Here is a 57671-nt window from a genome sequence, read left to right on the forward strand (position 1 = left end):
TCTGGTCAGAATATAAAAAATCCAATCTTGAAAACATCCCGTCTTTTACATATTTCGTTAGGAAGTAATATAGGAAATCGTATGGATTTTCTACAGAATGCTATTAATAAAATATATGAATCGATAGGAGATCTGGTTTCGATTTCTGGGGTGTATCAAACTCCGGCCTGGGGATTTAGTAGTGATGATTTTTATAATGCTTGTATTGCAGTGCGTACTTTTCTTTCTGAAAGTGAAGTATTAACAATGCTGTTAGAAATTGAAAATTCTCTGGGTAGAAATAGAACAGATGGTAAAGGATATGAGGCAAGAACGATTGATTTGGATATTATTTTTTCTTCTGAAGGCAGTATAGAAACCAAAAAATTGATAGTTCCTCACCCCGCAATGCAGGGCCGAAAATTTGTATTAGAACCACTAGCAGAGATTGCAGGGGAGATGGTACATCCAAAATTGAAGCAAACTGTAAAACAATTGTTAGATAGTACTTCAGATGATTCAAAAGTGACTTTGCTTGGTGAGAAAATAATGAATCCAAAAGAAAAGTATGCCTTATCCCGCTTTCAATTCCTAACTGTCGAAGGGAATATTGGCGCTGGTAAGACAAGCTTGGCACAATTGATAGCTCAAGAGTTTAACGCAAAACTTATTCTGGAACGTTTTGCAGATAATCCTTTTTTGCCAAAGTTTTATGAGGATATGGAACGTTATGCTTTTCCTCTCGAAATGTCTTTTCTGGCAGATCGTTATCAGCGTTTGCAGGATGATATTGCCCAGTTTGATTTGTTTAAAGATTTTGTAGTGAGTGATTATGATGTATTTAAATCATTGATTTTTGCTAAAGTCACCTTACAATCAGAAGAATTTATGCTGTACAAGAAAGTATTTGACTTGATGTATAGAAATTTGACTAAACCCGGATTATATGTGTATTTATATCAAGATACAGAACGTCTTTTAGAAAATATCAAAAAACGAGGAAGAGACTATGAGCAAAAAATCCCTGCAGATTATCTGGATAAGATCAATAAGGGATATTTGCAATTTATAAAATCACAACCAGAGTTTAATGTAAAAATAATCGATGTATCCAAACGGGATTTTATAGCAAACCGATCTGATTATATTTCGATTATCGAAGAGATTTCAAAATAATATTATCCTGCTTGATTTAGCTCTTTTGCTACTTTTTGTACTTCATCAAGAACACGTAGTAGGTTTCCACTCCATAACTTTTCAATTTGTTCTTCGGTATATCCTCGTTTTACCAATTCCAGGGTTACGTTAAACGTTTCAGAGGCATCGCTCCAACCTTCAATTCCACCACCACCATCAAAATCAGAGCTAATCCCTACATGATCAATACCAATTTTGTCAACCATATAATCTATATGATTCACAAAATCCACAACATCTACAGCAGGAGGAAGATTATTCATTTTCTTTACTTTTTCCCTGCGAATTGTTAGCATTTTCATATAAAAATCATAGTACTTTTCTTTTTCTTCGGCACCAAGCTTAGTTATTTCTTTTCGATCTATCCAGGTTACCCCCATAGAGTCAGCAATTTGCTTGGCTATTTCGACTTCTTTTTTATTTCGTTTTTCAAACTTCTTGGTATTTAGGTACGAAGTAAAAGCTACAGTTTGAACCACACCACCATTTTCTTTTAACCACTGTAATTGCTCATCATCCAGATTTCTACTGTGATCACATAATGCTCTTGCAGAAGAGTGAGAAGCAATGATCGGAGCTTTGGTAAGCTTTATCATTTGTCGCATAGATTCTTTAGAAGGGTGAGAAACATCTATCATGATCCCTGTTTTATTCATTTCTGCAATAACCTCTTTTCCCAGGTCACTTAATCCATTATGTAGCCAAATACCATCTGCCTCACCAGTATTAGAATCACAAAGTTGGCTATGCCCATTATGAGAAAGTGACATATACCTGGCACCAAGGTCATGAAACTTCTTTACATTACCAATATCGGTTCCTACAGGATACCCATTTTCGATGCCAATCATAGCTACTTTCTTTCCTTTTTTGTGAATACGACGAACATCATCAGATGTTAAAGCTAATTCAATTTGATCTGGTGCAATTTCTTCTGCCAGTTTATGGATTGCCTTAAATTTTGACATGGCAATTTCATACGCTTTTTCATACCCTTTAGTTGTTAGGGAATCCTGTCCTGTATAAACAATAAACCAGGCAACATCTAATCCACCCTTTTTCATTTTTGGTAAAGTGATTTGTGAACTAAGATCCTGAGTGTAATTGATAGAATCTGTAAAGTTTTTTACATTAATATCACAGTGGGTATCCAGAGTAATGACTCTATTATGAATTTCTTTTGCTTTGGTGATAAGTTGGTCCTCTGTAACAGTTGATTGATCTCCTGTAGAAGTATCTTTTTTCATATTTTCTTGTTTGCATGAAATGAGTAAGAGTACAATAGCAGCAAAAATTGAAAAGTTTTTCATAATTAGATGTGATTATGCGTTTTATAGTGTTATAAACTTACAAAACAAATTCCAGATGATATTTTTGGTAATAAAAACTGCCCGAAAAAAATCTCAGGCAGTTGTTGGGGTACATTCAAAAAAAACTAAACAAATCTTATCTTTTGATAAATTTTCGAGTTACTTGTCCTTCTTTGTTATTAATGATAATAAAATAAACACCGTTACTTAGATTACTAACATCATAAGCTGTAGTTTCGTTGTTAGAATTTACAACATCAATTGTTTTTCCTAGAAAATCTGTAATGGTAATTTGTGTTTTTTCTCCATTTTTTGAGAATCCAGAACGTTGGATCGATAAAGAACCAGATGTGATAGGGTTGGGATAGATCGTTATCTTTTGATTTGTTGTATGGGTTTCATTATCAGCAAGATCACTGTCTGCAGCACCCGAAGTGATTTTTAAATTGTCGATAGCCATATCACTTCTGTAGCTAGATCCTGTAGTTCCTTTAAGCTGTAATTTTATTGTAGAACCACTATACGCAGATAAGTTTACGGTTTGAGAACTCCAGCTATTTCCCTGGTTTCCATTTTTACTCCACGCGGTGGTCCAGTTTACACCATCATTGGTAGATACACGTACTTCTAAAGTACCCATATTTGATCCGTACATATGATAATCAAAACTAAGTTCTGCATTTGATTCATTGGTTAAATCTACACAAGGACTTGTTAATAAGGCTACTTTATTAGGGTATCCATTGCCACTACCAGAGGCTTCAGTAAAGATATAATTACTGCCGTTAGTTGCAGAAGAAGGTCCTGTGCTAGATGATGGTGTACCATTACTATCAACTGTCCAGTTTATATTATCACTGGTTTCTTGTGTCCATTCACCAATTCCAGATTCAAAACTTTCACTATACGGAAAACTAGTAATCCCATTACATGAAGAAGGGTTGGTTGTAGTTTCCTTGATTTTGATATTGTCAATTGCCATGTCGCTTCTCCAACTCGCTCCTGTTGTTCCTTTAAACTGTAATTTGATTACACCAGAATATCCAGAAAGATTAACAATTGCTTGATTCCAGGTATCTCCTTTATCACCATTTTGTGACCATATAGAGGTATAAGATGTTCCATCATTGGTGCTTATCAAAACTTCTATAGTTCCTATATCTCTACCTAGCATGTGATATCCAAATTCTAGAGACATATTACTAGCCTGGGGTAAATCTATACATGGGCTATTTAATATTGCTGTTTTGTTAGGACTCCCGGCTGGGGTTACATTTGTAGATGCTTCTGTGTAAAGGTAGAAAGATCCGTTTTGTGCTGTAGAAGGTCCTGTTCCCGATGAAGGCGTTCCGTTAGAGTCTCTTGTCCATTCGATGTCATCCCCCGTCGCATTGGTCCAATCCCCTAATCCAGACTCAAAACTTTCGCTATACGGAAAATTATTAATAGTGGTACATACAGGTGGATTTGTTGGACTGGTTAAATAAGATCTGTCTGATTCTAATGAGGCTACAATAGCATTTTGTTGTTGACTAGAGAATCCCCCAGTGCGACAACTTTTACGAGTATAAGACATTACATTGTTTACATCGGGTTGGTATTGATCTCCATTAGCATCTGTTGCTGTTCCGGTGTAATTACAACTAGAATTAACAAGACCACTAAGTCTTGGATCTGCTGGGGTATCACAGAAAAAATCTCCTGCAGAAGAACAGTTTGTTCGTTGCACAAGTTCTCTTCCATTAGACGTAGAGTGTGTATGCAGTATAGAAAAATAATGTCCTAATTCGTGAGAAGAAGTAGAGCCGTTTTGCGAGCAAGAAGCATCTAATATTGCCCGGTTTCCGGTTCCCGGAAATTTAGCAAATCCACAGATGGTAGAACTCCCTGAAGTTACTTCAGAAAAGTAAAAAATATTGATAGCCTCGGCAACTTCGTATTGTACTAGTTGACTATCATTACTTTTATTAAAAGAATTATTCCAGCTAGTCTTGTCAATGTATTTGGTAGGTGCATATTCATGAAATGAAATATTCATCGGAGCATACGTCGCATTTAGTTCATCCATTACATTCTGAATCTGTGCGCTGGATACCGCAGGAGAGCCTCCACTCGAGTTACGCGAGACATGATGTTGTATTGGTAATGATACAGGTGTTGCTAAAGCCTTGTTGCCATTATCAGTAATAGATTTAAGGCGTTTCAGCATAAAAGTATCATAGTTTTTAGGCGGTTCTGCACCACAGTCTTTTTCCTGGGCAAATCCGAATCGTACCGTTGTTAACATGGCGATTGCGAGAAAAACAACTATTTGTTTTCTTGATTTCATAAGTTTGAGTTTGTTAATGTTTTTTAATAGTTCTTATTAATAAAGACGTAAAAAAATCAAACGACCCTTATAAAATCATTATTTGTGTTAAAAAAGTAAGGATAAAGAGGTGAGGTTTTGTTTCGAAGTCTGCTACATCTTATTAAAAATATCCCAAATCACAACCCCTGCACTAACCGAAATATTAAGAGAATGCTTACTACCGTATTGAGGAATTTCAATAACAGCATCACTTTCTGATACAACTTGCTGTTGGACCCCCTTAACTTCATTACCAAAAATGATTGCGTATTTTTGATTACGTTCTGGAATAAAATCATTTAGCATGGTTGCATTTTCTGCCTGTTCGATAGATAAAATGTGTACATGCTGTGATTTAAGATCCTGTATGAGTGCTAAGGTGTCTTTTTGATATTCCCAATCTACAGTATCGGTAGCTCCCAATGCAGTTTTTTGAATATCTTTATGAGGAGGAGTAGCGGTTATACCACAGAGGTATATTTTTTCTATCAAAAATGCATCTGCAGTTCTAAATACAGACCCGATATTATTTAAACTTCTAATGTTATCCAGGATGATAAGTAAAGGAGTCTTTTCTGATGCTTTAAATTCTTCTACGGTCTTGCGATCGAGTTCGCTATTTTTAAGTTTTCTGTTCATTATTAGTTTGCAGTCCTTTAAGTTTAGAGTATGCAGTTATGCAATTGCACCAAATTTATTTGGATTGTTTATCATGTAATTTATTAGATTCCCTACTTCAAGGCTTAATGTAGTAAGCTGATCAAATGTTGGTTGATCTATGTATTTACATGCTAACGAAAATTCTAACCAGGTTTGAGTTTCAGTATTTTCAGCATCACTATCCGTAAGTTTACTAATGAAATGTTTTGGATATCTTCTTTTTCTATAGGATTCAGAAATATTGGCTGTGACACTTCTTGAAGATCGTCTAATTTGATCGGTTAAAGAATATGTTTCCTCTTTTGGAAAAACCTTAGTTATTTCAAAAATTTTCATGGCTAATTCGAATGATTTTTTATATGCCAGTAAACTTTTAAAATCCATAGAGTTTTGAAATTTTATTCAAAGGTATAGTTTTATTGGCAGTTATTAATTTTTTTAGAATTGTATGTTTTTTTGATTTTAATGTTTTCAAATTATGTAGAAACTTTGAAGCTAAATACTGCAAACTTTAGACTGCCTACTTTTAAAATCAAAATTGTGAATAAAATTGAATAACTCCTAACTGCTATATTTCAAAAAAAATAGAAGAATAGCTACTTTAGCATGATTCATAAAATTATACTCCATTGGCAGCAAAAAACGGAAAAAAAGTAACTCCATTAATGAAACAATACAATGCTATTAAGGCTAAGTATCCTGATGCATTGTTATTATTTAGAGTAGGGGATTTTTATGAAACTTTTGGAAAAGATGCAATTAAAGCTGCGGCTATTTTGAATATTGTTTTAACCAAAAGAGGTAATGGGAGTGAGCAGGAAACAGCATTGGCTGGATTTCCGCATCATTCTTTAAATACGTATTTGCCAAAATTGGTTAAAGCAGGTGAGCGAGTTGCTATCTGTGATCAGTTAGAAGACCCTAAACAGACCAAAACCATTGTTAAGCGAGGGGTGACAGAACTTGTAACTCCGGGAGTTGCTCTTAATGATGAGGTGTTACAGAGCAAAACTAATAACTTTTTGTGTGCGTTGCACTATGGGAAAAAAGAATTAGGAGTAGCATTTCTGGATGTTTCTACAGGAGAATTTCTTACCGCTCAGGGTGATGTAGCGCATATGGATAAGTTGATGCAAAACTTTAACCCGAGTGAGGTTCTGATCAGTAAGCCAAAAAAGAAAGATTTTGAGCAAGATTTTGGATATGATTTTCATACATTCTTTATTGAAGATTGGGTGTTTAAACCTGATTATGCAGATGAGACTGTAAACAAACATTTTGGTACAAAGACATTAAAAGGGTTTGGAGTGGATCACTTGCAGGAAGGTATTATAGCAGCAGGTGTAATTCTTCACTACCTTGGCGAAACCCAACATCATAAGTTAAAACATATTACAGGAATCCAACGTATTGCAGAAGATCAGTATATCTGGATGGATCGTTTTACGATACGTAATCTCGAGCTATACCATGCTAATGCAGCAAATGCGGTAACCTTACTTGATGTTATAGATAAAACGATCTCACCAATGGGTGGTCGTACGTTAAAACGTTGGTTAGCACTGCCACTTAAGAATATTACTGCTATCCAAAAACGTCATGAGGTAGTACAGTTTTTTTTGAATAATACAACATTACATCAAAAAATTCAACATCAGATTAAGCAGATAGGAGATATTGAACGATTGATTTCTAAAGTAGCTACCGGAAAAGTAAACCCTCGTGAGGTTATACAGCTTAAAAATTCTTTGGAAGCAATTGTGCCTATAAAATCACAAGCATCAAATAGTGATAATGAAGCGCTAAAAGTAATAGGAGAAACGCTGAGTGACTGTGAGCTATTGCGCAATAAGATCAAAGAGACTTTAAATGAAGAAGCTCCTGTAAATGTTCTGAAAGGAAACACTATTGCTAATGGATATTTAGAAGAATTAGATGAGTTAAGGTCTATTGCTTTTTCAGGAAAAGATTATTTGGATAAAATGCTGGAGCGGGAAACCGAAACTACAGGCATTACTTCTTTAAAAATAGCTTCGAATAATGTATTTGGGTATTATATCGAGGTTCGAAATACACATAAAGATAAAGTTCCTGATACCTGGATTCGTAAACAAACCCTGGTAAGTGCAGAACGTTATATCACAGAAGAACTTAAGGAATATGAAGCCAAAATTCTTGGAGCCGAAGAAAAAATTCTGGCATTAGAACAACAATTATTTAGTGATCTCGTACTCTGGATGAGTGAGTATATCAAACCAGTACAGCTAAATGCTACTTTAATAGGGCAACTGGATTGTTTATGTTCTTTTGCTCAACTTGCTACAGAAAATCAATATGTACGTCCTCTAATTGATGAATCGTATGATTTAGAAATTAAAAATGGTAGACACCCTGTAATCGAAAAACAATTACCCCCAGGTGAACAATATATCGCTAATGATGTCCTATTGAACAGAGATAATCAACAAATTATTATGATCACTGGGCCCAATATGAGTGGTAAGTCTGCAATATTAAGACAAACTGCACTAATTGTGTTATTGGCACAAATGGGATGTTTTGTTCCTGCAGAAGAAGCAAAAATAGGAGTGATTGATAAAATATTTACCAGGGTAGGAGCAAGTGATAATATCTCTATGGGAGAATCTACATTTATGGTAGAGATGAATGAGACTGCCAGTATCTTAAATAATATATCCGATCGTAGTTTGGTGTTATTAGATGAGATTGGCCGAGGAACCAGTACCTATGATGGAATATCTATTGCCTGGGCAATTAGTGAATTCTTGCATGAGTACCCTGCAAGACCTAAGACCTTATTTGCTACGCATTATCACGAGTTAAATGAGATGTGCGAGACTTTTGGCCGTATTAAAAATTATAATGTATCTGTAAAAGAACTAAAAGACACTGTTCTTTTCTTACGTAAATTAGTTCCTGGTGGTAGTGAGCATAGCTTCGGGATTCATGTAGCCAAAATGGCTGGAATGCCTCAACAAGTGTTACATAGAGCGAATAAGATGCTTAAGAAGCTCGAAAAATCGCATAGTAGCGAAGAGCTTACCGATAAGATTAAAGGGATGCAGGAGGAAGATAAGGTGCAATTGAGCTTCTTTAATTTGGATGATCCTTTATTAGAAGAAATCAAAGAAGAAATTTTAGATATCGACATTGATACACTTACTCCTGTAGAAGCATTAATGAAACTTAATGAGATTAAACGCATGTTAACCAGGAAGAAAGCATCACAAGTGTAAAAAAAATCATTCTTTTTTGTAAAAAGACTTTGGTATTACTAGAATTGTTTTAAATTTGCATCCGCAATAACGAGTTGCGAAGTTCTTAACATACTGCGAAAGTAGCTCAGGGGTAGAGCATCACCTTGCCAAGGTGAGGGTCGCGGGTTCAAATCCCGTCTTTCGCTCTGAGATAAAATATATACCAAGCTGAAGTGGTGGAATTGGTAGACACGTTGGACTTAAAATCCAATGGCCTGTAAGGCCGTGCGGGTTCAAGTCCCGCCTTCAGTACTTAAGATAACCCTTTGATTTTTCAAAGGGTTTCTTTGTTTTTAGACATTTCTTGTTTTTCTTCTTTTAGGTTTGAAAAAGTACCTTTATTCAATTTATTATTTTAGAGTAAAAAAACTCAACAAGTTATATGTACTCAATATAATAAACTAAAAATATAAGAGAGCTCTTCAAGTTTGTAGAATTGTTTATCAATGATTTTATGAAATACGAATCTTTTTTCAAGAGCATTGAACTTGTTTTAATTTAATCCAATCTCTTTTACTAAATACCATACTCTTCAAGTTGTTCTTCTTGTTTGTAAAAGATCAAGAAATACAAGGTAAAATACAATCGCTATTTCTGGTAAAACCGTATAAAAAAATGATGTTTTTATGAATAATTAGAGAAAGAATACTTTTGTTAATAAAATGTTATTTGTTTGTTAAATTATATTATGATGAGAATGTTTAAGCATATTCAAATTACTGCATATCAGTACTTTGTGAATATTGGTTTTTTGTGTTTTTTTCAAATACGGTTTTACCATAAACATCCTGTTGATTAAGATTTGTACATTTGAAATGACATTTAGGAAGAGACTTACTCTTATACGCTAAGTGACAAACTACCCCATTGCTTTTATTATAAAAAGATTGATTAAATGAAATAATTTTCAACTTAATTGATCTACTTTCAAAATTATTTTTCAATAATCTTGATTCATAAAAATTCTTACTAAAAAGGAGTTGTGAGTCATGTGGCGAAGCTATATCCTTAATTAAATAAACCTATTATACTCTTAAAACCAACAATATGTGTATTAGTAAACCTAACCGATGGTACGTGCTATATCTAAAAGCACACCATAAAAGAAAAATAGAAAGCCTGTTGATGGAAAATCAAATAATGGCATTTTAAAATAGATAGTGTTTCTTAATCTTGTACTTAGAAGGTATTCTTCTCCCTCCTCTATTATTTTCTCTTAAATTTCTCGTTGAAGGGTTAATTCCCTGTGACTTACCTCGAAAACATATCATGTTTTCGGAAGTATACTTCGTGAGTTTGTCTCAAGATTATTGATTAACACTAAATCACAACTTTTTTAATAGTAAAAAAGAAATTTCAAGTAAAAAATACAATCAAATTTTAAGAGTACGTATATCCTGTTATTCAGTCAAAACAGGTCATTTTCGATTGTTAAATAACTAAAAAATAAAATATGTTTGAAGAGTTTCACTTATCACAAGAAGCCAAAATAGTATCATCAGAACTTCCTGGTAAACGATCAAAAGTGCTGTTGGATATCCAACAAGAGTATGAAGGAAGTATTGTCTCTTACCCCAGAAAAATGCCAATCGCAATTAAAAAAGCAAAAGGAAGCATTATTGAAGATGTAGATGGAAATCTGTTTATCGATTTTTTCAGCGGATGCGGAGTACTTAATGTAGGGCATTGTAATGATTTTGTTTTAGAATATGTAAGAAATCAGCAATCAGAACTGATTCATGCTCTTGATTTCCCTACAGAGAATAAAATGCTGTTAATTCAAAAAATACTGGATCATTTACCCAAAGATATAAGACGTGATTATAAGGTGAGTTTTGGTGGGCCGACAGGCTCGGATGCAGTAGAAGCCGCTATCAAATTAGCTAAAATAAAAACCGGAAGAGATGGTATTATAGCTTTTACCGGAGGGTATCACGGAATGACCTCTGGGGCTTTAGCAGTGACTTCGGATACATATTTTAGAAATAACATAACCTCTTTGATGCCGAATGTACATTTTGCTCCTTTCAGTTATCCTTACAGAAGTGTATCTGATAAAGATAATGAGATAGATTATTTTAAAAATATATTAACGAATTCGCATTCGGGAATACCCAAACCAGCAGCAATTCTAGTCGAGCCTATTCAAGGTGAAGGAGGAAATATAGTACCCGAGGATGGTTACCTGGAAGAACTGGTTAGGATAGCCCGAGACAATGACGTATTAGTCATATTTGATGAAATTCAAAGTGGCTTTTTTAGAACAGGAAGCTTTTTAGAATTTATGAACACAAAGGCGGTACCTGATATAATTACTTTTTCTAAAGGATTCGGAGGAATAGGTTTTCCAATTTCGGGATTAATCTATAGAAGAGAAATAGAAGCCTGGGGACCAGCTGCACATATAGGGACTTTTAGAGCCAATCAGGTAAGTATTGCTGCATCCCGAGGGGCACTGGAGTTTATAGAGAAGTATAACGTACAAGAGTACACCAAAAAGATAGGAGAGTATTTTATTAAAAAGCTGTACAGGTTACAAGAAGATTTCGATTTTATTGGAGATGTAAGAGGAAGAGGAATGATGATCGGAGTAGAAATAGTTAAAGATGTTTTAACCAAAGAACCATTTCCAGAATTTGTAACAATATTTCGAGATGAATGCTTTAAAAGAGGACTCTTGTTTGAAGTTGGTGGGCACTACAATAACGTAATACGATTTGTTCCTCCGTTAATTACCACCACCAAAATTGTAGATGCTGCCATAGAAATTTTGGAAGAAGCAATTACAATCTGTACCAAGAAAAATATGGAACACTCTATAGGATAATCAAACATTGAATCTCTCAAAAAACCAAAAATCAAAAACTAATGCTATCTAAAAGCCTGTTGATCGAAAAAGGAAATGTAAATAATCAAACGATAATAGACCTATTCAAAACACATGTAAAAACAAAAGAAAACAAAGTCGTTTATAGATTTCTTGAAAATGGCGAGGAAGAAACAGATGTAAGAACTTTTGGACAATTGCATAGTAATGCCATGACAATAGCTTCAAGAATCCTTACACTGGTTTCACCTGGAGAGCGAGTACTTCTTCTTTATCCATCTGGATTAAATTTTACAGATGCTTTTTTTGGTTGTTTAATGGCCGGAGTTATTGCAGTTCCGGCATTTCCTCCCACCGGTAAAAGACGAATAGGGAGATTAGAAAATATAGCTACAGATTGCGATATAAAACTAATTCTTACCGAAGAAAAAGTACATGCCAAATGTAAAAGTTGGTTTGAGCATGAGATTTTTTCAGAGGTTTTATGGTCTGTAACAGATGAACCACATGTAGCTCATAAACCTGTAGAATTACCTTCTGTAGATTCAGAAGATGTTGCCTTTTTACAGTATACTTCGGGTTCTACCGGAAATCCTAAAGGGGTTATGGTTTCTCATAAAAATATTATGCATAATACCGAATTGATTCGGCAATGTCTTAACCTTAAAAAAGATTTTATTGGAGTAAGCTGGTTACCGATTTATCATGATATGGGGTTGATCGGCAACATTTTAGAAGCTGTAGCAATGGGGATAGAAATGATTATTCTTCCTCCACAGGCATTTATACAAAAACCTATTCGGTGGTTTCAGGTTATCTCGAAATACAAAGCAAATTATAGCGGAGGCCCCAATTTTGCTTTTGATTTATGTATTAATCAAATCAAAGATGATGATCTGGATAGCATAGATTTAAGCTCTTTATCTACAATGTATAATGGAGCCGAACCTATACGTGCTCAAACTATTAAAGATTTTTTAGTCGCTTTTGAAAAAACAGGAATTACCAAAGAGGCTATTTGTCCTTGTTATGGTATGGCAGAGACTACTCTTGCAGTAACTTTTAGCAGATTAGATAAAGAAACTTCCTTTTTAGAACTTGATATAAATGAGTTCGAAAAAGGTAAAATCTCTTCAGGTTCCCAACAGAAATCAAGTTCGAATGAAGTAAAAGTATTAGTTGGAAATGGCCCAATATTGCAGGATATGCGAATTGCTATTGTTAACCCAAATACCAAAAGAAACTGCTCAGAAGAAGAAATAGGAGAAATATGGGTTAAAGGACCTAGTGTAGCTATAGGGTATTGGGGGAAACCCGATCTTTCTGAGGAGATTTTTCAGGCCGAAATACTAGACGAAAAAGGACAACCTCTGGAGGAAAATTGTCAATACCTTAGAACAGGAGATATGGGGTTTATGAATAATAATGAACTCTATGTTTCTGGAAGATTAAAAGAAATGATGATCATTAATGGAGTGAATCATTATCCCCAGGATATTGAAAAAACAGTGCAGGAATCACATACCGATCTACAAGTTAATGCAGGTGCTGCTTTTTCTATTGCAATAGGAAGCGAAAACAAATTGGTTATTGCACAAGAAATAAAAAGGACAAGTTTAAGAAGTTATGATTTTGATTCAATTAGGAAAACCATTACAAAATCTATTTTAGAAACCCATGACCTTTCTGTATTTGCCATAGTATTACTAACTCCTGGTGGTGTTTCTAAAACTACCAGCGGAAAAATCCAACGATTAGTTATAAAAAAAGCATATGAGTCTAATGCTCTAGAAAAAGTAAAAGAAACATGGATTGTCTCGGGAAGCAAAAGGGGTATTAAAAAAGATAAAAGCAATAGTATTGTTTCAGAAAACTTAGAAGATAAAAAAACATTAGATCCGAAGATAATTAATAGGATTATGATGATTTTGGGTGAAGAAACCGAATTTCCCTTGTATCAAATTCAACCCAATACTTCTTTCTTTGAATTAGGAATATCCTCGATACAATCTATTCGAATAGCAGGAAAAATATCTGAGTATTTTGAGATAGATGTACCTTCTTCATTGTTATTAGAATATCCTTCGATTGAAGAGTGTGCAGACTTTTTGTCGACGGAATTAGAAAATGCAAAAAATAAGAACCAGGCCAAAGATACCATCGTAAAAATTAAAGATGAACTGATTAAAATCCCATTGACCTATGCGCAAGAAAGTTTATGGTTGATAGACCAAACATATGGTAGTGTTGATTATCACCTGCATAGAGCGATTAACTTATCTGATTTTCCTGATATTTCTTGTATAGAAGAAGCTTTACAAATCTTAGTCGTTAGGCATGAGGCATTTCGATCTGTAGTTAAGATAGATGAAAACGGAGCTTTATATCAAGAGGTTCTAGAGGATTTTTCATTTAGAGTTACGCATCAAATATTAGAGAAGCATCAAAATTTAGAACAAGAGATTGAAGCAAATACCAATATTCCTTTTGACTTATCATCTGATCTTAAAATTCGAGTTACGCTATTCGAAACTGAAAAAAAAGAGTATGTTCTCTTGTTTGTATTGCATCATATTGCTGCAGACGGGCTATCCGAACCTATATTTTTCTCAGAGTTTGTCTCATGTTATACGAATCTTCTTAAAGGGCAACACCCTAATTTGGAAAAATCAACGGTTAGATACATAGATTATGCAGCCTGGCAACGTAATCCACATCAGGAGAAAGTTTTAGAAGAAAAGCTGGATTATTGGATAACACAATTACAAGGTATTGTCCAGATCAATGTACCATATGATTTTTCAGTCGTTGGTCAGCACGATAAAAAAGGAGAGAAAATTTCGCTTGTCCTGGGTAAAGAATTAAAAAATAATTTACTTCAATTCTCCAAATCAGAAGGCGTTACGTTGTATATGACAATGCTAGCGGCATTCAAAGTCTTACTTTATAAGTACAGTGGTCAGTCTGATATTTGTATAGGAACTCCTATTGCAAACCGAACACAAACTGAGGTTTTTAATTTGGTCGGAATGTTTGTCAATACGTTGGCATTACGAAGTGATTTAGGAGGTAACCCAGATTTTAGAGAGTTTTTACTAGAAGTAAAAAATACTACCCTAAGTGCTTATTCACATCAATCTGTTCCTTTCGAAAAGATTGTAGAACGATTATCTCCTAATAGGGAATTAGGCAAAAATCCATTATTTCAGATTATGTTTGATTTTCAGGACCATTTTGATCTTGATGGATTTCAATTAGGAGAAATAACTCTTTCTGAGCACCTGATAAAACATACTATATCTCAATTTGATTTCACATTAGAAGTGCGAGATATTCCTGAAGCACTTAATTTATCAATAGAATACTCAACCTCTTTATTTAAGGAGTCTACGGTAAGGCGCTTATTATCACATTATGAAGAACTGTTAAAGAGTATTGTCAATAATGTTTCTTCTCCTATAGATTCTTTATCGATGCTGCCAAAGCAGGAAGAAGAATTAATTTTGGGTCGAAGAGTTACACCAGCAGGACTAAGTTTCAATCCAGGAGCAGTTGATTTGGGTAATGAATCTCCGATCAATGTTCGTTTTGAATCCATAGTAGCAACTGATCCTGGTGCTGTAGCATTAATACACAATGAGAAGATTTGGAGTTATAGCGACCTTAATTCGTATTCAAACCAGATTGCTCACAGTTTGTTGTCGTTAGATCTTTCGCCTTCTTCTATAGTTGGAGTGTATATGGATCGTAGTGTTGAATTTGTAGGTTGTTTACTGGGTATTTTCAAATCGGGTCATGTGTATACTCCTTTGGATACCAATAACCCACCGTCTCGTATAGGTTCGATGTTATCGGATAATCCATTTTCTGTATTAATTACAACAAGTTCTTTATTGTCAGAATTAGGAGATTTGAAAGATATCATAGTTTTGGTAATTGATGAATTGCCTGATGATTCTATAGAAGATAAGGTTGTTTATGATAGCAATATGATTGCAGGTAAACCTAAGGATAATCCTGAGAACAGGAATTTAATGGATAGCTGGGCGTATATTTTATATACTTCGGGATCTACGGGAGCTCCCAAAGGGGCTATTACACGTCATGATGGGGCGATGAACCATATTTTGGCAGAGTATGCTGTTATGGATTTAGCAGATGGGTTCCGATTCTTACAAAGTGCAGGTATTGGTTCAGATATTTCAGTATGGCAGATTTTAGGTCCTTTACTCAAGGGAGGAGTAAGTGTAATCGTCGACAAGTATGAGTTATTAGAGTATGGCAAGTTGTTGGATACCTTGATTCGAAGAAGAGTTACTCTTATCGAGTTTGTACCAACCTATATGTGGGGATTATTGTCGTATATAAAAGAACAGGAAGAAGCGGTTATTTTGAAAGATCTATCAAGCATTATGCTTGTGGGCGAGTCTATTCCTGTTGCGATGGTTAATGAACTGAAACGTTTGTATCCCGAGGTAAGGTTATGGAATGCTTATGGTCCTTGCGAGGCATCCGATGATGTTATCCAGTATGAGATCAAAGACTTTTTAGAGGAGACCCAGGTACGAGTTCCTATCGGTCGTGTTATTCCTAATATGAACACTGTTATTTTGGATAAATCGGGAGGGTTGTGTCCGATAGGAGTTATAGGAGAGATAGGTGTTAGTGGAGTAGGAGTAGGAGCAGGATATTTAGGATTACCAGATCGTACTTCAGAGAGTTTTATAGAGAACCCCTTCAAAGATTTATTAGGCGATGTTTTGTATAAGACAGGAGACTTAGGTCGTTGGCTTGAAGATGGGAACATTGAATTTATAGGAAGGGAGGACCACCAGGTTAAGATTCGAGGACATCGTGTAGAGTTAGAGGATATAGCTTCAGCTTTACGTAAGGATGCTTATGTTGAGGATTGTCATGTTTTGGTTCACAGGACAGGAGGTCAGGATTTAGTGATTTGCTTTGTTGTATTAAGTTCTCAAGGCTTATTGTATGCTTCAGATTCTTCAATTACAGAAGTTTTCCATTTGTTATGCAAGGATGAGTTACCGAGTTATATGCATCCTTCTCATTATCATATTGTAGATGAGTTTCCATCAAATTTGAGTGATAAAGTAGATGGCAAGGCTTTGTTAGATATTTTCTTATCAGATTTTGATGATGGAGTTAGTCTTTCTCAACATGTTTATGAGGCTCCACGTAATGAAATAGAGGAACACCTGGTTGATATCTGGCAGGAATTGTTGCATATAGACAAAATCGGAGTTTATGATAATTTCTTTGAGTTAGGAGGTCATTCATTATTAGCGACACAACTGGTGTCTATGATCCGTAAGCAACTAAACATAGAAGTAGCAATAAAAGATATATTTATACATGCCCGGTTGTCTGATCTAGCAGTTCACATATCAGAACAGACATCAGGAGTTTTATTACCGGCAATTACTCCTCAGGAGAGATCAGAACATATCCCTTTATCCTATAGCCAGGAACGTTTATGGTTTTTGGATGAATTAGAAGGTAGTATTGCCTATCATATGCCAGTAGTTTTAAGTTTAGAAGGGGCTTTAGATATTGATGTGTTAGAACAATCCTTTAGAGGAATTATATCAAGACACGAAGTGTTACGAACAATGATTAACTCTGAAGAAGGAGTAGGTTATCAAGAAGTGATTTCAGCAGATAACTGGAGATTAGAAAAAGGTATAATAGAAGATAAAAAATATATTGATGAAACGATAGCTGCTTTTATAAAAATACCTTTCAATTTATCAAAAGATTATAAGTTTAGGGCTTGTGTATATGATTTAGGAACAGATGGCTACTTATTAGCAGGAGTATTGCATCATATTGCCAGCGATGGTTGGTCAGAAGGAGTATTCGTAAACGAGTTTAAAGAATTATATAGCGCTTTCTACAAGGGGAACACACCAATCTTGCCAGAATTACCCTTGCAATATTCGGATTATGCTATCTGGCAACGTAATCATATAAAAGGAGAGGTATTAGAAAATGAATTATCCTACTGGGATCAAAAATTACAAGGAGTCACTCCTTTGTCATTACCTACAGATTATGCACGTCCCTCTGTGCAAAGTACAGAAGGGGCTACAATAGATTTTCAACTAAATGAAGAGTTAGGAAATGCTTTAGAAACATTGTGTCAACAAGAAGGTGTTACCTTGTTCATGATGTTATTATCAGCTTTTAAAGTTCTACTACATAAGTATAGTAATCAGGAGGATATTTGTGTAGGTAGCCCAATAGCAAATCGTACGCAATCTGAGTTAGAAGGAATTATTGGTTTTTTTGTAAATACTCTGGCATTACGTACCGATGTAAGTGGTAATCCTAACTTTAAAGAGTTGTTACATAAAGTGAAAGAAACAACTTTAGAAGGATATGATCATCAGCTAGCTCCTTTTGAGAAAGTAGTAGATAGAGTGGTAGATACTCGTGATATGAGTATTACTCCATTGTTTCAGGTATTATTTGTACTACAGAATACTCCAGAGATTCATGGTGAAATGCTAGAAATGCAAGATGTGTCTATAACCAATTATGAGTTCGGTAATACCACTTCCAAATTTGATTTAACCCTTAATGTACTAGAAAATCAAAAAGGTATTTTATTAACAATGGAATACTGCACTGCATTGTTTGATAGAACAACCGTGGAGCAAATGTTGATACATTACAAGGAGTTGCTTATTACTATTACAAAGAATATAGAAGCGCCTATACATAAATTGTCTATTATAACAGAACAGGAGCGAGATACATTACTGTATACATTTAATAATGGTATCTGTGAATATCCTAAAAATAAAACCATAGTTGATTTGTTTACCAATCAGGCAGAAAAAACTCCTGATGCAATTGCTGTGGTTTATGAAGGACAGAAGCTGACTTATAAAGACTTAGACGAGCGATCTAATCAATTGAGCCATTATCTAATCCAAAAAGGAGTACAACCTGAAGAATTAATAGGTATTTGTATGGATCGATCTTTAGATATGATTACCGGTATTTTTGGAATACTAAAAGCTGGCGGTGCTTATGTTCCTATTGATCCGGATTATCCTCAAAACAGAATCGATTATATGATAAAAGATTCTGGAGTTAATTTAGTAGTAAGCAACTCTGATATAACACCTGTTTTTGAAGAAACAAAAGGATTGAGTATCGTATCTCTGGATAAAGAATGGGGAGTTATCAGTAACAATTCAACTCATCCAACGAATAGACAACTGAATCCGAATGGATTGGCCTATGTGATTTATACTTCTGGTAGTACTGGTAAACCTAAAGGAGTTTTAATAACCAATACCAATGTGGTACGATTATTCGAAAACGAATCTCCTTTGTACGATTTTAATTCTGATGATGTTTGGACATTATTTCATTCGTTTTGTTTTGATTTCTCGGTATGGGAAATGTATGGAGCATTGTTTTACGGAGGACGTTTGGTTATTGTACCTAAAACTGTAACCAAAGACGCAATTGCTTTCAAGAAGTTATTGATAGAGGAAGGAGTTACTGTGTTAAACCAGACTCCCGGAGCCTTCTATGTACTTCAGGAAGAAATACTACAGGAAAATCAACAAACCTCATTGAGATATGTAATTTTTGGAGGAGAAGCTTTGAATCCCAGTTATTTATCTGGATGGAAACATACCTATCCAAATTGTAAATTAATTAATATGTATGGAATTACGGAAACTACCGTACATGTTACTTATAAAGAGATTGAAGAAGTAGATACACTTAGTTCTACAAGTACTATTGGAGCTGCAATCCCAACATTAAGTTGTCATATACTTGATGAACATTTAAACCTGGTTCCTATTGGAGTAGTGGGCGAACTTTGTATCGGTGGCGCAGGAGTAGCCAGAGGGTACCTTAATAGAGAAGAGTTAACATCAGAACGATTTATTCCTGATCCTTTTAGTACAGAGAAAGAAGCCCGGTTATACAAATCTGGTGATTTAGGAAGATGGTTACCCGACGGAACTATTGAATATATAGGTAGAAAAGATGCCCAGGTAAAAATTAGAGGATATCGAATGGAACTCGGGGAGATCGAGAATGTATTATCAGTATTAGAATCTGTAAAACAATGCTGCGTTCTGGCCAAAGAAGATAGTGCCGGAAATAAACGTTTGGTAGCTTACGTAATTATAGAAGGGGATTTTGATAAACTTGGTGTACAGACTGAGTTAGGTGAAAAATTACCAGATTATATGATCCCAAAGTTGTGGGTTGTTCTGGATCAAATGCCTTTGACAAGTAATGGTAAGATTGATAAGAAATCATTACCAGAACCCGATGCAAATCAATTATCTACAAATGAATATGTAGCGCCTGAAACAACAACAGAAAAACAATTAGCAACGATATGGAAAGAATTGTTAGGACTGGAAAAAGTAGGAATACATGATAATTTCTTTGAGGTAGGGGGTGATTCGATTATTTCTATACGATTGATTTCTAAAATCAATGAAAGTTTTAGTAGGCAAACTCAATTACAGGATTTATTTAAACATAATACCATTAAAAGTTTTTCTGATGCAGTATTATTGAGTGATCAACAAAACGATACATTTGAACTCTTGTATAAAACGGTTGAGGCAGAAATAACAGAATTGAGCCATACCGTTCAAAGTGAAATAGAACTTTCTGATCAGATAGAAGATGTATATCCTATGAGTGATGTACAGCAAGGGATGATCTTAGAATCTTTATTAGATCCCTCTCTTGCAGTTTTTCATGATCAGATGGCATTTCCGATTAAGGATACTTCTTTTAACATAGATGTATTTCAGAAGGCGATTACTTTACTGATAGAAAAACATGCCATATTCCGTACCGGATTCAATTTTTTGGATTACGATCAACCTATTCAAATCATTTATAAAACCGCTCCTGCTAAGGTATTGTTTGAAGATTTAAGTTTACTGGATCAACAAGCACAAGAAAAAGCAATTGAGAACTATCTTGAATCTGAAAGGAACATCCCTTTCGAAATTAAAGCAGGACCTCTCTATCGTTTTAAGGTATTAACAATCGATGATTCTAATTTGTTATTCATTTATCAGTTTCATCATGCTATAATGGATGGTTGGAGTGTGGCTTCTTTCATTACAGAATTGTATAGAACTTATTTCGAACTTAAAAAAGATATCCATTATACTCCTGCCGTCATAGGTGATGGTCAGCGTGAATATGTGATTAGAGAATTAGTAGCCAAAAAAGATGCCGATGCTATTTCTTTTTGGAAAGAGAAATTATCAGAATACAAGTATTTGGATGTTTTTTCAGATACTAAACAACCTACACAATATTACCATAAACACTATAGTGTATCCTATTTGAAGGACCTTAGAACGCTATGTAAGAAGTATAAAGTGTCGCTGAAGTCTTTGTTTTTTGGAGCGTATGTATATGCTTTAAAGATGTTGACCCATGAAGAAGAATTAACCGTTGGTTTGGTAGGTAATAATAGACCGCAAATCAAGGATGGAGATAAGACATTAGGATGTTTTTTAAATACATTGCCTGTTAGGTATACTTCTCAATCAGAGCATAGTTGGCTGTCTTATTTTGAAAGTATTACGACTATACTTGAGGAAATAAATCTGTACGGTCATTTGACTTTTTTTGAGATGAAACGCCATCTTGGATTACAGAAAGAAGATCTTGTTTTTGATACCTTGTTTAATTTTATCGATTTTCATGTATATAATGAGATTTTTGAAAAAGATGCTTCGCCAGATAGTTTGATAAGAGATGAAGGGGATAAAAAAGGATTAAAAGTTAGATCTTTTGAGAGAACCAACTCAAGTTTGAATTTGACTGTAAATTTAACCGGTGGTAGAGGAGTAGAGTTTTCGTATGAACTTCATAATGATTTTAAGTCCGGAATTACCTTAGAACATTTTCACACGTTCATTGATAATATTCTGACCTGTTTTTGTAATAAGCCGGAAGAACCAATCGATAATAAAACTTTATTATCGTATTCAGAACAGCAGAAATTACTTCAGGATTTTAATGATACTCAAATAGCTTATCCAAAAGATAAATCAGTTGTTGATTTATTCAGAAAACAAGTGGCAAAAACACCAAACGGTATTGCTGTTGTTTCTGAAAAAAGTACTTTAACATATAAGGAACTGGATGATCGTTCTAATCAATTGGCAAATTATATTCTTTCAAATTATACTATTGAAAAAGAGAATTTAATAGGGGTAATGTTGGACCGAAGTGATCAATTAATTATTTCAATACTAGCTATCCTGAAAACCGGATGTGCCTATGTTCCTATTGATATTAATTATCCAGAGGAACGAAAAGAATATATAAAGAAGGATAGTGAATGTGTCTTAATTGTTGATGAGGTAGTATTGAATTCTTTCAAAGAAGATCAAGATAAATACTCAGAAAATTTTTCAACTGTAACTATTGAACCAGGTTATTTAGCCTATGTTATTTATACTTCAGGATCTACAGGGAGACCTAAAGGAGTTATGATAGAACATCAAAATTTAGTGCATTTATGTTTCTGGCATAAAGATGCATATAATGTTACTCAGGAAAGTAAAAGCACATTGTTTTCGAGTATTGGTTTTGATGCTTCTGTCTGGGAAATTTACCCATACTTACTTTTTGGAGCTAGTTTATACCCTATTTCAGAAGAGCTTAGGTATGATTTGGATCAGCTACCAAATTTTTTGAAAGATCACAGGATCACTCATAGTTATATTCCTACTTCATTATGTCAAAGTTTTATAGATCAGGAAATTTCCTTACCGTATACAACTGTTTTGACAGGTGGAGATACGTTGCATATAAGTAAGCCGACAGATATTGTTCTATATAACAATTATGGCCCAACTGAAGGTACTGTGGTTGCCACCTATCATAAAGTAACTAATGGTCATGATGATCAAAAAATACCGATAGGAGTTCCTATTTCTAATACGGAGGTTTACATTTTAAATTCGGAGCTTGATTTATTACCAATAGGAGTTATTGGAGAATTGTGTATTAGCGGTTCAGGTTTGGCCCGGGGGTATTTAAATCGTGAAGATTTAACAGAAGAGAAGTTTGTTGCTCATCCATTTAAACCGGGAGAGCGTTTATATAAGACAGGAGATTTGGCTCGCTGGTTAGCTGATGGCACTATAGAGTTTATAGGCCGTAAGGATACCCAGGTAAAGATTCGTGGTTATCGTATAGAATTAGGCGAGATAGAAAGTGTTTTATCAGATCTATCAATTGTTCAGAGTTGTTGTGTATTGGCCCGGGATGATGGTAATGGCAGTAAACGTTTAGTCGGTTATGTTGTTGTAGAAGGTACATTAGAAAAGGATGAGTTAGAGCAGGAGCTACACTTGAGGTTACCGGATTATATGGTTCCCCAGTTATGGATTGAGTTAGAAGAGATGCCATTGACCAGCAATGGTAAGATAGACAGGAATGGGTTACCTTCATTAGATGTTTCGCAGTTGTCGTTACAGGAGTATGTTGCTCCCCGTACGGAGATTGAAACACAACTGTCGGTTATCTGGCAGGATTTGTTAGGAGTTGATAAGATTGGAGTATATGATAATTTCTTTGAGTTAGGAGGTCATTCGTTATTAGCGACACGTTTGGTTGCTATGATCCGCAAAGAGCTGTCTGTCGAAGTTGCTATTCGAGATATATTTTCACATTCTACGATTTCGGACTTAGGACATCATTTATCTGATGCTTCAGAAAACACAGTTTTACCTTCGATTATACCACAGGATAAGCCAGAACATATTCCATTATCCTTTAGCCAGGAGCGATTGTGGTTTATAGATAAGTTAGAAGGTAGTATTGCCTATCATATTCCTGCAGTTTTACATTTAGAAGGGGATTTAGATATAGCTATTTTAGAAGCTTCCCTAAGAAGTATTGTTTCTCGTCATGAAGTATTACGAACGGTATTTTATGCAGAGGATGGAGTAGGATACCAAAAAGTGATTGGATCTGATGATTGGGTATTGCATAGAGAGCTAGTAACCGATACGACAAGTATAGATGATAAGATCGCTGCTTTTGTAGAGGATTCTTTTGATTTGTCAAGGGATTATATGTTTAGGGCTTGCTTATATGATTTTGGATCGAATCATTATATACTGGCTGGGGTTTTTCATCATATTGCCAGTGATGGTTGGTCAGAAAGTATTTTGATTAATGAGTTGGTAGAATTGTATAGTTCAATTCAGGAAAAACGTTCTTCGAAATTACCGAGTCTGAGTTTGCAATATACCGATTATTCGATTTGGCAACGAAAGTATATTGAAGGTGATATTTTAGAAGGTCAATTATCATATTGGGAGGATAGGCTGAAAGGAGCTACTCCATTATCCTTACCAACAGATTATGCACGACCTTCGATACAGAGTTATGAAGGGAATAGTGTTTCTCTTACGTTGGATGCTGATTTGAATAGGATGCTATCAGAACTTTGTTCAGAAGAGGGGGCTACTTTGTATATGGTTTTATTATCAGCTTTCAAGGTATTATTATCCCGTTATAGTGGTCAGGAAGATATTTGTGTAGGTACTCCAGTAGCCAATCGCACCCAATCGGAGTTAGAAGATATGATAGGGTTCTTTATCAATACGTTGGCACTTCGAAGTGATCTGGAAGGAAACCCGAGTTTTAAAGAAGTTTTAGAAAGAGTAAAAGAAACTACGCTAGATGCATATGATCATCAATTGGCTCCTTTTGAAAAAGTGGTAGATAAGGTCATAGCGACTCGTGATATGAGTATGAGTCCTTTGTTTCAGGTAATGTTTGTATTACAAAACACACCAAAAGTAAAAGATCTTGAATTTAGTAAAACACGTGTTAGCACCTACGAGTATGAAGAAACCACTTCTCAGTTTGACCTGACCCTGACTGCGGTAGAAGAATCTGGAGGTATTTCATTAAACATGACATATTGTACGGCTCTGTTTAATAAAGATACAGTTACTCGTATGTTAGTTCACTATAAAGAATTATTGAGTAGCCTTGTCAAAGATATTACGTTGCCTATTCAAGCGTTGTCTATGGTAACAAATCAGGAGAGAGAAGAATTGCTATACAAATTTAATGATACAGTAGTAGCATATCCAGAAGATAAGAGCATTATTGATTTGTTTAAGCAGCAGGTCAAAAAAACTCCAGATGCTATTGCTGTCATTTTTGAAAAAGATAAACTTAGTTTTAAAGAACTGGACGAAAGATCTAATCAATTGGCGCATTATCTTATTAGCCAAGGTATCAGATCAGAAGAATTGGTAGGGATCTGCTTAGATCGTTCTTTAGAAATGATCATAGGTATTTTAGGGATACTAAAATCAGGAGCAGCATATGTACCTATAGACCCAGAATATCCATCAGAGCGTATCGATTATATATTGGAAGATGCTACCATTAAAATCTTATTGAGTAGTATCGACAGAAAAACCCTCTTCGAGAAAACACATACATTAGAGGTTATTTCATTAGATGAAGATTGGGGTGCTATAAGCAATGAATCTACTGGCGATGTAGATAAGCAATTTAACCCAAAATGTTTAGCCTATGTAATTTATACTTCGGGTAGTACAGGAAAACCCAAAGGTGTGATGAATGAACATAGAGGTGTTGTTAATAGGCTATTATGGACTCAATCGCATTATAATCTTGATCCAAAAGATGCTATTCTGCAAAAAACATCATTCTGTTTTGATGTATCGGTATGGGAATTGTTCTGGCCCATTATAAGTGGAGCGAAATTAGTTTTTGCAAAACCAGAAGGGCATAAGGATGCACGGTATTTAAGAACATTGATAGAATCACATAACATTACTACAATTCACTTTGTGCCATCTATGTTACGAGCCTTTTTAAGTGAGATAAATATGGGAGATTGTAGTTGCCTAAAACGTGTTTTATGTAGTGGAGAAGCTTTGCTGGTAGATCAGGCACTATTATTTAGAAAGAAATTCAGTAATGTTAGATTAGATAATTTATACGGGCCGACAGAAGCAGCGATTGATGTGAGTTCCTGGGAGGTTCCGGCAGAAGGAGATTTGTCAAGAATTCCTATTGGGAAACCCGTTGCCAATACAAACCTTTATATTCTTGATAAAGAGGATCAGGTATTACCAATAGGAGTGGTAGGAGAGTTGTGTATTGGAGGAATTCAGGTCGCAAGAGGATATTTAAACCGGGAAGAATTAACAAAAGAAAAATTTGTAGCAGATCCTTTTATCGTAGAAGGCCGTATGTATAAGACAGGAGATTTAGCCCGATGGTTAGCAGATGGTACTATAGAATATATAGGAAGGAAAGATGATCAGGTCAAAATTAGAGGATACCGTATAGAATTGGGTGAGATAGAAAATGTGCTATCTACAATTGAAAATATTCATAGTTGTTGTGTTCTGGCCAGAGAAGATGGCAGTGGGAATAAACGCCTGGTAGGTTATGTAGTAGGAAATCTTGATAAAGAAAAAGTCCAAAAAGAATTGTATTCAAGATTGCCAGAATATATGGTTCCTCAGTTATGGGTCGAATTAGAAGAAATGCCGCTGACCAGTAATGGTAAGTTAAATAAGAAAATACTTCCTGATCCGGATACATCTCTATTATCATCCCAGGAGTATGTTGCACCGCGTAATAATATAGAGAAACAACTGGTTGAGATCTGGCAAGAATTGCTTGGTATTGATAAAGTTGGAGTGTATGATAATTTCTTTGAGCTGGGAGGGCATTCGTTATTGATAGTTCAGTTAATTTCGAGACTACATGATCAAAACCTCCAAATAGAGGTTAAAGATATTTTTGCAAACCCCACAATAGAGGCATTAGCATTAAGGTTAGGTACAGTTACTTCTCACTATGAAGTTCCGGCCAATGGTATTACAGTAGGCTGTAAGAAGATTACTCCAGATATGGTTCCATTACTTGATTTTAGTCAGAAGGAGTTGGATATGGTTGTAGATCATATTGAAGGAGGCGTTGCTAATATCCAGGATATGTATCCGCTTTCTCCATTACAGGAAGGAATGTATTTTCATCATTTATTGAGTGACCGTGATAGTGGAGATCCTTATGTTTTGCTTACAGGGATTTCTTTTGATCATCCCGATAAACGTTCAGAATTTATAGAAGCGTTCCGCTATGTAGTTACTCGTCACGATGTACTTCGTACCTGTATTGTAAATGAAGGATTACCAAATGCCGTTCAGGTGGTTTTACGTGATGTGAAACTTAAGGTGTCAGAATTATCTTTTTCTTCATCGCAAAATGTGAAAGAGGAATTAGAATTGATGATGGCTTCGGGGAAACACTGGATAGATTTGTCAAAAGCTCCTTTATTAAGTTTAGAGACAGCAGATGATCCTACCACAGATAGTTATTACCTAATGATGAAGTATCATCATACCGTGATAGATCATGTTGGTTTAGAGAAGATCGTAGGAGAGATTCAGGTTTGTTTGTCTGGGGATAAATCAAGCCTTTCGACTCCTGTTTTATATCGTGATTTCATTGGCCATGTATTATATCAACAATCAACTAATGATAGTGAGGTGTATTTCCGTTCACGTTTTGAAGGTATTACAGAACCCACGTTTCCTTTTGGCTTGTCTGATACATTAGGAGATGGTAGTGGTATTGAAGAATCTCGTTATGTTTTACCTCGGGATTTATCAAATCAACTTCGATCATTATCCCGTAGTTTAGGTATGACTCCCGCGGTTCTTTTTCATGCAGCCTGGGGATTAGTGATAGGTAGATGCAGTAGTAAGGATTATGCAATTTTTGGATCATTATTTTCGGGTCGATTACAAGGCTCATTAGAGGCAGGGCAATCTTTAGGACTGTTTATTAATACACTTCCCGTGATCTTGAATTTATCTGATAATGTACGAGATTATGTAGCAGAAGTAAAGTCGGAGTTAGAAAGTCTATTACCTTATGAGCAGACTCCTTTATCACGAATTCAGAACTGGAGTGGTGTTTCTAATGATACTCCATTGTTCAGCGCCTTATTAAATTACCGTCATTCTTCTCCTGCTTCTGATAATCCAGACACAGATTTAGGGATGCGTGTATTAGGAGAGAAAGAACGAACTAATTATCCTTTTGAATTAAGCGTAGATGATTTGGGAGAAGATTTTAGTTTGACTGCTTTTGTTGATGGTGATATTACACCTTTACGTGTTATTAAGTATATGGAAATGGCCTTGCAGGAACTTATAAAAGGCCTTGCTAGTAAAGATGTTATTGAGGTAAATAGCTTGAGTATCTTACCAAAAGAAGAACTACAATTATTAAATGGTTTTAATACTACAGAAGTATCCTATCCATTAGATCAAACGGTAGTTGATTTATTTTCTGCTCAGGTTTCCCGTTCTCCATCAGCAGTAGCTTTATCCTATGAAGGTTTAGAATTAACTTACCAGGAGTTGGATGACCGATCAAACCAATTGGCTCATTATTTACAAGAAAAAGGAGTTGAGAATGATGAGCTGGTAGGTATTTGTATCACTCGTTCTTTTGAGATGGTTATAGGTATTTTGGGGATTTTAAAATCCGGTGGGGCTTATGTTCCTATTAAACCTGATTTTCCACTTTCGCGTATTTCCCATATTGTAGAGGATACAAATTGCGATTTGATTTTAACCGATAGCTTGAGTTTATCATCTTTGGACCTGTTGGATGTTACCAAAATTATATTAGATGAAGATACCCCAGAGTATTCAGGATATCCTACTGCTTCTCCAGATATTACCATCGTTCCTGATGCTTTAAGTTATGTGATTTACACATCCGGTAGTACAGGAGTTCCCAAAGGAGCTATGATCGAGCATCGTGGGTTGTTAAACCACCTGTTGCTTATGATAGATGAGTTAGAGATGGATTCTACCAGTGTTGTTGCTTTTACAGCACCTTTTACCTTCGATATTTCAGTATGGCAACTATTGAGTGCTTTATTATGTGGCGGTCGTGTTGCTATTTATAATGAAGATATAATTTTAGACCCACAGTTTTTAGAGAAGTCTTTATCAGAAGATGAAGTGTCGATACTTCAATTAGTTCCTTCGTATGTTTCAGAATTATTAGATGTCGAAACGCCTAAAGGCCTGGATAAATTGAACTATTTTTTAGTTACTGGTGAGGCTGTTTCGCGAGGAGTATTATCAAAATGGTTTTCTCAGTACCCTGCCATTCCCGTTGTTAATGCCTATGGACCTGCCGAGGCAGCAGATGATGTTACTTTGCATAAGATGTATGAAGTACCAGATGGTTCGATGATTCCTATCGGTAAGCCCGTAGCCAATATGCAGATTCATATTCTGGATGCTGTTCTAAATCGGTGCCCTATAGGAGTGATAGGAGAGATTTGTGTTAGTGGAGTAGGAGTTGGACGAGGATACATCAATGATGCAATGAAGACTGCGAGTAGTTTTATTTCAGATCCATTTGTAGAAAGAGGTCGTATGTACCGCACAGGAGATCTGGGCCGTTGGTTAGCAGATGGTACCATTGAGTTCGTTGGTCGTGCAGATGATCAGGTAAAAATCAGAGGGTATCGTATAGAGTTAGGAGAAATAGAAAATGTATTATCAGGTATAGAAGGTATTACTCAGTGTTGCGTTTTAGTTCCCGATGATCATAACGGGAATAAACGTTTGGTTGGTTATGTTGTTTGTTTAGGAGCTTTTGATAAAGTTTTGATTCAGGATTTTTTATCATCACAGTTACCATCGTATATGGTTCCCCAATTATGGGTTGAATTAGAAGAGATGCCATTGACAGGTAATGGTAAAATAGATAAAAAGTCGTTACCATTGTTAGATTCTTCAGTTTTGTCTGGCGAATCTTATGTGGCCCCAAGAACAGATATAGAAGAACAATTGGCATTGATCTGGCAGGACTTACTTGGTGTTGATAAAGTTGGGGTGTACGATAACTTCTTTGAGCTAGGAGGGCACTCATTATTGGCTACCCGATTGGTGTCTAGACTTCGAAAGGAGATGAGTATTGAAGTTTCCATCAGAGATGTATTTGTACATAGTAGATTAGAAGATTTGGGAACTCATTTATTATCCCACCGTTCTGGAGTTATATTACCAGCCGTAGAGGTTCAACAACGTCCGGATCGCATTCCTTTATCGTTTAGCCAGGAACGTTTATGGTTTTTAGACCAGTTAGAAGGTAGTGCTGCTTATCATATTCCGATAGTTTTACGGGTAGAAGGTAGTTTGGATATTGATATATTAGAGACTTGCTTTAGAACTATTGTATCTCGTCATGAAGTGTTGCGAACGATGATCCTTTCTGAAGATGGTATAGGTTATCAAGAGGTGATTGAGTCAAATAATTGGAAATTAGATAAGGTTAAAGATCAATCAGACACTTCTCTGGAAACTTCTTTAATGTCTTATTTGAATATTCCTTTTGATTTAGCGAGAGATTATAAGTTTAGAGCTTGTCTATATGAATTAGATCCTGATCGTTATGTTTTGGCTGGAGTTTTTCATCATATTGCCAGCGATGCGTGGTCAGAGGATCTATTAGTAAAGGAATTTACAGAGTTATACGAGGCATATCAGGAGAATCGTGAGGTAGCCTTGCCAGAATTATCGTTACAATATGCAGATTATGCGATTTGGCAACGTAACTATGTAGAAGGCGAAATATTAGAGCGTCAGTTATCATATTGGGAGACTAAGTTACAGGGAGTTGCTCCTTTAGCGTTGCCAACAGATTATGTTCGCCCATCAGTTCAGGATTATAAAGGTTCATGTATTACCTTGAATTTGAATCCGGATTTAAGTTCAGCAATTAAAGTAGTATGCCAACAAGAAGGAGTTACCTTATTTATGATGTTGTTATCTGCTTTTAAAGTTTTATTGTACAAGTATAGTGGCCAGGCTGATATCTGTGTGGGAACTTCGATAGCCAACAGAACCCAGTCGGAGTTAGAAGACATGATTGGATTTTTTGTTAATACGTTGGCACTGCGAAGTAATTTAGGAGATAATCCTGATTTCAAAGAATTTTTATCACAAGTAAAAGATACGACTTTACATGCTTATGATCATCAATTAACTCCATTCGAGAAAGTAGTAGATCGAGTTGTTGATAAAAGAGATATGAGTATCAATCCATTGTTTCAGGTAATGTTTGATATGCAAAATACTGCTAATGAAACTTTAACGTTAGAAGGGATAACACTATCTCCATATGAGCATGAAGCAAGTACATCGCAATTCGATTTGAATCTGGTTGCTGAGGAGAAGGAATCAGGTATTTTATTACGACTAGAATATTTTACTTCGTTGTTTAAAGAGTCTACAGTAAGGCGCCTATTATCTCATTATGAAGAACTGTTAAAGAGTATTGTCAATAATATTTCTTCTCCTATAGATGCTTTATCGATGTTGCCAAAGCAAGAAGAAGAATTAATCTTAGGTCGAAGAGTTACACCATCAGGACTAAGTTTTAATCCAGGAGCGGTTGATCTGGGTAATGAATCTCCGATCAATGTTCGTTTTGAATCTATAGTAGCCACTAATCCTGATGCTGTAGCCTTAGTACATAATGAAGAGGTTTGGAATTATAGCGACCTTAATTCGTATGCAAACCAGATTGCTCATAGTTTGTTGTCGTTGGATCTTTCGTCTTCTTCTATAGTTGGAGTGTATATGGATCGTAGTGTCGAATTTGTAGGTTGTTTACTTGGTATTTTCAAATCGGGTCATGTGTATACTCCTTTGGATACGAACAATCCTCCATCCCGTATAGGGTCGATGTTATCGGATAATCCATTTTCTGTACTCATTACAACAAGTTCTTTATTATCAGAATTAGGAGATTTGAAAGATATCATAGTTTTGGTGATTGATGAATTGTCTGATGATTCTATAGAAGATAAGGTCGTTTATGATAGCAATATGATTGTAGGTAAACCTACGGATAACCCTAAGAATAAGAATTCAATGGATAGCTGGGCGTATATTTTATATACATCCGGATCTACTGGAGCTCCCAAAGGTGCCATTACACGTCACGATGGAGCGATGAATCATATTTTAGCAGAGTATGCTGTTATGGATTTACCGGATGGTTTCCGATTTTTACAGAGTGCAGGTATTGGTTCAGATATTTCAGTATGGCAGATTTTAGGTCCTTTACTCAAGGGAGGAGTAAGCGTAATTGTCGACAAGTATGAGTTATTAGAGTATGGCAAGTTGTTGGATACCTTGATTCGAAGAAGAGTTACTCTTATCGAGTTTGTACCAACCTATATGTGGGGATTATTGTCGTATATAAAAGAACAGGAAGAAGCGGTTATTTTGAAAGACCTATCAAGCATTATGCTTGTGGGAGAGTCTATTCCTGTTGCGATGGTTAATGAACTGAAACGTTTGTATCCCGAGGTAAGATTATGGAATGCTTATGGCCCTTGCGAGGCATCGGATGATGTTATCCAGTATGAGATCAGCGACTTTTTAGAGGAGACCCAGGTACGAGTTCCTATCGGTCGTGTTATTCCTAATATGAACACTGTTATTTTGGATAAATCGGGAGGGTTATGTCCTATAGGAATTATAGGAGAGATAGGTGTTAGTGGAGTAGGAGTAGGAGCAGGATATTTAGGATTACCAGATCGTACTTCAGAGAGTTTTATAGAGAATCCGTTTGGTGATTTATTAGGTGATGTTTTGTATAAGACAGGAGACTTAGGTCGTTGGCTTGAAGATGGGAACATTGAATTTATAGGAAGGGAGGACCACCAGGTTAAGATTCGAGGACATCGTGTAGAGTTAGAGGATATAGCTTCAGCCTTACGTAAGGATGCTTATGTTGAGGATTGTCATGTTTTGGTTCACAGGACAGGAGGTCAGGATTTAGTGATTTGCTTTGTTGTATTGAGTTCTCAGGGATTATTATATGCTTCAGATTCTTCAATTACAGAAGTTTTCTATTTGTTATGCAAAGAAGAGTTACCGAGTTATATGCATCCTTCTCATTATCATATTGTAGATGAGTTTCCATCGAATTTGAGTGATAAAGTAGATGGCAAGGCTTTGTTAGATATTTTCTTATCAGATTTTGATGATGGAATTAGTCTTTCTCAACATGTTTATGAAGCTCCACGTAATGAAATAGAGGAACACCTGGTTGAGATCTGGCAGGAATTGTTGCATATAGACAAAATCGGAGTTTATGATAATTTCTTTGAGTTAGGCGGTCATTCATTATTAGCGACACGATTGGTGTCTATGATCCGTAAGCAACTAAATATAGAAGTAGCAATAAAAGACATATTCGAATTTAATACCATAGATGAATTAGCATCACATATAGAATTTATTAACCTGGATCTGGATGAAGATCAAAATGAGGATACAGAACAATATAACGTAACCATAGAAATATAATTCTACTTAGTCACCTTACCAGCAACTTATCGGAAATGCGTTAGGGATAGTAGTGTAAAGCCCGGAATCTGATGATAATCGGATGAGGACTTGTAACGTATAGCCCGACCCGAAGGGAAACGCCCAAAGATGACGAAGTAACAATGACTTTAGCTATAACTGAGCTATACTATTTAGTCAAGATCAATCAAAATAAAGATTTAACTACTCCATGAAATATAAAACCGGAGTTAAACGATTAATGGCAAATTCTATCTGCTGGCCGGTAGATGGATCTGTCCTTTAAAGCAATATTATAAACACATGAAAAGAGAAGTTTTAAATATTTTAAAAGAAGCCAATAAAAACAACATAAAATTGGTAGTTAATAAAGGGGCGTTAACTGTTAAATCTACAGATCCAATAGATGCAGATTTACTTCAAAAAATTAAAGATAATAAGGAGTCAATTATTCAATATATAGAGAGGTATCAAGGAGAAAAAAAGGGGAATGCTTTAAAAATTAAACCTTACAATAGAGATGCTATCAACAAAATTCCTTTGTCCTTTAGTCAGGAACGTTTATGGTTTTTGGATCAGTTACAAGATAGCCAGGTTTACCATATACCTGTAGTTTTAAAACTACAAGGAGTATTGGACTTGGATATATTAGAAAGCTCTTTAAAAACGATTATTGCTCGCCATGAGATATTGCGAACTGTTATTTATTCTGAAGAAGGAATAGGTTACCAAAATGTAATTTTGGAAGATCATTGGACTTTAGAAAAAAATATGATAGATGGGGGAAAAAATATTGAAGAGGAAATAGCTTCTTTTATCGAACTCCCTTTTGATTTATCAAAGGATTACAAGTTTAGAGCTGTTGTGTATGATTTGGGTGAAAATCTTTATGTGTTCGTAGGGGTTTTTCATCATATCGCCAGTGATGGTTGGTCAGAAGGAGTATTCATCAATGAGTTTATAGAGTTGTATAGTGCACTACAAGAGAATAGAACCCCTGTATTGCCAGAATTATCATTACAATATGCAGATTATGCTGTATGGCAACGATCATCTATTGTAAATAAAACAATAGAGGAAGAACTTTCTTATTGGGAAGAGAAATTGAAAGATGTTACTCCTTTATCATTACCTACCGATTATCTACGACCATCAATTCAGAGTTATGAAGGAGCAAGCATAACTACTACATTAAATGTCGACTTATGTCGTTCTTTACAGGATTTTTGTCAGAAAGAACAAGTTACTTTATTCATGACTTTACTGTCAGGCTTAAAAGTAGTATTGTCTCGATATAGTGGTCAGGATGATATTTGTATAGGTACTCCTATTGCCAATCGTACCCAATCAGAGCTAGAAGATATGATTGGATTTTTTGTAAATACTTTGGCATTACGAAGCGATCTGACAGGCAACCCAAGTTTTGAAGAAGTTGTTTCCAGAGTTAAAGAAACAACATTGAATGCTTATGATCATCAATTGGTTTCTTTCGAACGTGTCGTTGATCGTGTTGTATCCACACGTGATATGAGTATGAGCCCATTGTTTCAGGTATTGTTTGTGTTACAAAACACTCCTGAACAAACAGATTTATCCTTAGAAGAGATTGCAATTTCTACATATGATTATCAAGAAACTACTGCTCAATACGATATTACATTTAATGTTATAGAACATGATTCTGACATTTCATTACAGGTAGAGTATTGTACAGCGTTATTTGATAGTGCTACAATAGAACGTTTGTTATGTCATTATGAGGAGTTATTACAAAAAGTAGTTAAAGACAGTAAAATACCGGTTAACTCCATATCATTGTTAGGGGTAGAAGAACGAGAAACATTACTTCATAGTTTTAATGATACCAAAGTAGCATACCCATCAGAACAAACATTAATAACTCTGTTTGAATCTCAGGTAGAGAAACATCCAGAAAGGGAAGCGGTGTTTTTTGAAGGGAAATCGTTGACGTATAGGGAGCTGGATGAACGTTCCAACCAATTAGCACGTTACCTTCTTAATCAAAAGATCGAACCAGAAGAATTAATAGGAATTTGCTTAGAGCGTTCGATAGAAATGATCGTTGGTATTTTAGGAATCTTAAAAGCAGGAGCAGCGTATGTACCGATTGATCCAAATTATCCATTGAGTCGTATCGAGTATATGCTTGATGATGCAGCTATTGATATGGTAATGACAACAAGTGATATTGTATCTGTTTTTGGTGAAAGAGAAAAATTAAACACAATTTTATTAGATGGGCATTGGAAGATTATAGAGCAGTTGGATGTGAGTGCAATACCCGAGCAGTCTAATCCTGAACATCTGGCATATGTTATTTATACGTCAGGAAGTACGGGCCTTCCTAAAGGAGTTATGATTGAACATCGTAGTATTGTTAATACCATTTGTTCACAAGTAGAAGCTTTTTCAATTACAAAGGAGGATAGATGCCTTCAATTTGCAAGTTCTTCTTTTGATGCTTCTGTCTGGGAAACTTTTATCTCATTGCTTGGAGGAGCTTCGTTATATATTGCGACCGAGGAAAGTAAGTCAGATGTAACTTCTTTTGGACAATTTATCAAAGAACATTCGATTACGGTTGCTACTTTGCCCCCTGCATTTTTACAGATACTACCTGTTGATGCTTTATCGAATGTACGTACCTTAATTACAGCAGGAGAGGCTATATCTGTAGATTTAGCTAAGGCATTTTCTGAAGGACGTACCTATATTAATGCATATGGTCCTACAGAGAGTAGTATATGTGCCACCACATTTTCAGGAATTATAGAAAATCGTGTGCCTATCGGAGTTCCTATTTCTAATACTGAGGTTTACATTTTAAATTCGGAGCTTGATTTATTACCTATAGGAGTTGTTGGTGAGTTATGTATTAGTGGTTCAGGTTTGGCTCGCGGGTATTTAAATCGTGAAGATTTAACAGAAGAGAAATTTATTGCTCATCCATTTAAATCGGGAGAGCGTTTATATAAGACAGGGGATTTGGCCCGCTGGTTATCTGATGGTACTATAGAGTTTATAGGCCGTAAGGATACCCAGGTGAAGATTCGTGGTTATCGTATTGAGCTTGGAGAGATAGAAAGTGTTTTATCAGATCTATCAATTGTTCAGAGTTGTTGTGTATTAGCTCAGGATGACGCTAATGGCAGTAAACGTTTAGTAGGTTATGTTGTTGTAGAAGGCACATTAGAAAAGGATGAGTTAGAGTGGGAGCTACACTTGAGGTTACCGGATTATATGGTTCCCCAGCTATGGGTTGAGTTAGATGAGATGCCTTTGACCAGCAATGGTAAGATAGACAGGAATGGGTTACCTTCATTAGATGTTTCGCAGTTGTCGTTACAGGAGTATGTTGCTCCCCGTACGGAGATTGAAACACAACTGTCGGTTATCTGGCAGGATTTGTTAGGAGTTGATAAGATTGGAGTATATGATAATTTCTTTGAGTTAGGCGGTCATTCGTTATTAGCGACACGTTTGGTTGCTATGATCCGCAAAGAATTATCTGTCGAAGTTGCTATTCGGGATATATTTTCACATTCTACGATTTCGGGCTTAGGGCATCATTTATCTGATGCTTCAGAAAACACAGTTTTACCTTCGATTATACCACAGGATAAGCCAGAACATATTCCATTATCCTTTAGCCAGGAACGATTGTGGTTTATAGATAAGTTAGAAGGTAGTATTGCCTATCATATTCCTGCAGTTTTACGATTAGAAGGGGAGTTAGATATAGCTATTTTAGAAGCTTCCCTAAGAAGTATTGTTTTTCGTCATGAAGTATTACGTACGGTATTTTATGAAGAGGATGGAGTAGGATACCAAAAAGTGATTGAATCTGATGATTGGGTATTGCATAGAGAGCTAGTAGCCGATATGACGAGTATAGATGATAAGATCGCTGCTTTTGTCGAGGATTCTTTTGATTTGTCAAAGGATTATATGTTTAGGGCTTGTGTATATGATTTGGGAGGTTCGACTTATGTATTGGCAGGAGTTTTTCATCATATTGCCAGTGACGGTTGGTCTCAGGGTATTTTGATACGAGAATTTCTTGAGACTTATAAAGCTATTAAAGCAGGAGGTTCGAGAACCTTACCAGAATTACCTTTACAATATACCGATTATTCGATTTGGCAACGAAAGTATATCGAAGGGGATATTTTAGAAGATCAATTATCGTATTGGGAGGATAAACTAGGAGGAGTTACTCCATTATCCTTACCAACAGATTATGCACGACCTTCGATACAGAGTTATGAAGGGAGTAGTGTTTCGCTTACGTTGGATGCTGATTTGAGTAGCATGCTATCAGAACTTTGTACAGAAGAGGGAACTACCTTGTATATGGTTTTGTTATCAGCATTCAAGGTATTATTATCCCGTTATAGTGGTCAGGAAGATATTTGTGTAGGTACTCCTATCGCTAATCGTACGCAATCTGAGTTAGAAGATATGATTGGTTTCTTTGTTAATACACTCGCACTTCGTAGTGATTTAGGAGGAAATCTGAGTTTTAAAGAAGTTTTACATAGTGTAAAAGAGACAGCATTAGCCGCTTATGATCATCAATTAGCTCCTTTTGAAGAAGTGGTTGATAGAGTCATAGATACCCGAGATATGAGTATGAGTCCTTTGTTTCAGGTGATGTTTACATTACAAAACACACCAGAAGTAAAAGATTCTGACTTGGATGATATAAGAACTTCTCCTTATAATCTTGAAGAAACCACTTCTCAGTTTGACCTGACCTTGACCGCAATAGAAGAGGCAGGAGGTATTTCTTTAAGTATAACGTATTGTACAGCTTTATTCACTCAGGGTAGTATGGAGCGTATGTTGGCTCATTATAAAGAGCTGTTGAGTAGCCTCGTTAAGGATGTTACTCTACCCATCCATTCGTTGTCCATGATGACAAATCAGGAGAGAGAAGAATTACTGTATGGGTTTAATGATACGATAGTAGCATATCCAGAAGATAAGAGCATCATTGATTTGTTTAAGCAGCAGGTTGAAAAAACTCCCGATGCTATTGCTATTGTTGATGAAGATGTTAAGATAACATACAAAGAACTAGACGAAAGATCTAATCAATTAGCGCATTACTTACTATCAGAAGGAGTGCAGGAAAAATCCCGATTAGGGCTTTTATATGAGAGAGGAATGGATATGGTGATAAGCATGATAGGTGTGTTAAAATCAGGTGCTACTTATGTTCCTCTCGACACTTCTCTACCACCGAATCGTTTGGATTTTATTTTGAAAGATGCTGAGATAAACTACATTATTCATAGTGATTCTTCTTTATTAACAGAATTATCCTCTGATGAATATACTTTTTTGAATGTCCAAAAATCTTTAGAACATTCTATTGATGTATATAACTCAAATAGAAGTATAGTATCTGATACCTATATAATGTATACCTCCGGAACAACCGGTACTCCAAAAGGTATAGTGATTAGTGACGAAAATGTAATAACGCTTATCAATGATAAAGAGAGTTCAATCGCTATCCATCCATCAGATCGGGTATTGCAATGGTCAAATTATGCTTTTGATGGTTCTACATACGAGATTTTTGGAAGCCTTTTAAATGGTGCATCATTGTATTTGATCCCAGGTTCTATAGCTTCTGATGTTGATGCTCTAACTCAGGTTATTAGTAAAAATCAATTAAGCGTAGTTTTTATAACTACAGCGTTGTTTAATTCTTTTGCAGATTATGACTTGTCAAGATTGTCGAGTTTAAGAATATTATTATTCGGAGGCGAAAAAGTTTCTGTTAGTCCAACAAGAAAAATAGCATCAGCTTTAGGGCAAGAAAGATTACTTCACGTATATGGTCCGACCGAAACTACTGTATATGCAACTTGTTACCCAATTTGTGATATTCCTGATAATGCAGGAACTATTCCTATTGGAGGCCCGCTTACTAATACGAGCCTTTACGTTTTAGATACCAATATAGAATTAGCCCCTATGGGTGTAGTTGGTGAGTTATGTATTGGAGGGGCAGGTTTAGCCAAAGGGTATTTGAACCGACACGAATTAACCGCAGAGAAATTTGTAGTTCACCCTTTTAAACCAGGAGAACGTTTATATAGAACGGGAGATTTAGCCCGATGGTTACCTGGCGGAAATATAGAATTTATTGGGCGTAAGGATAATCAGGTTAAAATTAGAGGATATCGTATAGAATTAGAAGAGATAGAAAGTGTACTGTCTTCTGTAGAAGGTATTCAGAGTTGTTGTGTATTAGCACAAGAAGATGCTAATGGCAGTAAACGTTTGGTAGGATATGTGGTTGTAGAAGGACAGTTGATTAAGGAAGAATTACAACAAAAATTACACTCTGGATTGCCAGAGTATATGGTTCCTCAATTATGGGTCGAATTAGAAGAAATACCTTTAACCAGCAATGGTAAGATTAATAAGAAAAAACTACCTGTTCCTGATCTATCTTTGTTATCCTCAAAAGAATATATTGCCCCTCGTAATGAGATGGAAGAGCAATTAGCTTTGATCTGGAAGGATTTACTAGGGATTGACAAGATTGGAGTGTATGATAATTTCTTTGAACTGGGAGGACATTCATTACTCGTAGTAAAACTCATCTCCCGATTAAAAGATCAGGAGCTTCAAGTAGGAGTTCGTGATATCTTTGCCAATCCAACAATTGGAACATTAGCATTGCGATTAGGAGTTGCTGCCCCAAGTTATGAGATTCCTGCCAATGGTATCACAACAGATTGCGAGAAGATTACTCCCGATATGGTCCCGTTACTTGATTTTAGACAGGAGGAGTTGGATATGGTTGTAGATCATATTGAAGAAGGCGTTGCTAATATCCAAGATATGTATCCGCTTTCTCCACTGCAAGAGGGAATGTATTTTCATCATTTGATGAGTGATCAGAGTAATGGAGATCCTTACATATTATTTAATTTGTTGTCTTTTGATAGCCTGGATAAACGTTCACAATTTATAGAAGCACTCCGCTATGTGATTACACGTCATGATGTACTTCGAACTTGTATTTTGAGCGAAGGGCTACCTCATGCTGTTCAGGTAGTTCTAAGAGAGGTTAAGCTTCAAGTATCAAAATTATCTTTTTCTTCATCGCAAAATGTAAAAGAAGAACTAGAATCAATAATTGATTCTGGGAAACATTGGATGGATTTATCAAAAGGGCCATTGTTACAGTTGCAAACTGCTGATGATACAAGTAGTGGTCGTTTCTTCTTACTATTTAAACAACATCATGTAATAATAGATCATGTTGGTTTGGAGAAGATAATAGAAGAGATTGAAATGTATTTGTCTGGAGACACGGTTAATTTTACCCAACCGGTTTTATATCGCGATTTTATAGCACATGTTTTACATCAACAAGCGACTAATGATAGCGAATCTTATTTCCGTTCACGTTTAGGAGATATCACAGAACCTACTTTTCCTTTTGGTTTGTCTGATACATTGGGAGATGGTAGCGATATACAGGAAGCAAGTAAGATGCTTTCTTCAGGTATATCTGCTCAAATTCGTTTACTATCTCGCAAATTAAAGATAAGCCCAGCCGTAATTTTTCATGCCGCTTGGGGTATTGTGATAGGTAGATGTAGTAATAAAGAGTATGCCGTTTTTGGAACTTTGTTTTCAGGACGACTACAGGGATCATTGGGAGCAGATCAGTCTTTAGGGTTGTTTATTAATACGCTCCCCGTGATACTACATTTAGATCATAGTGTATCAGAATATTTAGATCATGTAAAACAAGAGTTACAAGGTTTAATGCCTTACGAGCAAACACCATTATCTAATATTCAACATTGGAGTGGTGTTTCAAATGATACTCCGTTGTTCAGCGCATTGTTAAATTATCGTCATTCAGAACCCCAATCTATATCAGATAATGTGGGTATTGATTTAGGAATAACACTTCAGGTAGACAAAGAACGTACAAATTATCCATTTGATTTGAGTATTGACGATTACGGAGTTGATTTTGGTTTAACAGCCTGTATAGATGGGATTGAGCCGGATCGGGTTATTGCATACATGGAAACAGCTTTAATAAAGCTTCTTGAGGAGATTGAATGCCCAAATAACGTTGAGGTGAGTAGTTTGAGTATTTTGGCAGCCGAAGAACTACAGGTATTAAATAGTTTTAATGTTACAGATATTGGCAATCTTCAGGATAAAACTATTCTGGATATATTCGAAACACAAGCACAACAGACTCCTGATGCAGTGGCAGTTGTTTACCAAAACGAAAAGATTACCTATAGAGAATTAAATGAAAAATCAAATCAATTAGCACATTATATAAGTAATCAAAACATTTCTGAGAGTGCTTTAATCGGTGTTTGCGTGTCTCGCTCTATAGAAATGATTGTCGGTGTTTTAGGAGTTTTAAAATCAGGAAATGCCTATGTTCCAATTGACCCGGAATATCCTTTGACTCGAATTTCTTACATCATTGAAGACGCTAAGCTTGATCTTATAATAAGCACTACTTCAGACATAAAACAATTAGATGTTAATGAGGAAGTGAAGTGTATATTGTTTGACAGAGATCACGAATTAATTACCAAGGAGATCACTACAACACCCGGGATAAAATTGACTCCCGAACATATGGCATATGTGATTTATACGTCAGGAACAACAGGTAAACCAAAAGGAGTTGCTATAACTCATCTCGGTTTGTACAATGTATCATTGAGTTGGCAAAAAGAGTACGATTTGGATGAGAATACTCGTTTATTACAGATAGCCAGCTTTTCTTTTGATGTATTTACAGGAGATCTTTGTCGTAGTCTATTATTTGGAGGGCAGATGATTATTTGCCCTGGCGCTATTCGCTTTGATCTTCGAGAACTGTATAAATTAATGGCTAGCCATAAGATCAATATAATGGAGGTAACTCCTTCATTAGGAATACCATTAATGGATCATATCTATGATAATGAATTAGATTTTGAGTGGCTTAAACTCTTTATTTTAGGATCTGATGTTTGTACTTCTGTCAATTTTTGCCGACTAGAAAGTCGATTTGGAAAACAAGTAAGAATTATAAATAGTTATGGAGTTACAGAAGCTACCATTGATAGTTCTTATTATGAGGCCGAAGATCTAAATAGCCTGGATAGCTTGACTAATGTTCCTATTGGTAAACCTATGGGGAATACTCATTTTTACATTTTAGATGCTTTTAGAAATGTATTGCCTATAGGTGTTATAGGAGAACTATATATCGCGGGACCAGGTCTGGCAAAAGGATATTTACATAAAGAAGAACAGACAAAAGAGAAATTTGTTTCAAATCCATTTGTAGAAGATACTTTAATGTATCGTACAGGAGATTTAGCACGTTGGTTACCTGATGGAAATGTAGAATTTATTGGTAGAGGAGATACACAGGTAAAAATTCGAGGATATCGAATTGAGTTAGGAGAGATTGAAAATGTATTGGCATCTTATGAAGCCGTTATAAATTGTTGTGTTTTAGCTAAAACCGATACGCACGGAAATAATCGTCTTGTAAGCTATGTTGTTTTAAAAGAGAGTCTGGATAAACAGGCTGTAGAAGAGTATTTAAAAGAAAGCATACCAGAATATATGATTCCACGTATTTGGGTGGAGTTAGAGAAAATGCCTTTAACACCAAATGGCAAGATAGATAAGAAATCGTTACCCGATCCCGATAATTTGGAGTTATCAACCCAGGAATATACTGCTCCTGGTAATGAACTGGAAGAACAATTAGTTGATATTTGGCAAAAACTTTTAGGAATAGAACGAATAGGAGTGTATGATAATTTCTTTGAATTGGGGGGGCATTCTTTATTGGTAACAAGATTAGTTTCCATAATTCGTAAGGAATTGAATATCGAAGTTTCTATTCGAGATATTTTTGAGTATACCAACATACATGAATTGGCTCTTCATTTAAAACAACAATCAGTAGGTGTTTTATTACCCGAAATTGTGGTTCAACAACGTCCGGAACGTATTCCTTTATCATTTAGCCAGGAACGTTTATGGTTCTTAGATCAGTTAGAAGGTAGCGTTGCATATCATATTCCTATAGTACTACGATTATCAGGTAGTTTGGATATTGATATATTAGAAACCTGTTTTAGAACTATTGTATCTCGTCATGAGGTATTACGAACAATGATTCATTCTGAGGAAGGTATAGGTTACCAGGAGATTGTTGATTCTGATGCTTGGAAACTGGATCGGAATATGGATCAATCAGACGTTTCGTTAGAAGATTCTATAGCATCTTATTTAACCATCCCATTTGATTTGTCGAAGGACTATAAATTCAGGGCTTGTATTTATGATCTGGGATCAGATCGTTATGTTTTGGCCGGAGTTTTTCATCATATTGCCAGCGATGCATGGTCAGAGGATATATTGGTAGCAGAGTTTGCAGAGCTCTATAGTGCATATCAGGAGAACCGTACGGTAGCTTTACCAGAGTTATTATTACAATATTCGGATTATGCGATTTGGCAACGCAATTATATAGAAGGTGAAATATTAGAGAATCAGTTGTCTTATTGGGAAGAGAAGTTACAGGGGGTTACACCTTTAGGACTACCAACAGATTATGCTCGTCCATCAGTGCAGAGTACAGAAGGAGCGACCTTTAACTTTGAGTTAGACAAAAAGTTAAGTGATTCAGTTACCGAATTATGCCAAGAAGAAGGGGTTACCTTATTTATGGTGATGCTATCCGCTTTTAAAGTTTTATTATATAAATATAGTGGCCAGTCTGATATTTGTGTGGGAACTCCCATAGCTAATAGAACTCAATCAGAGCTAGAAAATATGATTGGGTTTTTTGTTAATACATTGGCATTGCGAAGCAATTTAAAAGATACTGCTGGTTTTAATGAATTGCTACAAGAAGTAAAGAGTACAACGCTAGAGGGATATGACCATCAATTGGCTCCTTTTGAAAAAGTAGTAGATCGGGTAGTCAAAACTAGGGATATGAGCATGAATCCACTGTTTCAGGTGCTGTTTACACTGCAAAATATATCTGCAGAAACAGATTTAGTAATGCATGGTGTAACTATGTCGCCTTTTGAATATGAAGGAAACACTTCACAATTTGATTTAACCATTAACATAACAGAAGAAGTTACTGGTATTTCATTTAATGTAGAATATTGTACAGCTTTATTCAAGAAAGAGACTGTAGAGCGTATGTTGATGCACTATCAAGAACTATTACATAACATTGTAGCCAATCCATCAGAGAAAATCGGAAGCCTTTCTATGTTGAGAAAAGAAGAAAAATCTCAATTGGTAGATGCATTCAACGCTACAGATGTTTCTTATGATCAAAATAAAACCATCGTAAGTCTATTCGAAGAACAAGCCAATAAAACTCCGGATGCTGTTGCTTTAATCTTTAAAGATAAGCAGCTAACATATAAAGAGCTTAATGAACAATCCAACCGCTTGGCATATCATTTAAGGGATACGTATAGTCTGAAAGCAGATGATATCGTCGGTATTTTATTAGATCGATCTGATTGGGCTGTGATTTCAATTTTAGGGATACTAAAAGCTGGTGCAGCCTATGTTCCTATTGACACCAGTTACCCAACATCTCGAAAATCATATATTGTGGAGGATAGCACTCCTAAGGTTTTGATTACAGACTCCGAACATCTTTTTGATAGTATAGAGTTTAATGTAAGTATATTTTCGATAGATGTAGAATTAGAAGAACTACTTGGTGACGCAGAATTATTGACCAATCCTTCTTTTATATCTTCTCCAAAAGATCTGGCATATATTATTTATACTTCAGGAAGTACAGGTAAGCCTAAAGGAGTAATGATAGAACATCGCAATATAACTAACTACGTGTTATATGGTTTATCGGCATATCAATTAGAAACAGGAAGTCATAATTTCCCATTATTTACTTCCCTGGCTTTTGATTTAACACAAACCAGTATCTTTCTCAGTTTACTAACTGGTGGTACCCTGTTTGTTTATGAAAAAGAAGCAATAGAATCTTTACCCTTAATTTTGAAGACCAAAGAAATTACCTCTATTAAATTAACGCCATCTCATTTATCATTTTTAGAGGATACAGAGCATGCTCATTTGAAACGTATTATTATAGGTGGAGAAGCCTTAAAAGGATCGCATATTGATTTGTTAGGACCACTGGATAATTCGGTTAAGGTGTTTAACGAATATGGCCCAACCGAAGCTACAGTTGGTTGTTCTGTTATAGAAGTTAGCACATATGATACTTCTTTATCATCTGTACCCATTGGAAAACCTATAGACAACACGCAAATCTATATACTAGATGACCAACAACAACTGTTACCTGTTGGAGTAATGGGAGAATTGTGTGTTGGAGGGAATGGACTGGCAAGAGGATATCTGAATAAGGAAGAACTAACACAAGAGAAATTTATATCCAATCCATTTGTAGAAGGAGAACGTTTGTATAGAACCGGAGACTTAGCAAAGTGGTTACCCGATGGAAATATTGAGTTTATTGGTCGAAAAGATGATCAGATTAAGATTAGAGGATATCGTATCGAATTAGGAGAGATAGAAAATGTTTTGAGCCAGGAAATAGATATTCTCGAATGTTGTGTGTTATCAAAACCAGATGCTGAAGGAAATCACCGTTTGATCGGATATGTAATTAGCGAAAATGATTTTGATAAAGATAGATTACAATCCTCATTGCTACAGAAACTACCTGGTTATATGGTACCAGGTCTTTGGGTTGTTCTTGAAACGATGCCTCTAACAAGTAATGGTAAGATAGATAAAAAAGCATTACCTGATCCTGAACTGATCGATATTGCCGCAGCTAATTATATCGAACCTCAAGAAGAAATGGAAATCCAGTTAGCTGCAATCTGGAAAGAGCTATTAGAGGTAGAACGAGTAGGGATTCAGGATGACTTTTTCTCTTTAGGAGGACATTCCTTGCTGGCTACTCGTTTGGTATCAATGATTCGAAAAAAATTGAATATTGAAATAGCAATTATCGATGTTTTTGAATATCCGATATTATCAGATTTATCAAAGTATGTAGATTCTCAATCCCGAGGTAGAAGTATACTGCCAGAAATTGTTGCTAGAGAAAATAATGCAAAGATCCCATTATCATTTAGTCAGGAACGTCTGTGGTTTTTAGATCAATTGCAAGGAAGTGTAGAATATCATATTCCGTTTACCCTTCGTTTTACAGGAGATCTGAATACTTCAATATTAGAAAATGCTATTCAAGAAGTAATTTCTCGTCATGAAGTTTTACGCTCTGTTATTGAAGCTGAAGAAGGAATAGGGTATCAAAAAATAAGGCCTGCTACCGATTGGTCTATGGATTTGGTTCAGGTAGAAAATGAGGAGATGATTCTTGAAAAACTAGAATCATTTATCGATACTCCATTCGATATGGCAGTCGATTATATGTTTAGAGCCTGCTTATATCAATTAGATGAAAATGATTATGTATTCTGCGGAGTTCTTCATCATATAGCAAGCGATGGATGGTCTCAGGGTATTTTGATAAATGAGTTTACTCATATATATAGTGCATTACAAAAAGGTCAATCATTTATTTTACCAGAGTTACCAATACAATATGCAGACTATGCGATATGGCAACGAGAATACATAGAAGGTGAAATCTTAGAGCAACAGTTGTCGTTTTGGGAAACCAGGCTTCAGGGAGTTCCTCCTTTATTATTGCCTACCGATTATGATCGTCCTTCAGTTCAAAGTGTTGAAGGAGCATCTGTTAACTTCGAATTAGATGCAAAAACAACTGAAACCATAAAAGAATTTTGTAATGAAGAAGGAGTAACCCTGTTTATGTTCTTATTATCGGTCTTCAAGGTATTGCTTTATAAATATAGTGGTCAGGATGATATCTGTATAGGAACACCTATTGCAAACCGAACACAAGCAGAATTAGAAGGGTTGATAGGTTTCTTTATCAATACATTAGTGCTCAGAAGTGATCTAAGTGATAATCCAGAGTTTAGAGAGCTATTACAGCAAATAAAATCAACAACACTCGAAGGGTATGACAATCAATTAGTGCCTTTCGAAAGAGTTGTAGATCGCGTTGTAAAAACCAGGGATATGAGTATACCTCCTCTATTTCAGGTAAAATTTATGTTAGAGAATACTCCCGAATCAGAAGATTTACATCTCGAAAATTTGGAAATCAACTCATATGAGTATGATGCTGAGTTTTCTCCATTGGATATATCTTTAAATGCAGTGGAGTCAGGAGACGGTCTATACTTTAATTTTGAGTATAGTATTGCGTTGTTTGCCAAAGAAACGGTACAAAGAATGGCATTGCATTACAAGGAGTTAATACAGCATATACTGGTATCTCCGTCATCTAATATAGGAAGCTTAACTATGCTATCAAATGAAGAGTCTTCAATACTGTTAGATGTATTTAGTAGGTCTAATACCACTTCAGTTTCTTATGGAGAGGATAGTACATTAGTCTCGTTATTCGAAAAACAAGCCGCCGAAACACCAGAGGCAATTGCAGTAGTTTTTGAAGATAGAAAGTTGACATATAAAACCTTAAATGAAAAATCAAATCGTTTGGCACGCCACCTAAGAGAGAACTACGAGTTAAATTCTGGTGATTTGGTAGGAATACAATTAAACCGTTCTGACTGGTCTGTTATTTCAATGCTGGGTGCTATGAAAGCGGGAGCTGCCTACGTTCCGATTGATGTAGAATATCCTGCTTCGCGAAAAGCGTTCATTATTAAAGATACACAGCTAAAAGTGTTAATCATAACTTCAGAAAAATTATTTGATAGCATAGAACTTAATGTGCCGGTTTTTTCAATTGATATAGAGCTAGATGATTTATCTCAAGAAAAGGCATATCTACAAAACCCTGATTATTCTGTAACACCTGGTGATTTAGCGTATTTGATTTATACTTCGGGGAGCACCGGGCAACCAAAAGGAGTGATGATTGAACATCGGGGTATTGTCAATACCATATGTTCTCAGGTCGATGCATTTTCGATTACTGCAAATGACCGCTGCCTTCAGTTTGCAAATCCGTTTTTTGATGCTTCTGTATGGGAAATTTACATTACTCTTCTGGGAGGTGCTAGTTTACATATACCATCAGAAGAAGAAAAAGCAGATACAGTTTCTTTTGCAAAATTTATGAAAAAGCATGAGGTAACATTTGCCACATTGCCACCTGCTTTTTTACAATTATTAGAAAGCGATAGCCTTCCGACCATAAAAACCTTGGTAACAGCAGGAGAAACTATACCATTAGAAGTTGCCAGAGCCTTTTCTGATTCCTGCAAATATATAAACGCTTATGGTCCAACCGAAACCAGTATTTGTGCAACAACTTTTGAAGGAGATATTACAGGAGGTAGCGTTCCTATAGGAAAGCCGATCACGAATGCTAATGTTTACATTTTAGACGCAGATATGAATTTGATGCCTGTTGGTGTTCCTGGTGAATTATGTGTAGGAGGACCAGGATTGGCCAGAGGATATCTTAATCGTGAAGAATTAACAAATGAAAAGTTTGTGGATAATCCTTTTGCAGAAGGGGAACGATTGTATAAAACCGGGGATTTAGCTCGATGGTTAGCAGATGGTAATATTGAGTTTATGGGAAGAAAAGATGATCAGGTAAAAATTAGAGGATATCGTATAGAATTAAGTGAGATCGAAAGAGTACTTCTAGAAAAAGAAGAGATCCAGCATTGTTGCGTAGTAGTAAGAGGTAGTACAATCGATACCAGGAGTTTAATAGGCTATGTCGTTGCACAAGAAAACTATGATACTAGAGATATCAATGATTATTTGAAAGAAAGACTTCCAGAATATATGATACCGGGGGTATGGGTTTCTATGGATGTATTGCCGATGAACAGAAATGGTAAAATCGATAAAAAAGCTTTACCAAGTCCAGAAGTTTCTGATATATCTAAAGCAGAATATGTGGCACCACGAAACGATACAGAAGTGAAATTAGTTGCTCTATGGGAAGAGTTATTAAGTATAGAAAGAATTAGTGTACATGATGATTTCTTTGCTTTAGGAGGCCATTCTATCCTGGCAATACAATTAATATCTCGCATTAATTTGTTATTAAATACATCGCTTAGCGTTTCTGTTATATTCGAGAATCCTACCATTTCAAAATTCGTTCAGAAGATGTCTTCTACAGACTTTTTTACGTATAAGGTCATGGTAACCTTACAAGGAAATGGAAGTAAAAAACCAATATTTTTTGCCCCTCCGGCTGCAGGTACTGTAGGTTCTTATTTACAATTATCCAAAGCACTAGGAGATGATCAACCAGTGTATGCGTTTCAATGCCCGGGATTAGACGGAAAATCAAAAACATCTGAATCTGTAGAAACCATGGCAGAAACGTTTATTACAGCAATGCAAGAAGTAGATCCTTCTGGCCCATATCGATTAGGTGGGTATTCTTTTGGAGGAGCCGTAGCACTCGAAATGGCATTACAATTAAGAAATAAAGGATTTGAGGTTGAAGAATTATTGATGATTGATGCTAAAATTCATGAAGTAAGTGATGAGATATATGAACAAATAGATGAAGCACAAAGATTCCGCGAATTACTTTACGAAGAAGTAGATGAGTTAAGAGAGATCTTCGATTCTGAGTTAACCAGATCAAAATTAGCACTCGAAGGTAAATCTATACCCGAGCAGATCAATGTAATTTGTGAACTGGCCAGTGGCTCAGAATTTTCTGTAAGCGATGATGATATTAAAGGGCAATTAGAAGTTCTTTACAGTAATTCGACCTATAGATATATACCGAATCTCGATCAAAAACTGGATACTCAAATCACATTATTTAGAGCAATGTATGTTCCAAAAATATTGGAAAATTCAGAAATGGAAATGATAAATAATGATGCAACAGAATTTGATTATGGATTACAGCAATATACCAGTAAGAAGGTCGTAATACATGCTATACCAGCTGTACATACTACCATACTAGAAGAAACGCATGCAAAAGAAATTTCAGAGTTTCTTAAAGTCGATAACATGATAGAAGTAGCTGATCAAATGATATAATTTTTAACCTTCCATATCCAGCAAAACTTACCAATAGTAGTAGATAACTAATGAAGAAATACTTTTTATACGTAGGCCTGATAATGATTTCATTATTAGGTACCGATTTAACCGATTTTGCCTTAAGTATTTGGGTGTTAAAACAACCAGAAGGAACAATTACTTCATATACTATGATATGGTTTTTTGAAGCGGCTCCTGCTGTTCTTTTAGCACCATTTATTGGCAGTTTTGTAGATAGATGGAGTAAAAAGAAAATAATCATTTATGGGCAGATCATAACAGGTATAGGTAGTAGTATACTGATGTCACTTTTTTATTTCGAACATTTACAACCCTGGCATATTATGATCGTATCAGGAATAGGTTCTATAGCCAGTATGTTTGTTTTTAGTGCTTTTTATGTCGCTACAACGGCATTAGTATCAAAAGATAAACTGATAAAGGCGCAGGGAGTATCAACTGCAATTTATGCTGCTATAAGTATTGGTGTTCCTGTGGTTTCTCCGGTATTATTCAAAATGATCGGTATGGAACGCATATTTATGATTGATATTATCACTTTTTTGATCTCGATCCTTGCTTTTTTGATGATACGATTTGTTGTTGTTGCGAAAACAGAAGAAGAATTCAATTTTAGAAATGATTGGAAATTAGTGAAAGAATTTCTAAAAGAGCGAAAAGGATTAAGATCACTATTAGGTTTTTTCTTTATAATCGGTTTTTTAATTGGACTGATCAAAGTACTATTTACACCTCTGATATTGGATTTTTCAAATGAGTACTATTTGGGCTTGGTATTATCTGTAGTAGGAATTGGTACTGTGATAGGAGGAGGAATAATGAGCATGAGTAAAAAGATCGAACATCCTATTAAAACTATCTTTAATGTTAATATCCTGTTAGGTGTCATTCTTGGTTGCTTATGGATTAATGTTAACCTTTATGTTTTGGCTATTGGAGGAATGTTGGCTGTTCTTTTGTTTACCATTTCCGATATTATGAATAATGCTTTTTTTCAAGCTGTCGTTCCAACAAAAATGTTAGGAAGATTATCAGGTTTTGTTGGATTAGTCATTGGGGCTTCAGAGCCATTGTCTTATATGCTATCGGGGGCTTTTGTAGATTATCTAAGTAATGTTGTTTCTGATGTTTCTTACGAATTTTCAAATCACTTCCCAGGAACCACTATTACAATTGCCATCATCCTCATCTTTACAATATCTGGAGTAATGCTAATGATTGTTTCCTATTTGTTTCAAAGAAATAAGGGGATAAAAAACCTGGATGCTTTATACCAGGAAAAACTTAAGAAAGAATCAAAAGATCAATCAGAACATAATAAAAATACAGCACATATCAATTCTCCTAGTATGAAATGATGCTTTATCATAAACTTTTAAAATCAGTAATAATTCAATGAACGAATTTCAAGTAATACAGGAAAAACAAATTCTTGAACATATACCTATTCGAAATGGTATAACCAGGAAAGAATTTTACAAGGATTTTGTAAACAAAGGACAACCAGTAGTTATTAGAGGAATGACTACAGGTTGGAATGCTTTAGAGTGGGATGTAGATTATTTCAAAGCTAAAGAAACCGGAGTTAAAATTCCTATTAAAGTAGGTAAAGTGAGCGAAGGTAGACGAGAAATGATGCTGATTAGTCAATATGTCGAACTGTTGGATACATACGAAAAAAACGTAAAACTTGGGTTAGATGCTGACCCGGTGGGATACTTACATGATATTCCCTTTTTTTATATGTTTCCAGAGTATTTGGCAGATATATTACCTTTTCCAAAAGAATTGTTGCCCGAGTGGTATTGGCCAAAATGGCAAAACTATATTCAATTCTTCATGGGAGCGACAGGAAGCCTTACCCCATTACATTTTGATACGCTTTTAACTCATAATTTGTTTTTTCAGGTTGTAGGTAGAAAGCAATTCATCTTGATTGATGGGGCCCAAAAAGACCAGTGTTACATAAAAGGATGGAGATGGTCCAAATTTGATCCCAAAAATCCGGATTATGAAAAGTTTCCTAAAGCCAAAGATCTAAATATAAAAGAAGCGATTTTAGAACCTGGGGATATTTTGTATATGCCTTCAGGAATGTTGCATCAAGTCCATGGGTTAAGTCAATCAATTTCTTTCAATATAGATTGGCATACCTCTAGAAGTGCTAAAAAAGGAGTGGGAACTTTATGGAAAGGAGCTCCTCTTAAAAATGTATACTATAATGCATTGGTGTATGCAGGATTACAACTCAAAGTTCCCGAAAAAAGCATATTTCCATTATATAAGTCATACCTAAATTATATCAGTTAATATTTAATATAAAAGAAATGAGTACAAAAGTATATCTTAAACCTAATGTTGTTATTGAACCCTTATTTGATAATTGGTATGCCTGGAGTCATTTGATTTCTCCTGCTACAGGAGCAATGAATGTAGTAGGGCGACATTTAAAAATAATGAGCTCTTATATACAGGCCCCTGCTGCACATGCAGCAGCAGTTAAAAACCCAAAGATGCTGGGAGGACCTTTTATTGATTATGGAGGAAAGCGTGTTGATGAAATAAAAAACCTTAAAGAAGAAACTTTACAAAAACAAAAAGATTTGATTGCATTTAATGATGCCGTTAAAGAATTAGATGCATTGTTAAAAAGTAAAGCCAAAGGTTTTTCGTTAGAGCCACTATATGATGAGGTGCCAGAAATATTACAAGGATATGTCGAGTTAATTTATGATTTGAATAACCAACCTTCTTTTAGGTTTTTTGAATCTCTGTTATATAAGAGTAAATTTTATAATCCGGATTCACAAAGTATTTTACTGTGGATCACAGAGAATGATGAACGCCCTTTCGTATTAAGTACACCTCGATTACCCGATAGTAATCAAGTGCATTTGGATATTCCTTTTGATCATAAAGGCTTGGATAAACTAAGCAGAATGAAACGAATACCAGGTTCTGTAAGTGAAGTAAAAGAACTATTGGGGATATCAAAAGAACAGGAAGAAGTATTTGATACTTTTTTTACAACAGAACCTCCTAAAGAATACAATCAATATACCGGTGATAAGGTGCGTATGCGTTATTTTGGTCATGCAAGTATACTTGTTGAGACAAAAGATATTTCTATTATGTTGGATCCTGTAATAAGCTATTATGGGTATCATCAAGATGTTTCGCGCTTTTCTGATATGGATCTACCCGAAGTAATTGATTATGTTTTGATTACTCATAATCATCAGGATCATATATTATTTGAAACCTTGATCCCGTTGCGTCATAAAATCAAAAATATTGTAGTTCCCAGATCTTCAAATGGTAGTTTACAAGATCCAAGCTTAAAACTAATGTTACAAGCCATTGGTTTTGAAAATGTCATTGAAATTGACGAAATGGAAGCTATTAACTTTAGTGACTGTACTATCACAGGAGTACCTTTTATTGGGGAACACTCAGATTTAAATATACAATGTAAAATATGTCATCATGTGGCTGTAGGAGATTTTAAAATGCTTTTTGTTGCAGACTCTTGTAATGTAGCAGCAAAGTTATATGAACATGTACAGGCAGAGCTAGGAGATGTTGATGTGTTATTTTTAGGAATGGAGTGTGACGGAGCGCCTTTGTCCTGGCTATATGGGCCATTGTTAACAGAAACGATAGATAGGGATAAGGATTTTTCTAGAAGATTGGCCGGATCAAATTTTGAAAGAGGAAAAGCACTTGTTGAAGCATTTAGCCCAAAAGAAGTATATGTATATGCTATGGGGCAGGAACCATGGCTGGAATTCATAAGTAGTATCAAATACACAGATGAGTCTAACCCTATTATTCAATCTGATAAATTAGTTAAGTATTGTATGGATGGAAATATAATATCCGAGCGATTATTTGGCGAAAAGGAAATTTTGTACAACAAGACACAGGAATCTAAAAAGGTTTTAGAATCTGTATAAAAGAAGGTACAATAACTGTAAAAAAAAAAAAAGCCTTTGCTATAATTTTTCTGTCATCGTTTTTGATGAAATGATTAGAGTGTAGAACATACTTTATTTGGTTATTCTATGTACAGAAAAACATCGCTTTTTATAGGCTAATCGGTAAATAAATCGATTAGCCTTTTTAAAAAATTGAAAAAAATGAATCATTTCTTTATTGCCAAACCTAAAATAATAGCTATTCCATTTGCCGGGGGTAATCAATATAGTTTTAAAACTATTGAAAAATACATCCAGAAAGATATCGAATGGGTTACCGTAGAGCTTCCGGGAAGAGGTGGAAGATTCAGCGAACAGTCGTTAGATGCAATACATCTAATGGTGGCAGATCTTTTTGATCAAATATTACCTCATATAAAAGAAGGGCCATATATGATTTATGGACATAGTATGGGAACGCTATTAGGCTATGAACTAACCAAGAAAATAGTTGAGGCTAAAATGAGATTACCCAAATGTCTTTTTTTTACAGGACGTTCTGCTCCATCAGTTTTGACTAAAAAGAAAAGATCAATACTACCCAAAACCTTATTTTGGAAAGAAGTATATGATATAGGAGGGTTACCAACAGAAATTTTAGATAATAAAGATCTTTTAGATCTCTATTATCCAATACTAAAATCTGATTTCAAGGCTATAGAAGATTATGAGTATATAACACAAGAGCAGCCTTTTTCTTTTCCGATATATGTTTGTATGGGTACAGAAGAAGTAGGAGAAGATCATAATCAACAAACAATAGAAGAAATAATGGCTTGGGATAATGAGACTAAGTCTTTATGTGGCCCCGAATTACTTGAAGGTGATCATTTTTTTATACTGAAGTCCCCTCAAATAATTGCCCAGAAAATTGTAAAAGCTTACAGAACCAATTCGGTCTTAAGGACTTCTTTTAAATAAGCTTCGACAGTATTAATACAATATAAACACATGAAAGTTTTAAAGTTTGGTGGAACCTCATTAGGCTCTGCAGCATGTTTTGAGCAGGTAAGAGATATCATAACAAATATTGATGGCTCAAAAATAGTAGTTTGTTCTGCAATGGCAGGGGTTACTAACATGTTGGTAGAATTGGTAGAAGCGATAAAAAATGACAAGAGAGATAGTGGTAAAGAAATAATATTGCAATTACAAGAGCATCATGAAAATACAGTTGATATATTAAGAATAGATGCTAAGGCTTCAAAAGTATTAAAAGAAAGTATAGCTAGTATAGTAAAGGAGTTATCTTATTTAATAGACAAAGCTTTCTCTATAGAATTACAAAATCAGATTGTAACATTCGGAGAGGTTTTATCAACACGTGTTTTTTCTGGTTATCTAGCATCTATAGGTGTTAATAATACACTTTTAATGGCTAAAGACTTTATGTATACCGATAGTTCAGGAAGCCCGGATATTACCACAATACGTGAATACCTAAATGATATTTTACAAACTCATAAAGAAGAAAAACTATTTATCACACAAGGATTTATTTGTAAAGATGTACAAGGCAGAGTTAATAATTTAGGACGTGGAGGTAGTGATTATTCAGGAACCATAATTGGAGCGGCATTGCAGGTAGAAGAAGTTCAAATCTGGTCAGATATTGATGGAGTTCATAACAATGATCCAAGGTATGTAGATAATACCAGTTCGATTCCATTACTATCTTATCAGGAAGCTTCTGTTTTAGCCAGTTTTGGAGCTAAAGTGCTTCATCCGCAAACGGTTAAGCCTTTGGTAGACCTTAAGATACCACTATACTTAAAAAATACTTTTACACCATCTGCTACAGGTACTAAAATAGGCGATAATATATCACCACCAGGAATTAAATCTATTGCAGTAAAGGATAATATGGTATGGTTAAAAATAAGAGATATACCCAAAAATGAGAACTATAGCCTATATGATAAAGTATTTACCTTATGTAATGCGTATCAATTTCCTGTTATTATGATGGATAATGTAGAAAATGGATTGTTTTTGGTAATAGAAAAAACAGATAAAATATCAGAGTTTTTATATCAGCTTAAACAAGGTTTTGACATAGATTTTGATTTACCATATAGTGTAATATGTATTGGAGGAAACTCTATCATGAAAGGCCCAAATAGAGGCCATGTCTTTGGTGCATTGGGAGCTATACCAATTAAAATGATTTCTTTTGAGTCGGCAGGCAATTATGTGCTTCTATTAGTAAAGACAGAAGAAAAAATCGATGTAATGCAACAATTACATCAAAAACTTTTTCATGAGCATGTGGAGTTGGATATGGTATAATTAGAGTTTAATAAGTGAATTGTTTTATTCTGATTCAAAATTGAATAGTGATATCATATCCTTCAAGGTGTTCTTTATGTTTATAAAAGATTGTAGAAATGTAGAAATAAATGTTATCCCTGTTACTGATTAATTTAGAGCGAAAAAATAACATTTTTATGAGCAATTCAGAAAAATATTTCCTTGTTAATCAAATGTTATTTGTCGGTTAAATAATATCATGATGAGAATGTTTTTGTTTTTTAAAACACTGTTTATTAGTGTTTTAAAAACCCTTGTTAATTGCGTTCTTTTTAAGTGCGGTTTTGCCATAAACATCCTGTTGGTTAAGATTTGTACATTTGAAATGGCTTTTAGGAAAAGACGTATTCGTATAAGTTAAATGATATAACTACCCCATTGTTTTTATTGTAAAAAAGATTGATTAAGTGAGATTATTTCTATGCCTAATTGATCTCTTTTCAAAAATTATTTTTCAATAATCTTAGTTCATAAAAAACCTTACCAAAAAGGAATTGCGAGTCATATGATGAGCTATATCATCAATTAAATAAACCAATATACCCTTAAAACCTTAGAATATGTGTATTAGTAAACCCGATCAATGGTATGTGCTATATGTAAAGGCACGTCATGAAAGAAAAATAGAAAACCTGTTGAAAGAAAATCAAATAGAGACATTTTTACCATTGGTTAAAACAGTTCGAGAATGGAGTGATCGAAAAAAAGAGATAGAAATGCCATTATTTCCTTCCTATATTTTTGTGAAAATTAATTTAAAAAAAGATACGCATAAAGTGTTATCTGTAAAATCGTATTGCTTTTTCATTCGCTTTGGAGAAGAATTTGCCAAAGTTCATGAATATGAAATAAACTCAATTAAACTTCTTTTAAATATGAATGTACCTATGAAAGTAGAAAATTATGCACCATTATTAAAAGTAGGCGAATATAGAAGAATAGACAAAGGTGCGCTAAAAGGCTTAAACTGCGAAATCATTAAAGCCGATAATGAAAATAAAGTCGTCGTGCGCATTGATTCTATTAAACAAAATATTGTAGCAACAGTACCATCATCCTGCATTTCTGAAGTTGTAGCTTAAATAAATTTTGATAATATAAAAACCCAAAAAATATAAACATCAAGATAGCTCAG

15 protein-coding genes and 2 tRNA genes are annotated in these 57671 nt (G+C 35.2%); 13 read left to right on the top strand and 4 right to left on the bottom strand.

Features of this window, described 5'->3' with window-relative positions; all coding sequences use genetic code 11:
* Positions 1-27 precede the first annotated feature (27 nt).
* A complete protein-coding gene (gene folK / locus ATO12_RS07550) occupies positions 28-1155 on the top strand; it encodes a 2-amino-4-hydroxy-6-hydroxymethyldihydropteridine diphosphokinase (protein WP_034240905.1) in 1128 nt (375 codons plus the stop codon).
* Between the two features lie 2 nt (positions 1156-1157).
* Here the strand turns inward: folK and ATO12_RS07555 are convergent, their stop codons facing one another.
* The 4 genes from ATO12_RS07555 to ATO12_RS07570 form a co-directional block, all read right to left on the bottom strand.
* Positions 1158-2486 carry a dipeptidase gene (locus ATO12_RS07555; protein ID WP_034240907.1) on the bottom strand — a complete coding sequence of 443 codons (1329 nt, stop codon included), beginning with the start codon at positions 2484-2486 and terminating at the stop codon, positions 1158-1160.
* A gap of 136 nt (positions 2487-2622) precedes the next feature.
* A complete protein-coding gene (locus tag ATO12_RS07560) occupies positions 2623-4815 on the bottom strand; it encodes a T9SS-dependent choice-of-anchor J family protein (RefSeq protein ID WP_081801998.1) in 2193 nt (730 codons plus the stop codon).
* A gap of 132 nt (positions 4816-4947) precedes the next feature.
* Positions 4948-5475: an RNA methyltransferase gene (locus ATO12_RS07565; RefSeq protein WP_034240910.1), complete on the bottom strand. Its 528-nt coding sequence runs from the start codon at positions 5473-5475 to the stop codon at positions 4948-4950.
* A gap of 36 nt (positions 5476-5511) precedes the next feature.
* Complete coding sequence (locus ATO12_RS07570) at positions 5512-5880, bottom strand: four helix bundle protein (protein WP_034240911.1); 369 nt, start codon at positions 5878-5880, stop codon at positions 5512-5514.
* Positions 5881-6161: 281 nt separating this feature from the next.
* Here ATO12_RS07570 and mutS point away from each other — a divergent pair, with 281 nt between their 5' ends.
* The 12 genes from mutS to ATO12_RS07630 all read left to right on the top strand — a co-directional run bounded on the left by mutS (position 6162) and on the right by ATO12_RS07630 (position 57618).
* Positions 6162-8753, top strand: a complete 2592-nt coding sequence (gene mutS / locus ATO12_RS07575; RefSeq protein WP_034241337.1) for a DNA mismatch repair protein MutS — start codon at positions 6162-6164, stop codon at positions 8751-8753.
* Between the two features lie 95 nt (positions 8754-8848).
* Positions 8849-8920, top strand: a tRNA-Gly gene (locus ATO12_RS07580).
* A 21-nt stretch (positions 8921-8941) separates the two neighbouring features.
* Positions 8942-9026: transfer RNA gene (locus ATO12_RS07585), tRNA-Leu, on the top strand.
* A 1201-nt stretch (positions 9027-10227) separates the two neighbouring features.
* The gene (locus ATO12_RS07590; protein ID WP_051575673.1) at positions 10228-11601 is read left to right on the top strand and encodes an aspartate aminotransferase family protein; all 1374 of its coding nucleotides are present in this window, start codon (positions 10228-10230) and stop codon (positions 11599-11601) included.
* Between the two features lie 41 nt (positions 11602-11642).
* Positions 11643-33062, top strand: a complete 21420-nt coding sequence (locus ATO12_RS07595; protein ID WP_034240913.1) for a non-ribosomal peptide synthase/polyketide synthase — start codon at positions 11643-11645, stop codon at positions 33060-33062.
* 303 nt (positions 33063-33365) lie between these two features.
* On the top strand, positions 33366-50225 hold the full coding sequence (locus ATO12_RS07600) for a non-ribosomal peptide synthetase (protein WP_034240915.1): 16860 nt from the start codon (positions 33366-33368) through the stop codon (positions 50223-50225).
* 83 nt (positions 50226-50308) lie between these two features.
* A complete protein-coding gene (locus tag ATO12_RS07605; RefSeq protein WP_034240916.1) occupies positions 50309-51607 on the top strand; it encodes an MFS transporter in 1299 nt (432 codons plus the stop codon).
* Between the two features lie 37 nt (positions 51608-51644).
* Complete coding sequence (locus ATO12_RS07610) at positions 51645-52559, top strand: cupin-like domain-containing protein (protein WP_051575674.1); 915 nt, start codon at positions 51645-51647, stop codon at positions 52557-52559.
* A gap of 17 nt (positions 52560-52576) precedes the next feature.
* Entirely contained in the window at positions 52577-54205 is a 1629-nt protein-coding gene (locus ATO12_RS07615) for an MBL fold metallo-hydrolase (protein WP_034240918.1), read from the top strand.
* 183 nt (positions 54206-54388) lie between these two features.
* Positions 54389-55147, top strand: coding sequence for a thioesterase II family protein (locus ATO12_RS07620; protein WP_051575675.1), 759 nt, complete (start codon positions 54389-54391; stop codon positions 55145-55147).
* A 30-nt stretch (positions 55148-55177) separates the two neighbouring features.
* Entirely contained in the window at positions 55178-56515 is a 1338-nt protein-coding gene (locus ATO12_RS07625; protein ID WP_034240919.1) for an aspartate kinase, read from the top strand.
* A gap of 581 nt (positions 56516-57096) precedes the next feature.
* Positions 57097-57618 (top strand): UpxY family transcription antiterminator, encoded by a 522-nt coding sequence (locus ATO12_RS07630; protein ID WP_034240921.1) that lies wholly within the window; start codon positions 57097-57099, stop codon positions 57616-57618.
* Positions 57619-57671 lie beyond the last annotated feature (53 nt).

This window comes from Aquimarina atlantica, from assembly GCF_000626715.1.
In the GTDB taxonomy this organism is placed as follows: domain Bacteria; phylum Bacteroidota; class Bacteroidia; order Flavobacteriales; family Flavobacteriaceae; genus Aquimarina; species Aquimarina atlantica.

What these genes read in the sequence shown, in the direction of transcription:
- ATO12_RS07565 (WP_034240910.1), bottom strand. Translation starts at nt 5,475, where the DNA reads ATGAACAGAAAACTTAAAAATAGCGAACTCGATCGCAAGACCGTAGAA.
- ATO12_RS07555 (WP_034240907.1), bottom strand. Translation starts at nt 2,486, where the DNA reads ATGAAAAACTTTTCAATTTTTGCTGCTATTGTACTCTTACTCATTTCA.
- ATO12_RS07620 (WP_051575675.1), top strand. Translation starts at nt 54,389, where the DNA reads ATGAATCATTTCTTTATTGCCAAACCTAAAATAATAGCTATTCCATTT.
- ATO12_RS07630 (WP_034240921.1), top strand. Translation starts at nt 57,097, where the DNA reads ATGTGTATTAGTAAACCCGATCAATGGTATGTGCTATATGTAAAGGCA.
- ATO12_RS07560 (WP_081801998.1), bottom strand. Translation starts at nt 4,815, where the DNA reads ATGAAATCAAGAAAACAAATAGTTGTTTTTCTCGCAATCGCCATGTTA.
- mutS (WP_034241337.1), top strand. Translation starts at nt 6,162, where the DNA reads ATGAAACAATACAATGCTATTAAGGCTAAGTATCCTGATGCATTGTTA.
- ATO12_RS07605 (WP_034240916.1), top strand. Translation starts at nt 50,309, where the DNA reads ATGATTTCATTATTAGGTACCGATTTAACCGATTTTGCCTTAAGTATT.
- ATO12_RS07615 (WP_034240918.1), top strand. Translation starts at nt 52,577, where the DNA reads ATGAGTACAAAAGTATATCTTAAACCTAATGTTGTTATTGAACCCTTA.
- ATO12_RS07600 (WP_034240915.1), top strand. Translation starts at nt 33,366, where the DNA reads ATGAAAAGAGAAGTTTTAAATATTTTAAAAGAAGCCAATAAAAACAAC.
- ATO12_RS07590 (WP_051575673.1), top strand. Translation starts at nt 10,228, where the DNA reads ATGTTTGAAGAGTTTCACTTATCACAAGAAGCCAAAATAGTATCATCA.
- ATO12_RS07595 (WP_034240913.1), top strand. Translation starts at nt 11,643, where the DNA reads ATGCTATCTAAAAGCCTGTTGATCGAAAAAGGAAATGTAAATAATCAA.
- ATO12_RS07625 (WP_034240919.1), top strand. Translation starts at nt 55,178, where the DNA reads ATGAAAGTTTTAAAGTTTGGTGGAACCTCATTAGGCTCTGCAGCATGT.
- ATO12_RS07610 (WP_051575674.1), top strand. Translation starts at nt 51,645, where the DNA reads ATGAACGAATTTCAAGTAATACAGGAAAAACAAATTCTTGAACATATA.
- ATO12_RS07570 (WP_034240911.1), bottom strand. Translation starts at nt 5,880, where the DNA reads ATGGATTTTAAAAGTTTACTGGCATATAAAAAATCATTCGAATTAGCC.